Origin of the sequence: Streptomyces sp. NPDC007157, assembly GCF_040634235.1 — a bacterium.
Lineage (GTDB): Bacteria > Actinomycetota > Actinomycetes > Streptomycetales > Streptomycetaceae > Streptomyces.
The window spans coordinates 286155-343684 of the sequence record NZ_JBEYFE010000008.1 but is presented as its reverse complement, the minus strand read 5'-3'; the positions used below and the strand labels follow the sequence as shown (position 1 = coordinate 343684).

47 protein-coding genes (2 of these 47 cut by a window edge) are annotated in these 57530 nt (G+C 71.7%); 22 read left to right on the top strand and 25 right to left on the bottom strand.

The window, feature by feature from the left end:
* The 3 genes from ABZ642_RS17975 to nirD form a co-directional block, all read left to right on the top strand.
* On the top strand, positions 1-281 hold the 3' portion of the coding sequence (locus tag ABZ642_RS17975) for a class F sortase (RefSeq protein WP_360484270.1). It extends 343 nt beyond the left edge of the window; only the last 281 of its 624 coding nucleotides appear in the window; the start codon falls outside the window, past its left edge; the stop codon is at positions 279-281.
* Between the two features lie 382 nt (positions 282-663).
* Positions 664-3273, top strand: coding sequence for a nitrite reductase large subunit NirB (nirB, locus tag ABZ642_RS17970; RefSeq protein ID WP_360484267.1), 2610 nt, complete (start codon positions 664-666; stop codon positions 3271-3273).
* On the top strand, positions 3270-3638 hold the full coding sequence (nirD, locus tag ABZ642_RS17965; protein WP_360484264.1) for a nitrite reductase small subunit NirD: 369 nt from the start codon (positions 3270-3272) through the stop codon (positions 3636-3638). The genes nirB and nirD overlap by 4 nt, the downstream gene beginning before the upstream one ends.
* Positions 3639-3756: 118 nt before the next feature.
* On the opposite strand, the gene ABZ642_RS17960 is transcribed toward nirD, so the two are convergent.
* Positions 3757-4695, bottom strand: a complete 939-nt coding sequence (locus ABZ642_RS17960; protein WP_360484261.1) for an oxidoreductase — start codon at positions 4693-4695, stop codon at positions 3757-3759.
* Positions 4696-4929: 234 nt separating this feature from the next.
* Between ABZ642_RS17960 and ABZ642_RS17955 the strand changes: the two genes are divergently transcribed.
* A complete protein-coding gene (locus ABZ642_RS17955) occupies positions 4930-5862 on the top strand; it encodes an aminoglycoside phosphotransferase family protein (RefSeq protein WP_360484258.1) in 933 nt (310 codons plus the stop codon).
* Positions 5863-5878: 16 nt separating this feature from the next.
* Here the strand turns inward: ABZ642_RS17955 and ABZ642_RS17950 are convergent, their stop codons facing one another.
* Positions 5879-6466: a YciI family protein gene (locus tag ABZ642_RS17950; protein WP_360484255.1), complete on the bottom strand. Its 588-nt coding sequence runs from the start codon at positions 6464-6466 to the stop codon at positions 5879-5881.
* 148 nt (positions 6467-6614) lie between these two features.
* Positions 6615-7214 carry a TetR/AcrR family transcriptional regulator gene (locus ABZ642_RS17945; protein WP_360484252.1) on the bottom strand — a complete coding sequence of 200 codons (600 nt, stop codon included), beginning with the start codon at positions 7212-7214 and terminating at the stop codon, positions 6615-6617.
* Between the two features lie 219 nt (positions 7215-7433).
* Between ABZ642_RS17945 and ABZ642_RS17940 the strand changes: the two genes are divergently transcribed.
* Positions 7434-8402 (top strand): SDR family NAD(P)-dependent oxidoreductase, encoded by a 969-nt coding sequence (locus tag ABZ642_RS17940; protein ID WP_360484249.1) that lies wholly within the window; start codon positions 7434-7436, stop codon positions 8400-8402.
* Positions 8403-8517: 115 nt separating this feature from the next.
* On the opposite strand, the gene ABZ642_RS17935 is transcribed toward ABZ642_RS17940, so the two are convergent.
* The gene (locus ABZ642_RS17935) at positions 8518-9081 is read right to left on the bottom strand and encodes a TetR/AcrR family transcriptional regulator (RefSeq protein ID WP_360484246.1); all 564 of its coding nucleotides are present in this window, start codon (positions 9079-9081) and stop codon (positions 8518-8520) included.
* A gap of 113 nt (positions 9082-9194) precedes the next feature.
* Here ABZ642_RS17935 and ABZ642_RS17930 point away from each other — a divergent pair, with 113 nt between their 5' ends.
* Positions 9195-10004, top strand: coding sequence for an SDR family NAD(P)-dependent oxidoreductase (locus ABZ642_RS17930; protein ID WP_360484243.1), 810 nt, complete (start codon positions 9195-9197; stop codon positions 10002-10004).
* A 109-nt stretch (positions 10005-10113) separates the two neighbouring features.
* Here the strand turns inward: ABZ642_RS17930 and ABZ642_RS17925 are convergent, their stop codons facing one another.
* The gene (locus tag ABZ642_RS17925; RefSeq protein WP_360484240.1) at positions 10114-11277 is read right to left on the bottom strand and encodes an alpha-hydroxy-acid oxidizing protein; all 1164 of its coding nucleotides are present in this window, start codon (positions 11275-11277) and stop codon (positions 10114-10116) included.
* Positions 11278-11387: 110 nt separating this feature from the next.
* On the opposite strand from ABZ642_RS17925, the gene ABZ642_RS17920 reads away from it, so the two are divergent.
* Positions 11388-12428 (top strand): Lrp/AsnC family transcriptional regulator, encoded by a 1041-nt coding sequence (locus tag ABZ642_RS17920; protein ID WP_360484237.1) that lies wholly within the window; start codon positions 11388-11390, stop codon positions 12426-12428.
* A 16-nt stretch (positions 12429-12444) separates the two neighbouring features.
* Here the strand turns inward: ABZ642_RS17920 and ABZ642_RS17915 are convergent, their stop codons facing one another.
* On the bottom strand, positions 12445-12903 hold the full coding sequence (locus ABZ642_RS17915; RefSeq protein ID WP_360484235.1) for a hypothetical protein: 459 nt from the start codon (positions 12901-12903) through the stop codon (positions 12445-12447).
* 303 nt (positions 12904-13206) lie between these two features.
* On the opposite strand from ABZ642_RS17915, the gene ABZ642_RS17910 reads away from it, so the two are divergent.
* The gene (locus ABZ642_RS17910; protein ID WP_360484232.1) at positions 13207-13917 is read left to right on the top strand and encodes a rhomboid family intramembrane serine protease; all 711 of its coding nucleotides are present in this window, start codon (positions 13207-13209) and stop codon (positions 13915-13917) included.
* 143 nt (positions 13918-14060) lie between these two features.
* On the opposite strand, the gene ABZ642_RS17905 is transcribed toward ABZ642_RS17910, so the two are convergent.
* A complete protein-coding gene (locus ABZ642_RS17905; RefSeq protein WP_360484229.1) occupies positions 14061-18299 on the bottom strand; it encodes a hypothetical protein in 4239 nt (1412 codons plus the stop codon).
* 203 nt (positions 18300-18502) lie between these two features.
* Here ABZ642_RS17905 and ABZ642_RS17900 point away from each other — a divergent pair, with 203 nt between their 5' ends.
* Positions 18503-19489 (top strand): helix-turn-helix domain-containing protein, encoded by a 987-nt coding sequence (locus ABZ642_RS17900; protein WP_360484226.1) that lies wholly within the window; start codon positions 18503-18505, stop codon positions 19487-19489.
* Between the two features lie 392 nt (positions 19490-19881).
* Here the strand turns inward: ABZ642_RS17900 and ABZ642_RS17895 are convergent, their stop codons facing one another.
* The 3 genes from ABZ642_RS17895 to ABZ642_RS17885 all read right to left on the bottom strand — a co-directional run bounded on the left by ABZ642_RS17895 (position 19882) and on the right by ABZ642_RS17885 (position 25298).
* Entirely contained in the window at positions 19882-20352 is a 471-nt protein-coding gene (locus tag ABZ642_RS17895; RefSeq protein WP_360484223.1) for a lamin tail domain-containing protein, read from the bottom strand.
* Between the two features lie 467 nt (positions 20353-20819).
* Positions 20820-23540 carry a pyruvate, phosphate dikinase gene (gene ppdK, locus ABZ642_RS17890; RefSeq protein WP_360484220.1) on the bottom strand — a complete coding sequence of 907 codons (2721 nt, stop codon included), beginning with the start codon at positions 23538-23540 and terminating at the stop codon, positions 20820-20822.
* Positions 23541-24074: 534 nt separating this feature from the next.
* Positions 24075-25298, bottom strand: a complete 1224-nt coding sequence (locus tag ABZ642_RS17885; RefSeq protein ID WP_360484217.1) for an ROK family protein — start codon at positions 25296-25298, stop codon at positions 24075-24077.
* 120 nt (positions 25299-25418) lie between these two features.
* Between ABZ642_RS17885 and ABZ642_RS17880 the strand changes: the two genes are divergently transcribed.
* From ABZ642_RS17880 to ABZ642_RS17870, 3 genes are all read left to right on the top strand, one after another.
* Entirely contained in the window at positions 25419-26840 is a 1422-nt protein-coding gene (locus ABZ642_RS17880) for a hypothetical protein (RefSeq protein ID WP_360484214.1), read from the top strand.
* 64 nt (positions 26841-26904) lie between these two features.
* On the top strand, positions 26905-28842 hold the full coding sequence (locus tag ABZ642_RS17875) for a glycogen debranching N-terminal domain-containing protein (protein WP_360484212.1): 1938 nt from the start codon (positions 26905-26907) through the stop codon (positions 28840-28842).
* 1015 nt (positions 28843-29857) lie between these two features.
* Positions 29858-31429: a sulfatase-like hydrolase/transferase gene (locus ABZ642_RS17870; protein ID WP_360484385.1), complete on the top strand. Its 1572-nt coding sequence runs from the start codon at positions 29858-29860 to the stop codon at positions 31427-31429.
* A 202-nt stretch (positions 31430-31631) separates the two neighbouring features.
* On the opposite strand, the gene dusB is transcribed toward ABZ642_RS17870, so the two are convergent.
* Complete coding sequence (dusB, locus tag ABZ642_RS17865) at positions 31632-32774, bottom strand: tRNA dihydrouridine synthase DusB (RefSeq protein ID WP_360484209.1); 1143 nt, start codon at positions 32772-32774, stop codon at positions 31632-31634.
* Positions 32775-32905: 131 nt separating this feature from the next.
* On the opposite strand from dusB, the gene ABZ642_RS17860 reads away from it, so the two are divergent.
* Positions 32906-34357 carry an MFS transporter gene (locus tag ABZ642_RS17860; RefSeq protein ID WP_360484206.1) on the top strand — a complete coding sequence of 484 codons (1452 nt, stop codon included), beginning with the start codon at positions 32906-32908 and terminating at the stop codon, positions 34355-34357.
* A 44-nt stretch (positions 34358-34401) separates the two neighbouring features.
* Here the strand turns inward: ABZ642_RS17860 and ABZ642_RS17855 are convergent, their stop codons facing one another.
* A complete protein-coding gene (locus ABZ642_RS17855; RefSeq protein WP_360484203.1) occupies positions 34402-34749 on the bottom strand; it encodes a hypothetical protein in 348 nt (115 codons plus the stop codon).
* Positions 34750-34835: 86 nt separating this feature from the next.
* A complete protein-coding gene (locus ABZ642_RS17850) occupies positions 34836-35786 on the bottom strand; it encodes a helix-turn-helix transcriptional regulator (RefSeq protein WP_360484200.1) in 951 nt (316 codons plus the stop codon).
* A 101-nt stretch (positions 35787-35887) separates the two neighbouring features.
* Here ABZ642_RS17850 and ABZ642_RS17845 point away from each other — a divergent pair, with 101 nt between their 5' ends.
* Entirely contained in the window at positions 35888-37315 is a 1428-nt protein-coding gene (locus ABZ642_RS17845; protein WP_360484197.1) for an MFS transporter, read from the top strand.
* Between the two features lie 316 nt (positions 37316-37631).
* Here ABZ642_RS17845 and ABZ642_RS17840 read toward each other — a convergent pair whose 3' ends face one another.
* Positions 37632-39890 (bottom strand): SpoIIE family protein phosphatase, encoded by a 2259-nt coding sequence (locus ABZ642_RS17840; protein WP_360484194.1) that lies wholly within the window; start codon positions 39888-39890, stop codon positions 37632-37634.
* 290 nt (positions 39891-40180) lie between these two features.
* Between ABZ642_RS17840 and ABZ642_RS17835 the strand changes: the two genes are divergently transcribed.
* The 3 genes from ABZ642_RS17835 to ABZ642_RS17825 all read left to right on the top strand — a co-directional run bounded on the left by ABZ642_RS17835 (position 40181) and on the right by ABZ642_RS17825 (position 42223).
* Positions 40181-40399, top strand: a complete 219-nt coding sequence (locus ABZ642_RS17835) for a hypothetical protein (protein WP_360484191.1) — start codon at positions 40181-40183, stop codon at positions 40397-40399.
* Between the two features lie 61 nt (positions 40400-40460).
* Positions 40461-41603, top strand: a complete 1143-nt coding sequence (locus tag ABZ642_RS17830) for a serine hydrolase domain-containing protein (protein WP_360484382.1) — start codon at positions 40461-40463, stop codon at positions 41601-41603.
* A 188-nt stretch (positions 41604-41791) separates the two neighbouring features.
* A complete protein-coding gene (locus tag ABZ642_RS17825) occupies positions 41792-42223 on the top strand; it encodes a hypothetical protein (protein WP_360484188.1) in 432 nt (143 codons plus the stop codon).
* Here ABZ642_RS17825 and ABZ642_RS17820 read toward each other — a convergent pair.
* Complete coding sequence (locus ABZ642_RS17820) at positions 42210-42812, bottom strand: TetR family transcriptional regulator (protein WP_360484185.1); 603 nt, start codon at positions 42810-42812, stop codon at positions 42210-42212. The two genes, ABZ642_RS17825 and ABZ642_RS17820, sit on opposite strands and share 14 nt — an antisense overlap.
* A gap of 26 nt (positions 42813-42838) precedes the next feature.
* Positions 42839-43849: an aldo/keto reductase gene (locus tag ABZ642_RS17815; protein WP_360484182.1), complete on the bottom strand. Its 1011-nt coding sequence runs from the start codon at positions 43847-43849 to the stop codon at positions 42839-42841.
* A gap of 170 nt (positions 43850-44019) precedes the next feature.
* Between ABZ642_RS17815 and ABZ642_RS17810 the strand changes: the two genes are divergently transcribed.
* Positions 44020-45066, top strand: coding sequence for a chitinase (locus tag ABZ642_RS17810; RefSeq protein ID WP_360484379.1), 1047 nt, complete (start codon positions 44020-44022; stop codon positions 45064-45066).
* A 97-nt stretch (positions 45067-45163) separates the two neighbouring features.
* Here the strand turns inward: ABZ642_RS17810 and ABZ642_RS17805 are convergent, their stop codons facing one another.
* Complete coding sequence (locus ABZ642_RS17805) at positions 45164-46546, bottom strand: glycine--tRNA ligase (protein WP_360484179.1); 1383 nt, start codon at positions 46544-46546, stop codon at positions 45164-45166.
* A gap of 185 nt (positions 46547-46731) precedes the next feature.
* Here ABZ642_RS17805 and ABZ642_RS17800 point away from each other — a divergent pair, with 185 nt between their 5' ends.
* From ABZ642_RS17800 to ABZ642_RS17785, 4 genes are all read left to right on the top strand, one after another.
* On the top strand, positions 46732-47688 hold the full coding sequence (locus ABZ642_RS17800) for a metal ABC transporter substrate-binding protein (RefSeq protein ID WP_360484176.1): 957 nt from the start codon (positions 46732-46734) through the stop codon (positions 47686-47688).
* Between the two features lie 11 nt (positions 47689-47699).
* Positions 47700-48461 carry a metal ABC transporter ATP-binding protein gene (locus ABZ642_RS17795; RefSeq protein ID WP_360484173.1) on the top strand — a complete coding sequence of 254 codons (762 nt, stop codon included), beginning with the start codon at positions 47700-47702 and terminating at the stop codon, positions 48459-48461.
* The gene (locus tag ABZ642_RS17790; RefSeq protein WP_351691472.1) at positions 48461-49363 is read left to right on the top strand and encodes a metal ABC transporter permease; all 903 of its coding nucleotides are present in this window, start codon (positions 48461-48463) and stop codon (positions 49361-49363) included. Before ABZ642_RS17795 ends, ABZ642_RS17790 begins: the two co-directional genes overlap by 1 nt.
* 61 nt (positions 49364-49424) lie before the next feature.
* Positions 49425-49844 (top strand): transcriptional repressor, encoded by a 420-nt coding sequence (locus ABZ642_RS17785; protein WP_360484170.1) that lies wholly within the window; start codon positions 49425-49427, stop codon positions 49842-49844.
* Between the two features lie 162 nt (positions 49845-50006).
* Here the strand turns inward: ABZ642_RS17785 and ABZ642_RS17780 are convergent, their stop codons facing one another.
* From ABZ642_RS17780 to ABZ642_RS17745, 8 genes are all read right to left on the bottom strand, one after another.
* Complete coding sequence (locus ABZ642_RS17780; protein WP_360484167.1) at positions 50007-51359, bottom strand: histidine-type phosphatase; 1353 nt, start codon at positions 51357-51359, stop codon at positions 50007-50009.
* An 86-nt stretch (positions 51360-51445) separates the two neighbouring features.
* A complete protein-coding gene (locus tag ABZ642_RS17775; RefSeq protein WP_360484164.1) occupies positions 51446-52285 on the bottom strand; it encodes an isoprenyl transferase in 840 nt (279 codons plus the stop codon).
* A gap of 17 nt (positions 52286-52302) precedes the next feature.
* Positions 52303-53052 carry a DNA repair protein RecO gene (recO, locus tag ABZ642_RS17770; RefSeq protein ID WP_360484161.1) on the bottom strand — a complete coding sequence of 250 codons (750 nt, stop codon included), beginning with the start codon at positions 53050-53052 and terminating at the stop codon, positions 52303-52305.
* A 49-nt stretch (positions 53053-53101) separates the two neighbouring features.
* Positions 53102-53326, bottom strand: coding sequence for a hypothetical protein (locus ABZ642_RS17765; protein WP_360484394.1), 225 nt, complete (start codon positions 53324-53326; stop codon positions 53102-53104).
* 172 nt (positions 53327-53498) lie between these two features.
* Positions 53499-54425, bottom strand: coding sequence for a dihydrodipicolinate synthase family protein (locus ABZ642_RS17760; RefSeq protein WP_360484158.1), 927 nt, complete (start codon positions 54423-54425; stop codon positions 53499-53501).
* On the bottom strand, positions 54425-55423 hold the full coding sequence (locus tag ABZ642_RS17755; RefSeq protein ID WP_360484155.1) for an ABC transporter ATP-binding protein: 999 nt from the start codon (positions 55421-55423) through the stop codon (positions 54425-54427). The genes ABZ642_RS17760 and ABZ642_RS17755 overlap by 1 nt, the downstream gene beginning before the upstream one ends.
* Complete coding sequence (locus ABZ642_RS17750; RefSeq protein WP_360484153.1) at positions 55420-57444, bottom strand: dipeptide/oligopeptide/nickel ABC transporter permease/ATP-binding protein; 2025 nt, start codon at positions 57442-57444, stop codon at positions 55420-55422. Before ABZ642_RS17750 ends, ABZ642_RS17755 begins: the two co-directional genes overlap by 4 nt.
* Positions 57441-57530 carry the 3' end of an ABC transporter permease gene (locus ABZ642_RS17745; RefSeq protein ID WP_360484150.1) on the bottom strand. The gene runs 870 nt beyond the window's last position, so the window shows 90 of its 960 coding nt (coding positions 871-960); its start codon lies off the right edge, out of view; the stop codon is at positions 57441-57443. Before ABZ642_RS17745 ends, ABZ642_RS17750 begins: the two co-directional genes overlap by 4 nt.

The following is a 57530-nucleotide window of genomic DNA, read 5'->3' as shown; positions in this document are numbered from 1 at the left end:
CCGGCCACGTGGACAACACCGAGGGCCCCGCCGTCTTCTACGACCTCGGCGCCCTCAAACGCGGCGCGACCATCGAGGTGGACCGGCAGGACAAGACCGTCGCCGTCTTCTCGGTCGACGCGGTGGAGGTGTACCAGGCCCGGAACTTCCCCGACGAGAAGGTCTACGGAGCCGCGCGACGCCCCGAGCTCAGGGTCATCACCTGCGGCGGCGGCTACTCCCGGGCCACCGGCTACCAGGGGAACGTCGTCGTCTTCGCCCACCTGACGGCAAGCCACTGACCGAACCCGACCCGCGGCCTCGCGCCGGCCCGAGCATCCACGGGGCCCGCCGCGCCCGTGGCCGGCCTTCCGGCCCACGTGCCGGCCCTCCGGTCCATGGCCGACCTACCCGTCCACCCGCGTTGCGTTTCCCCACCTCACAGCCCCCGCCGTCTCGCCTCCAGACCCCTCACACCCCACGCCCGCCCCCGAAGAGCGCAGCGTTCCGCGCGGGAAACAGGGGGGATGCGGCCGGGTAACGTCGGCGCCGCACGCTCCAGGGCATGACCTTGAACACGCCTGTGGTGGTGATCGGCGCCGACGCCGAGGCACGTACCGGCCGCGACGCCGTGCCGCTCGCCGTCTCCGCCCCGGGCACGTGCACCCACGTTGGAGGCTCCTGATGACCGCCGCCCCGGAGTCCGCCCCCACGATCGTGCTCGTCGGTCACGGCATGGTCGGCCAGCGCTTCCTCGAAGCGCTGGCCGAGCGCGGCCTGACCACCACGCACCGCGTGGTCGTGCTGTGCGAGGAGCCGCGTCCCGCCTACGACCGGGTCGCCCTCACCTCGTACTTCACGGGCCGGACCCCCGACGAACTCTCCGTGACCGACATGGAGTTCATCAAAGCCCACGCGATAGAGCTGCACGTCGGCGACCCGGCGGAGACGGTCGACCGCGCGGCGCGGACGGTGACGGCCAGTTCCGGCAGGGTCTTCGGCTACGACACGCTCGTGCTGGCCACCGGCTCGTACCCGTTCGTGCCGCCGGTGCCCAACAAGGACGCCACCGGCTGTTTCGTCTACCGCACGATCGAGGACCTCCTGGCGATCGAGGCCTACGCGCGGTCGAGGGCGACCGTGGGTGCCGTGGTCGGCGGCGGCCTGCTCGGACTGGAGGCGGCGGGCGCGCTGAAGGGGCTCGGACTCACCGCGCACATCGTGGAGTTCGCGCCCCGGCTGATGCCGGCGCAGGTGGACGCGGGCGGTGGCGCGGCCCTGCTGCGCACCATCGAGGAGATGGGTCTGAGCGTGCACACGGGCGTGGGCACCCAGGAGATCGTGACGGACGACGCGGGCGCCGTCGTCGGCATGAAGCTGTCCGACGGATCCGAACTCGCCACCGACATGGTGGTGTTCAGCGCGGGCGTCCGGCCGCGGGACCGGCTCGCCCGGGACTGCGGTCTCTCCGTCGGCGCGCGCGGTGGCATCGCCGTCGACGAGCAGTGCCGTACGGTGGACGACCCCCGTGTCTTCGCGATCGGCGAGTGCGCGCTGGCGGCGGACGGCCGGGTGTACGGCCTGGTGGCACCGGGGTACGAGCAGGCGGCGACGGCCGCGGCCGCGATCGCGCGGGACGAATCCGCCTTCACCGGCGCCGACCTGTCCACCAAGCTCAAACTGCTCGGCGTCGACGTGGCCTCCTTCGGCGACGCGCACGGGACGACCGAGGGCTGCCTGGACGTCGTCTACTCCGACGCCCGCTCGGGCCTTTACAAGAAGCTGGTCGTCGGCCGGGACGGCACGCTGCTCGGCGGCATCCTGGTCGGCGACGCGGACGCGTACGGCACGCTGAAGGCCTTCACCGGTTCGGTGCCGCCGGTCTCACCCGAGTCGCTGGTCCTGCCGGCCGGCGCGAGCGGCGGCGCCCGGCTCGGCCCGTCCGCGCTCCCCGACGACGCGGTCGTCTGCTCCTGCCACAACGTCACCAAGGGCACGATCCGCGACGCGGTGAGCGAGCACTCCTGCACCACCGTGCCGGAGGTGAAGAAGTGCACCAAGGCCGGTACCGGCTGCGGCAGTTGCGTCAAGGTCCTCGGTCAGCTGGTCACGGCCGAGCTGACGGCGTCCGGCGTGGAGGTCGACAAGGGGCTGTGCGGCTGCTTCGCGCAGACCCGCGAGGAGCTCTACGAGATCGTCCTCGCGCTGCGCGTCACCACCTACCGGGAGCTGCTCGACCGTTACGGCCGAAAGGGCGCCCGGGGCGGCGACGGCTGCGAGGTCTGCAAGCCGGCGGTGGCGTCGGTCATCGCCTCCCTCGCCCCGACGATCGGCGCGAGCGGCTATGTCCTGGACGGTGAACAGGCGGCGCTCCAGGACAGCAACGACCACTTCCTCGCCAACCTCCAGAAGAACGGCTCGTATTCGGTCGTCCCGCGTATCCCGGGCGGTGAGATCACCCCCGAGGGCCTGATCGTGATCGGCGAGATCGCCCGGGACTTCGGCCTCTACACGAAGATCACCGGCGGCCAGCGGATCGACATGTTCGGCGCGCGGGTGGAGCAACTCCCACTGATCTGGACGCGGTTGGTGGACGCCGGTTTCGAGTCCGGCCATGCGTACGGCAAGGCGCTGCGCACGGTGAAGTCGTGCGTCGGACAGACCTGGTGCCGTTACGGCGTCCAGGACTCGGTCCGGATGGCGATCGAGCTGGAGCTGCGCTACCGGGGCCTGCGGTCTCCGCACAAGCTCAAGTCGGCGGTCTCGGGGTGCGCCCGCGAGTGCGCCGAGGCCCGGTCGAAGGACTTCGGTGTCATCGCCACGGCGGGCGGCTGGAACCTGTACGTCGGCGGCAACGGCGGAGCCACTCCGCGCCACGCGGATCTGCTCGCCCAGGACCTGACCGACACCGGACTGGTCCGGCTGATCGACCGCTTCCTGATGTTCTACATCCGTACGGCGGACCGCCTGGAGCGCACGTCGACCTGGCTGGAGCGCATCCCGGGCGGCCTGGACCACGTGCGTGACGTGGTGGTCGAGGACTCCCTCGGCATCTGCGAGGAGCTGGAGTCCCTGATGGCGGCGCACGTCGCCCACTACGCCGACGAGTGGGCGTCGACCGTCGCCGACCCCGACAAGCTCGCCCGGTTCGTGTCCTTCGTCAACGCCCCCGACACCCCCGACCCGGTCGTCGGCTTCGTGCCCGAGCGCGACCAGATGAAGCCCGACCTGCCCCTGCTGTCGATCGGCCCGCGCCCCGCCGAGGATGTTCTGGAAGGAAGCGCCCAGCGATGACCCTGGCACCCGAGACCACCGAGCCGATGATCCAACTCCGGCTGGACGACGGCTGGTTCACGGTCTGCGACCTGAGCCGGCTGACCCCGGGGCGGGGGGTGGCCGCGCTGTTGCCGGACGGCCGCCAGGTCGCCGTCTTCCGGGACCGCGCGGACCGTCTGTACGCGATCGACAACCGCGATCCCTTCGGCGGCGCGGCGGTTCTCTCCCGCGGCCTGACCGGCACCCACGGGGACCGCCCGTTCGTCGCCTCCCCCCTGCTGAAGCAGCGCTTCGACCTGGCGACCGGCCAGTGCCTGGACGACGAGACGGTGCGGGTGGCCGCCTACGCGGTACGGGCCGTGGACAGCGGCGGCTCGCTGTAGCGCCCAGGGCTCCTCCAAGCCCTACAGGCTCCCACGGACTCCACAGACCCCTCCGGACCCCTCCGGACTCCACAGACCCCTCCGGACCCCTCCGGACCCCTCCGGGTTCGTCGGCTCCTCAGATCTCCTTCAGGACCGCCGCGCAGGAGACCCCGGTGAGCCGCTCCGACGCGTCCCAGAGGCGTTGCGCCATGGTGTCGTCGCGGGTCCAGGGGGCGCGCCGGGAGGGGGCCGGGGCGCCGCGCCACATCGCGATCGCGGGCCCGGTGAAGGAGTCGGGCCGTACGCCGGGGGCGGTGGCCGCGTACAGCGTGGGCAGCGCGCCGGCCTCGGCGGACTGGGCGAAGACGACGTTCGCGGCCGCCATCACCCGCTCGGCCCCGCGCCGCCCTTCGGCACGGGGCCCGGCGGTCTGCAGGTTGGTGGCCGCGTACCCGGGGTGGGCGGCGGCCGCGACGAGGTCGCCGCCATGGGCGTCGACGCGCCGGGCCAGCTCGTGGACGAAGAGCAGGTTGGCGGTCTTGGACCGGCCGTAGGCGACCCAACGACGGTATCGCCGGGCGCTGTTGAGGTCGTTCAGGTCGATGTTGGCGATGACGTGCATCATGCTGGAGACGGTGACGACCCGGGCGGCGGGGGTGCCCAGCAGCACCGGCATGAGCAGCCCGGTGAGGGCGAAGTGCCCGAGGTGGTTGACCCCGAACTGCGTCTCGAACCCGTCCGCGGTGGTGCCGTACGGCGGTGCCATCACCCCGGCGTTGTTGACGAGGAGATCGAGCCGGCCGTACGGGAACGAGTCGGCGAAGTCCCGTACCGAGGCCAGGTCTCCGAGGTCGAGCCGCCCGAACTCGATGTGCGCCTCGGGTACTTCGGCCGCCATCCGGTCCCCGGCCTCGTGTCCCCGCGCCTCGCTCCGGCAGGCGAGCACGACCCTGGCACCCTTGCGGGCCAGCTCGCGCGCGGTGACGTACCCGAGCCCGCTGTTGGCCCCGGTGACGACGGCGACACGGCCGGTGAGGTCCGGGATGTCGCCGCTGCTCCAGCCGCTGCTGCGCATGAGGGCGCCCTCCACAGGTAGGGGTTGTGAACAGCTGGCGATCGGCGTCGGCTGAACGCGTTCTGGCGCCCCACACCGTCCGGGGCGCCCGGCTGAGCACGGGTTCTGGCGACAGGACTCACTCCCACTCAGTCTCCAGGAACGGTCTGTGTCGCGGTCAGCCTACGAGGAGGGGGCGCGACGGGACACCGGACGCGGCCGTACGCGCCTCTCATAGGGGCGTAGGGTGCCGGGATGATCGGCATTCCGGAGGCGCTGGCGCGCGGCACGGTCGACCGCGAGGGTAAACGTGGGGCGGCCTGGATCGCCGGGCTCCCGGCGATCGTCGAGGACCTGCTGGAGCGGTGGGAGTGCGTACCCGACGGCGAGGTGACCCACGGCGGCGTGGGAGTGATCGTTCCGGTACGACAGCGGTCCACCGGCGGCCGGTTCGTCCTGAAGGTGTCCTTCCCGCACCCGGGCAACGTCCACGAGCCGGACGCGTTCGAGGCGTGGGAGGGACGGGGAGCGGTCCTGCTGCACCGGCGGGACGACGCCCGTTTCGCCCTCCTGCTGGAACGGGCCCGCATGTCGACGCTGGCGGCCCTCCGGTCCGACGACGAGACGGTGGTGACCGTAGCGGGCCGCCTGAACCACCGCCTGGCCGTCCCGGCGCCGGCAGGGCTGCCCCGGCTGAGGGATCGCGCCGGCGCCTGGGAGACGGAGCTGCACAGGGACGCGACGGAACTGACGCACGCGCTGCCGCCCCGCGTGGTGGACGCGGCCGTCGCCACCACGCGTGAACTGGGCCACGACCAGCCGGACACCCTCGTCCACGGCGACCTGCACGCGAGGAACATCCTGCGGGCGGACCGGGAACCGTGGCTGGCCGTCGACCCCAAGGGCTACGCGGGAGACCCGGCGTACGACGGCGGCACGCTGCTCAAGTCCCGCGCCCTGTCCCTCATGCGGGCCGACGACCTGGCCAAGACGGTCCACCGCCTCCTCGACGTCTTCGCCGAGGCGGCGGAACTCGACCGCGAACGCGTCGGACGCTGGGCGCAGTTGCACGCCGTACAGGCGTCGTTCTGGGGCCGCCGGCACGGATTCCGTATCGCACGCGGCGGCCCCCAACTGGATCGCATCACACAATTCGCCGATGTGTTGGCGGAGTTGCTGGCCGCCTAGGGGGCGCCGCGGCTCGTCACCGTCGGCCGCCGAACTCCCACTCGTACACCTCTGTCTCCGCGTACCGGTGCGGAGCCAGGACGGCCCGTGCCCGCTCCGGGTCCGGCGCCCGGAGCAGTGCCACCGTACCCAGCCAGGTGGTCGCGTCGTCGGACAGCAACGGCCCGAAGGCGATCAACTCGTCGCGATCGACGCCGGGCGGCAGGCCGGGGGCGGTGCCGGCGTCGGCGTCGGCGTCGCTATCTGCGTCGGCCCGCTGCGGGCCCAGGCCGAGCACCAGGTACCGGTTGCCGCCGGTCCGGCCACCGGGGAACTGCCACATGGTGCGGCCCAGCAGGTTGCGCCACCGGCGCAGCAGCACGTCCCGGTAGACGCCGGCCTGGTGGTTGGGCTCGTCGAAGGCGAACGCGCGGGCGGCGGCCGGATCCGGCAGATCGACGATGTGCACACTGCCGGCGAGCGTCTCGCCGTCGACACCGAAGGCCGGCCCGCGGGCGATCAGCTCCGCCTCGTACCGGTCCATGTAGGACCAGTGCTCCTCCACCAGCTCCCGGCGCAACGCCAGGGAGCCGGCCCGGTCACGGTGGTAACAGAAGAACTCCATGGCCGAGGACCCTCCCGCACCTCGGCACGGCGTCTCAACAGGATTCCCCGGGTGCCCGCACACCCCATGACAGGACGGCGGCCGAAACGCGTCGAAGCGGCGCGTGCGGGTCGGTCGGAGAAGGTCTCCGCCGGGTCGCGCGGTGCCGTCAACCCGTGCCGTCAGCCCCGACGACCCCGCACAGCAGCAAGTCGATGAGCCGGCTCGCCAGTTCGCGCTGTTCCTCGCTCGCCGCCATCAGGCTGATCCCCCCGAGCGCCATCAGCACATCGCGCGCGTCGACCCCTGGCCGCGCCACCGGCGACGTCCCCTCCCCGGCGTCCAGCAGCCAGGCGATGGCGTCGACCAGCAGGGTCCGGGTGTGCAGCTTCTCGCTGTCGTCCGTCAGGATCACCCGCAGCGCGTCGGCCATCCCCTGCTTCGCCGCCATGAAGTCGACGAACCGCTCCATCCACGTCCGCAGCGCCTCCACCGCCGGCAGCGTCGCCGCCAGCTCCTCCGCCGCCTCGCACAGACGCTGCACCTCGTGCCGGTACACCGCCTCGATCAGCAGTTCCTTGGAGGGAAACCGGCGATAGAGCGTACCGACGCCGACGCCCGCCTGCCGGGCGATGTCCTTGACCGAGGCCCCCGACCCCTCGCGGGTGAACGCCTCGGCCGCCGCCTCCAGCAGCCGGTCCTCATTGCGCTGCGCGTCCGCACGCAACGGCTTGCGGGACATCGCCCCGCCTCCGTCGATTCCGGTCACCCTCGGCTCCCCTTCACCCACGCCACTTGCAAGCGGAACCAGTTCCGCTTACCTTCGAGGGGCGAACCGGAACCAGTTCCGGATAAGAGCGTACGACGTCCCCTGCCGACACGCCATGCCACGCCATGCCCTTCATGCCGTGCCGTGCCGTGCCGTGCCGTCGGGCCTTCCCGTACCGGTCCGGCCGATTCCACCCTCCCTCATCCTTTGGAGAGCGCCATGTCCCACAACCTCGTCACCACCCCCTTCGGAGCGCAGACCACCGCCGCCGAGGTGCTCGTCGGTCTCGACCTCGGCGGCAGGCGTGCCGTCGTCACCGGCGGAGCCTCCGGTATCGGGCGGGAGACCGCCCGTGCCCTCGCCGCCGCCGGCGCCGAGGTCGTCATCGGCGTCCGCGACCTGGCGGCAGGCGCGCAGGTCGCCGAGGAGATCACCCCGGCCGACGGTCCCGGCACGGTCCGCGCCGCCCTGCTCGACCTCGCCGACCAGCCCTCCGTACACGCCTTCGTGAACGCCTGGCGCGGCCCCCTGCACACCCTCGTCCTCAACGCGGGCGTCATGGCCACCCCGCTCCAGCGGACGAAGGAGGGCTGGGAGATGCAGTTCGCCACCAACCATCTCGGCCACTTCGCCCTCGCGACCGGCCTGCACGGCGCCCTCACGGCGGCCCGGGGTGCACGCGTGGTCGCGGTGAGCTCGGTCGGACATGTCAACGGGGACGTCCTCTTCGACGACCCCAACTTCGAGCGGCACCCCTACGACCCGTGGGCGGCCTACAGCCAGTCCAAGACGGCCAACATCCTGTTCGCCGTCGAAGCCGCCCGCCGCTGGGCCGCCGACCTGATCGCCGTGAACGCCCTCAACCCCGGCCGTATCACCAGCACCCGGCTCGGCCGTCACATCGGCGACATCTCCAACAGCCCGTCCACCTTCGACCCCACCAGCACCGACGTGTCCTGGAAGAACATCGAGCAGGGCGCCGCGACCTCGGTCCTGCTCGCCGCCTCCCCGCTGGTCGAGGGCGTGACCGGACGCTACTTCGAGGACGTCAACGAGGCCGGCCCGCACCGGCCCGGCATCCGCCGCGGAGTCGCCGCCCACGCCCTGGACCCCGAGCGCGCGACCCGCCTCTGGCAGCTCTCCACCGACCTGCTCACGACCACGCCGACGGCCCGGACCTCGCTCTGACCGCGGCGACAGCCATCCGACAGCCACACCACAACACCCGCGCCGCCCCACCCCGGCCCCCGGCCGGGGTGGGGCGGCCGCGGCCGCCTCAGCCGCGGCTCCGCCACCCGAGCCGCTACGGCCGCGACACCACGGCCACCGCCACCCGGAGTTTCTCCGCGAACTCCCCCCGGTCCGCGACCCGGTGCTTCCACCCCTCGCCGGCCGCCTGCAGGACCTCCGCGATCTGCCGGGGCGTGACGCCCCCGGTCTCCCGGCCGGAGTCGGCGATCGCCCCGGCGAGCGTGTCGAGGAAGGCGTCCCGGTAGTCGTCGTACATGCCGTGCAGCTGGGCGGTCCCGTGCTCCAGCAGTTCGTCGACACCCTCGTTGAGGTGCGTGCCGACGTACCGGCCGAGGTTCGCGTCGAGCGCGGCCACGAGACGCGCGTCGAGATCCGCGCCGGGCGCGGCCAGCGCCGTACGGACGTCGCCCAGCGCCCGGTCCAGCTCCTGCCGCATGGTCTCGCGGAACAGCTCCTCCTTGCCGGAGAAGAGGAAGTACAGGCCGGGGCGGGAGATGTCCGCGGCCCGGGCCACCGCGTCCATCGACGTCTTGCGGAAGCCGAACGTGGCGAAGACGCTCAGCGCCGCCGCGAGCACCTGCTCGCGGCGCTGGATGTCCCCTCGGGTCGCGGTCATATGCACACCATACCGACTGGGCGTGCTATACATGTTTTGTAGATTCTGTTTAGTAGCGTGGCAGTGCAAGCGGGGGGACCGCGGTACACGAGAGAGCATCGAGAGAGAGCACCATGAGCAAGACCGTTCTGATCACCGGCGCCTCGACCGGCATGGGCGAGGCCCTCACCTTCGAGTACGTGGCACGCGGCTGGAACGTCGCCGCCACCATGCGCGACCCCGCCAGGGCCAACCCGGCCTTCACCGGCCTCGACACCGTCCTGGTCACGCGCCTCGACGTCACCGACGCCGCGAGCATCGAGCAGGCCGTGCGGGAGACCGTCGAGCGCTTCGGCGCCGTCGACGCGGTCGTCAACGCCGCCGGTTACGGACAGGTCGGCGCAATCGAGGAGGTCAGCCCCGCCCAGGTGCGGGACCAGTTCGAGACCAACGTGGTGGGCATCGTCCAGGTGGTCCAGGCCGTCCTCCCGCACATGCGGGAACGCGGATCCGGCCACATCCTCAACATCGGCTCCATGGGCGGCCACGTCAGCCTGCCCACCATGGCCGTGTACTGCGCCTCCAAGAGCGCCGTGCAGAACCTGACCGAGGGACTGGCCAAGGAGCTCGACCCACTGGGCATCCGCGTCACGCTGGTCGAGCCGGCCGGCTTCGACACCAACTTCGGGACCAGCTCCAGGCTCCCGGCCGGGTCCGTCCCGGACTACGCGGGCTCCTACGCCACCATGGCCGAGTTCGACAAGCAGGCGGTACGGGGCGACCTCACCAAGTCCATGGCGGCCGTGGCCGACATCACCGGCGCCGAGGAGCCCCCGGTGCACCTGGCGGTGGCCACGGCCGGCCTGGAGATGGTGCGCGGCCACTTCGCCGAGCTGCTGGACGAGTACGCCCGCTGGGAGTCGGTCACGGCCACCACCGGCTGACGACCGTCCCCGGGGCCGGGGCCGAGGTCGCGCCACCGGCCGACCGCGGCCCCCGGGCCACGGCCGAGGTCGTGCCGCCGGCCGACGACCGCTCCCCGGGCCGGGCGGGTCAGGCGACGCGCCGCAGCGCCTCCGGCGTGAGATCGGCGAGCGTCGGATACCCGTCGACGGCCATGATCAGGTCGGTCTCGGCCAGCAGGGCCCGCAGCACATGGACGAGGCCGGCTTCACCGCCGTAGGCGAGACCGTAGGCGTAAGGACGGCCGACACCCACGGCGGTCGCGCCGAGAGCCACGGCCTTGACGATGTCGGCGCCCGTGCGCACCCCGGAGTCGAACAGGACGGGCAGGCCGTCGGCGGCCTCGACCACGCCGGGCAGCGCGTCGAGGGCCGGCAGGCCGCCGTTGGCCTGCCGGCCGCCGTGGTTGGAGCAGTAGATGCCGTCCACGCCGGCGTCCTTGGCCCGGCGGACGTCCTCGGGGTGGCAGAGGCCCTTGAGGATCAACGGCAGATCGGTGATCGACCGCAGCCAGGGCAGGTCGTCCCAGGTGAGCGGGTTGCCGAAGATGCCCGCCCACAGGGCGACCGCGCCCTGCGGATCGTCCTCGGGACTCCGGCCGCCGAGCAGGGAGCGGAAGACGGGGTCGCTGGTGTAGTTGGCCAGGCAGTTCCCGCGCAGTTGGGGGAAGTTGCTGGTGCTCAGGTCCCGGGGCCGCCAGCCGGTGATCCAGGTGTCCAGGGTGACCACGATCCCCTTGAAACCGGCCCGCTCGGCCCGGTGCACCAGGCTCTCGGCCAGCCCCCGGTCGGTGGGGGTGTAGAGCTGGAAGAAGCCCGGGGTGTCGCCGAACTCGGCGGCGACCTGCTCCAGCGGATCGACGGTCAGCGTGGAGGCGACCATCGGTACGCCGGTACGGGCGGCGGCGCGCGCGACGGCGAGATCACCGTGACCGTCCTGCGCGCACAGCCCGATCACCCCGACCGGCGCCATGAACAGCGGCGAGGGCAGCCGCATCCCGAACAGGTCGACGGACAGGTCCCGCTCACTGGCCCCCACCAGCATGCGCGGCACCAGCCCCCAGCCCTCGAACGCGCTGACGTTGGCCCGCTGGGTCCGCTCGTCGCCCGCGCCGCCCGCGACGTACGACCGCACCGAGGTGGGCAGCGCGGCCTGGGCCAACGGCTCCAGATCGTCGTACGTCATCGGGAACCGCGGCACCACCCCCCTCAGCCCGTCGAGGTAGATCTCGTTCTGGTAGTCAGCGAAAGCCATGGTCCAGACCTCCTTCACGCCCCCGCCCGCCGGTTGCGGGCCCTCGGGTCCACAATGAGAGAGTGACGCGGGAAAGCGCTGAAACGCAGGATTCTGGCTCCACGAACGCCGTGCCGCAGGATGCTGTCCCCGCGCTGCTGAGCGAGGACGAGCTGGCGCTGATCAACGCCCTGCAGCTGCGCCCGCGCGCGTCCTGGACCGAACTCGGACGCGTCCTGGACGTCGACCCGGTCACCGTCGCCCGCCGCTACCACCGCCTCTGCGAGCAGGGCACCGCCTGGGTCGGCTTCTCCCCCGGCCCGCGCCTCCTCGAGCAGATCTGCGTGGCGTACGTCGTGATCGACTGCGCCCCGGGAGCGACCGCCCGGGTCGCCGAGGCCCTCAGCGCCCACCCCCACATGGTCACCATCGAACGCACGGCCACCGGCCACGACCTCCTCACCACGGTCGCCACCCGCGACCTGCCGGCCCTGTCCCGCTACACCCTCGACCGGCTCCCCCACCTGCCCGGCATCACAGCCGTACGATCCCGGATCGTCACCCACATGTTCACCGAGGGCGGCCGCTGGCGCATCGCGGCCCTCGCCCCCGCCCAACGCGCCCAGTTGACGCCCCCGCCGCCACCCCCCACCACCGCCACCCTCGCCGCCGAGGCCACTCCCGTCGACCGCGCCCTGGTCACCCACCTCGCCCACGACGGCCGTATCTCCTACCAGACCCTGGCCCGGCATCTGGGCGTCAGCCTCTCCACCGCCAAACGCCGTATCGAAGACCTCACCCGCCGCGGTCTGCTCCGCTTCCGCTGCGACTTCGCCCGCCCCCTGGGCGGCTGGCCGGTCGCGGTGACCTTCTGGGCCAAGGTCCCGCCCGCCGATCTCCCGCACATCGGCCAGTCCCTCATCCGGCTCCCCGAGACCCGCAACTGCGCGGCGATCAGCGGCCCCCAGAACCTCGTCCTCCAGGCCACGCTCCACTCACTGGCCGACATCCTCCGCCTGGAGACCCAACTGGCCACGGCCCACCCGACCCTGGACATCGCCGACCGGGTCGTCACCCTCCGCCAGGACAAACTCCTCGGCCGCCTCCTGGACCCCCACGGCCGCTCCATCGGCGTCGTACCGGCGGACCTGTGGGCGGAACCGACGCTGTGAACGCAGACGACCGGTGTCAGGCGGGAGGGTTGACGACCTTGGTCCATCCCACCGACAGGCCCCAGGATCCAGCCGTCCGGGAAGTGACCGATACGACAACGTTCCTGTAGTCATGATCGAGAGCGACTTCGTCGTACTGCCCGGGGTCGCCGTCGGCGCACCCGGTGGTGAAGTCCGCGACGGAGCCGACTTTGAAGTCGACGGTCCCGGTACCCGAGCAGATCACCGCGACCTCCAGGGTTCCCTTCCGAATCTCAGCGATGACCGGAAAGGAGCGGGACCCGGTATTTCCGCCTGACTTGACGAACTTCTTCTGCGCATCGACGAGCTGGGGCGGAATACGAGGGTCCCCGGTGGCCGAAGCGGTGGCGGAGGGCTCACTGGACGAAGCCGTCCCGGCCGGCGTCTCACTCGCGGTCGCCCGCTCGCCGGTCGACGTCGTAGTGGTGCAGCCGGCCAACGCAAGCAGTACCACCGGAACGACTATCCCTGCTCGCCTCATGCGTACCGTCCGACGTCCATGGGCCCACGGCCCGTCACCTTGTCGCGCGTAAGTTAGCAGGGGGGGTGCCGGAAGCAGGCAGCGCCCGGCGAACTCGCGGCGCCGTACACCTGTTGTTCGCCGGGAGATCTCCCGCGCGCCGCGCCGGGCGTTCCGCGGCCGATCGGCGGCAGGCCGGCGGCCTTTCCCGGCGCCCCGTGTCGCGGCGGCCGTGGGGTGGGCTGTCGTAGAGTGCGGCGTGGTGGGGACGCTGAGTCGTTGGAGGGGGAGCCTGCCATGGGTGCGGCGAACAGAAACCGGGCCGACCTGGCACCGATGAGCCCCGAGGAGATGATCACGGAGGCGCGGAAGGCGTTCTTCGTGATGTTCGCGCTGCTCGCCGTCGTCTGGCTGGTGCAGCTCGCCAACTTCGCCGACCACTACGCGCTCTCCCGGGACTACGCCGTGGTCTCCGGCGACGTCGGCACGCTGCCCGACATCCTGGTCGCGCCGCTGCTGCACTGGAGTTGGGCGCACATCGAGAGCAACTCCGGCCCGCTGTTCGTGTTCGGCTTCCTCGCCGCCTACCGCGGAGTGCTGCGGTTCCTCGCGCTGACCCTGCTGATCGCGGTGAGCAGCGGTGTCGTGGTCTGGTTCTTCGAGAAGGGCGACGTGGCGACGGTCGGCGCCAGCGGCCTGATCTTCGGGTACTTCGGTTACGTCGTCGTACGCGGACTCTTCGACCGGCACCTGGTCGACACGCTGATCGGGATCGTCATGGGCGCCTCCTTCGCGTACCTCCTCACCGTGGCCGTGCCCGGCACGCCGGGGGTGAGCTGGCTCGGACACCTCGGCGGGCTGCTCGGGGGCCTGCTGGGCGCCTGGCTCTTCCGGGACCGGCACCCGCGGGCCGGCACCGGCGAGAAAACCCCCCGGGCGGTGACCGGCGACGCCGCGCAGCCGCGCTCCGACCTGTACAAGGAACTCGGCGACCTCGGCCTGCTCTGACGACACGTCATCCCGTACGGCGGCCCGGGCCGGGTGGGCCGGGGCGGGTGGGCCGGGGCGGGCGCCGCCGGTCCCGCGAGAACACCGCGGGTCCGCGGACGCCGTGGCGCCCGCGGACCCGGGTGGTCGAGCAGCGGATCGGGTCAGTAGGAGAACTGCTGGATCTGGCTGCCGTCGCCCGCGTACGTCCAGCCGGTCCGGGTCGCCGGGTCGAGCTGCATGACGCGCTCGCGATGGGTTTCGAGCCGGCCGTTGTAGGACCCGAACAGCGGGTACTCGACGCCGGTCACGGTGCGCACCGTCTGGCCCGTCCTCAGGTCGACGACGGCGATGCGGCCGGTGGCGTTGTTGTCGTCGAAGCCGTACTGCTGGAAGCCGCCCGTCGGCTTCAGGTCCGGGACCCGGAAGGCGAACAGTGCCAGCTGGTGCTCGCCGTCGACGGCGAGCGCGAGGGGCGCTTGCGCCATTCCGAGATTCACCTGGTCCCCGGCGGGCAACTGCGCGAAGTACCCGGTGCCGGCGAAGTTGACGCTGAAGGAGTGGTACCAGGTTTCGTAGAGGTTGCCCTTCTGGTCGGAGGCGAGGTCCGTGGCGCAAGGGGATCCCCCCTGGCTGTTGGTGACCGTCGCGTTGTCCAGGTCGATCGAGGCCATGGTGCCGGCCCCGACCGAGGCCAGGCAGTTGATGGCGGACCCGGACTTCTGCGCGGAGAAGACGCCGGTCGACTCGTCCACGTCCAGCAGGCCGTACGAGGTTCTCCCGTCCGAGGCGGGCTCGAGCTGGAGCGGCGTCCCCTGAGTGCCGGTCGCCGTGTCCACGGGCAGGACGAAGCCCGCGCGGTCGCTCGAACGGTAGGCGAGCACCGCCGCACGGTGGCGCTTCGCGTCCACCCGCCCGCCCGTCACGACGTACTGGTCGTCGACGCGGACGGGGCTGCCGACCGTGTCGCCGGTGCTCGTGTCGTAGGTCTCGAGCCACTGCTCACCGGTTGTGGTCTGCTTGTGCAGGACCAGCGTGTGGTGGGCGGAGTCGACGCCGAACACCTCGTAGATGGAGCCGTAAGCGGGGTCGCTCGTCAACTCGCGCCCATAGGTTCCGGTGGCGGCGTCGTAGTCGTACACCGAGCCTTCACCGGTGGGGCTTTCGACCGCCGCGACGGACGTGCCGCCCGGGACGATCGCGAAGTCGGTCAGGTTGGTGCCCGCGGGTGTGGTTCCGTCGTCGTATGCCAGCAGCGACGTCGGCGAAGCCTGCCCGACCGTCCGGCCGTGCCGGTCGACGGCGAACACCCGCAGGTCGTAGGCGATCGACGAGGGCAGCTTGAGCGCGAGGGCGTCGAGTGCCGCCGTGCCTCGCGTGCCCCTCAGTGAGCGGTCCAGGGTGGCCGGGCTGTCCACCCCGTTGTGGTCGCGGATGGTGCCGTTCTGGTTGCTGACCAGGTTGTACGAGTTGTACATGTTCGGTCCGGGCGCGGAGAACTCCAGGAGGGTGCCGGCGGCGCCCTTGATGCCCGATACGTCGTAGTGCACCGAGAACCGCGGTGCGGCCCGGTTGATCTCCAGCAGGTGACCGAACTCTCCGGACGCCTTCGTGGCCAGGGTCGGCGCCGCCGGGCGTTGCGAGGGGTCACCGCCGTCGACCCGGATCGAGGCGAACTCGCCGTAGAGCGGGCCGGACTTGGAGTTGCCCGTGGGGTTCTCGAGGACACCGATCCCGTAGATGCCGCCGCCGGCGGAGAAGGCGCGCGCCGGGACGGTGACCGTGCCGCGAAGTGCCGTCAGCGGGGCGGTGTAGGAGGCGGAGAAGATGGGCGCCGCCGCGGGGCTCCAGTGGCCGACTCCCGACACGACCAACTCCGGCGAGCTGACCTTCCGCACTCCGGTGAGGTCGTAGCTCACCTGCACGGAGTGTCCCGCGCCGACGACGGGCCGGACCACCGGGGCGAGCGACTCGGCGTAGCTGCCGTCGGTGGGGCCGAAGGTCAGCTCGTGGGTGGCCGAGACCAGCACGTGGTGGCCGTGGCGCACCTCGAAGGTGAGCGAGACGTGACGGTCGGTCGTGGAGACGACCGGCAGTCCGGCCGCGGTCAGCATCTGCGTGGGGGTCAGCCGGATCGCCGGCACATCGGAGGTGAACTCGTGCTTCCCGATGCGCAGCGCGTAGCCGACGCCGTCCTGGTCGGGCAGGCCGGTCACGTCGGCGCCGATGGTCACCGGTCCCACCAGGCCCTCCCCGGTGGCGCCGGCGCCCGTGCCCGGTCCTGCCAGGTCGATGTAGCCGGGGTCGGTGCCTTCGGTGTACGCGCCGCCGAGTCCGCCCGTGGTCTGGCGGTGCGCCACGGAGAGCCGGACGATGCGGGGCGTGCCGGTGTGGGCACGGCTGCCGTGCGCCTTGGCCAGGACCGCTTGCAGCGCGGCGGTGACGTCGAGTTGCGGGCCCACGTGCAGCGGCCGGTCGATCTGCGGCGGCGTGGGCACGGCCCGGCCGGTGTGCTCCAGCAGCGAACGGACGTCATCGGGCGACGGGTGCTGTCCGGTCAGCCGGGACGCCTGCAGGACGACTGCGGCGGCGGCCGCGATCTCGGGCGCGGACGCCGAAGTGCCTCCGTTGAGGACCTCGGTCACCGACTGCGCGGTCTGGCCCTGGTGTTCGAAGGCGGGGATGCCGTCGCTGGGTGCCGAGACGTTCACGCGCGTGCCGAATCCCGAGGAGAAGACCTCGGAACCGTTGAGCCTGGTGGTCGCCCAGGTGCCGTTGGCCGACCCGGCGCCGCCGTTCTGCGGCGGAACGGACAGCGTGTCGTCGGTCGTGGTGCCGCCCGCGGCGATCGCGCCGGAGTCCAGCACCTTGCTCGGCGTGGACGACAGCTGGTCGTCGTCGATCCCGGTGGTTCCGGAGGCCTTGCGCGTGACGTCGGTCGCGGTGCTGCCGCCGTCGGGCCCGACGGCCGCGTTGGTGAACAGCCTGGTCCCGTCGTTCGACGAGACCACCACGGTGATGCCGTACTGCTGCACGATCGACGCGATCACGGCCTGCTGGACCGGGTCGTCCTCCAGGTAGCGGCCGGGGAGCCCCTGGGCGTCGGTGCCGTAGCCGAGGCTGGCGGTGATCACGTCGGGTCGCGGCTGCTGCCGGGCCGCGGCCAGCAGCGCCACCGCGATCTGGCTGAACGTCGGCTGCTGCGGGACGACGAGCCGGTAGTGCGCGCCCGGGGCGATGCCCAGCAGGTCGGAGGACCCGCTGCCCTGCATGCCCGGACGCTGCAGCTCGTGCGGAAGCGGCGCCATCACGGAGAAGTCCAGCAGCACCTCACCCAGCTCGGGGTCCTGCCCCTGGGTCGACCCGGTCGGGTCGAGTGCGCCGGTCGCGTCCGCGGTGTAGGTGGGGATCAAGGGCATCGTGGGGATGTCCAGGTACCGCCGGCCGTCCTGGACGACGGTCGTCGGCCCGCTCGGGCCGAGGTCGGGCGTCTGCGCGTCGGTGAGGTCGCCGATCGAGACGTTGGTGATGGTCTCACCGGTGCCCGGCAGCTGGCCGAACTTCTGCTTCAACACACTGAAGGCGCCGGTCGCGTCGACGCCGCCGGCGTTGAGGAAGCTCTGCGCCGAGGTGCCGAGAGCCGCGTTGCCGGGCACCCCGTCGGCGCCGGTCGCACCGCCGTCCTGCCCCTTCCGCGACGAGCCGGCCTTCCCCGCCGCGGCGCTCGCCGAGGAGGGCAGCGGCACGGAACCGGTGTTCATGGGGGAGACGGTCTGGTCGGGCTCGGCGTAGACGACACCGGGTGTGGCGGCCAGCGCCCGGGCGGCCGCCGAGGCGTCGCCACCGGCGAGCTGGACGACCTGGACCTTGGACAGGTCGATCGCGCCGGAACCCAGTTTCGCCCGGGCGGCGGAGCGCAACTGCTTCGCCTGGGCGGCCGACAGTTCCGGCACCAGGGGCCGCATGGAGACCGCGTGGGCCTTCCGGAGCGCGGTGTTGACCGCGGTGTCCGAGGTCAACGGGGTACGGGCCTGCAGATTGCGCTGCTTGCCCAACGACGTGCCCGTCACCTGGGTGGCCGAGCCGAGTACCACAAGGACCCGGTGAGGGCTGTCCTTCGCCGACTGCGCGGGCGTGGGCTTCAGGAACGAGCGCCACGGACCGAGCGCCGAGGATCCGGGGGTGGAGGGCGGCGCGGCCCCCGCACCGGGCTGTGCCGCTGATGAGCTGCTGCCGAGCGGGGTCTGGACGGCCGGCGACCGGCCGGAATCGGTGGCCGAGGAGCCGGACCCGGGGGAGCTCGAGGGAAGCGCGGCCGCGGGTATCGTTACGGCCGCGGTGATGGCCACGAGCGCGACACCGACGGCACCAAGCCGTCTGCCGCGCGTGTGGGCATACGTCATGGGACACCTTTCTCGGGGAGCGAATCCGCGAGCACGGATCCGCACCGGAAGGCTCTGCCCGCTCGAACATGCACAGGACAGCGCCGACTTCAGCGTGAAAGATGTCAACCGCGACCGACGAAACACAAGATTACGAGGCTGGCGGATCCCTGCCAGGTGGCGGAAGCCGCCACGGAAATGGGCGGACGGCAATGGAATTTGACGTGCTCGGGCTTGCGGAAGAAACAGAACACGTCTACGTGGCACTGGTCCGGCAGCCTCGCTGCACCTCTTCGGAGTTGGCCGACGTCTGCGGCATGCCCGCGACCACCGTGGGAAGGCTGCTGTCCAAACTCGTCAAGGGCGGGCTCGCGGTGCAGGACGCCGGGCGCCCGCCACGCTTCACCGCCGCTCCCCCGGATGTCGCCGTCACCGCGCTGATCGACCAGCGCGAGCACCAGCTCAAGGAAGCACGAGCCCTGGTACAGCGGTTGACCGAGACGCACCGGGAGGCGGCCCGGATCAGCCAACGCGACATGGCCGTCGAACTGCTCACCAGCCGTGAGCACATCAACGCCACCGTTCTCCGACTGACTGTCGACGCCCGCCAAGAGGTGCGTGTGTGCGACCGGCCGCCCTACTTCGACGGCCCCGGCAGCAGCCTCGAGAGCCAGCTCCAGCAGCAGCGGCGCGGCGTGATCTACCGGGTGATCTACGACCGCGAAGCGGTGGCCTGGCCCGGCAGGCTGAACAACGACATCGTGCCCAGCATGAAGGCAGGCGAGCAGGCACGGGTACACCCCGAGCTGCCCCTCAAGCTCGTCATCAGCGACGACCGGGCGGCCATACTCCCCTTCAGCCTCGGACCTGGGGGCCAGTCGGTCGCCTACCTGGTCCACCGCTCCCCCGTGCTCGTAGCCCTGGAATCGCTCTTCGAGGCGCAATGGGAGCGCGCGGTGCCGCTGTCGGACGCCCCCATGCCACCCGGCGACGCCACCACCGCGGCCGAATCCGAGGACGCAGAGCCCGATGAGGAGACTCGGTCCCTGCTCGCCCTGCTCGCCTCCGGCCTCACCGACACGGCGATCGCGCGCGCCCAAGGCTGGAGCGAGCGCACCACGCAGCGTCGCGTCCACCAACTCATGTGCCAACTCGGCGCCTCCACCCGCTTCCAGGCGGGGCTCGCCGCCACCCGACGCGGCTGGCTGTGAAACGAGCACCGGCGAGCCCGACCCCGGCACTACGACCTGATGACCCACGAAGGGGCGGCACCCCCCGCGCAGGGCGTGCCGCCATTGCCCTGAACTGGCAACTTGGCTTTTCCTGGGCCCCGAAGGGCACTCCCAGGGCACATCGTTCAGCTCGGCCGACACCTGGTTGACACCAGCGTCGACGGCCTGGCGGCGACCGCGCCCACCGACGACGTGAAGCCCGTCGTCAGGGCCCGCGCACAGCCCCCGAGGCCCGCCACCGGCCACCGGATCGCGTTGCGCACCGACGGTGCCGTCACCGACACGGCCACCTGATTGGCCACGTCACTGTCCGCGAGATGGGATGACGGCCGGCGGGCCCCCGCCGGAGCCGGGGCCCGTCACGGCGGCGGTCAGCTCTCGTTGTGGCAGTTGTACGGGTTGGGGTCACCGAAGTCGTGGCCGGCGAAGCAGGTCCGGAAGTGGTAGCCGTCGGGCTTGAACAGGAACGCCATGTCGTTGGTGTTGTTCCATATGTAGTTCCCGCTGCCCCAGTACAGGTGGCCGGCGGTGTTGGTGCCCCGCCCGGTGTGCAGCTTGACCGTCTTTCCCGCGCCGAGCTTGTACGACGGCAGGGTCTTGTGGTGCCCCGCCGCGTCCTCCACGGACCAGCCCTTGAGCTGCACCGCGGCGGAGGTGCCGTTGTGGATGGTGATCCACTCGTTGTTCAGGCTCGTGTTGGAGCGGGTGTCGCTGCCGGGGCTGTCGTACTGCCAGGAGCCGAAGTGAACGGTTTTCGGATCGGTCGCGGCGGAGGCCGGGGTGGTGGCGAGCGTGCCGGCGGCCATGGCGGCAGCGGCGATCAGCACGGCGTGCTTCTTCAAAGTGGTCCCTCCCTGTGCATGGAAACGCCCCGGCCTCGCGCTGTGGCGCTGGGAAGCCGGGGCGGCCGTCATGTTGGCACATCTCACAGGTACTTCACATCAGTGGGGAAAGTGAGAAAAAATCTTCACGAGCCGTACAACCCTGGGGCTTCAGCCAGTGCGCCAGGGGGTCAGCGCCACACGGCGACAGGCCGCCTGGCCCCGTAGCCTCAGTTTCCGTCTCATTCAGTGCCGTTCATGACCGTTCAGACGGGACCGAAGCCAGTGGCCGCTCTACCGCCGGCCGTCCATGAACGCAGGTGCCTGGTCAGCGGCGTAGCTTGGCAGGCCCCGCAGTTGACGCACGAAGGGGCGGCACCCCCGCACAGGGTGCCGCCCCTCTCTTGCGTGCCGGGGCCGCCGTCCATCGGTCTTGAGGGTCGGGGACGGACGGCGGACCCGGGGTTCACGGGAGGCCGGTGACGGCCTCAGCGGTGGTCGCTGCCCGCCGACTGCGTCGCCGCCCGGCCTGCCTCCAGGCGGGCCACCGGGATGCGGAACGGGGAGCAGGAGACGTAGTCCAGGCCCACCTCGTGGAAGAAGTGGACGGACTCCGGGTCACCGCCGTGCTCGCCGCACACGCCCAGCTTCAGGTCCGGGCGGGTGGCGCGGCCGGCCTTCGCCGCCGCCGCCACCAGGGAGCCGACGCCGTCCCGGTCGATCGTCTCGAAGGGGGAGACGCCGAAGATGCCCTTCTCCAGGTACGCGGTGAAGAAGCTCGCCTCCACGTCGTCCCGGCTGAAGCCCCAGACCGTCTGCGTCAGGTCGTTGGTGCCGAAGGAGAAGAACTCCGCGGCCTCCGCGATCTGGCCCGCCGTCAGGGCGGCCCGCGGGAGCTCGATCATCGTGCCGATCGAGAGCTTGAGGCTGGTGCCCGTCGCCGCTTCCACCTCCGCGATGACCTGGTCGGCCTCCTCGCGGACGATCTCCAGCTCCTGGACCGTGCCCACCAGCGGGATCATGATCTCGGCGCGCGGGTCGCCCTTGGCGTTCTTGCGTTCCGCGGCGGCCTCGGCGATCGCGCGGACCTGCATCGTGAACAGGCCGGGGATCACCAGGCCCAGGCGCACGCCGCGCAGACCCAGCATCGGGTTCTGCTCGTGCAGGCGGTGGACCGCCTGGAGGAGCCGGAGTTCGTTCTCGTGCGGCTCCTGGCGGGACTCGGCGAGTGCCACCCGGACCGAGAGTTCCGTGATGTCCGGGAGGAACTCGTGCAGCGGCGGGTCGAGGAGGCGGACCGTCACCGGGAGGCCGTCCATGGCCGAGAGGAGTTCGACGAAGTCCTTCTTCTGGAGCGGGAGCAGGGCCCCGAGGGCCTCCTCGCGCTCGTCCTCGGTGTCCGCCAGGATCAGGCGTTCCACCAGCTCACGGCGGTCGCCGAGGAACATGTGCTCGGTGCGGCACAGGCCGATGCCCTGGGCGCCGAAGCGGCGGGCCCGCAGCGCGTCCTCGGCGTTGTCGGCGTTGGCGCGCACCCGCAGCCGGCGCTTGCGGTCCGCGAACGCCATGATCCGGTGCACCGCCTCGACGAGTTCGCCGGCGTCCTGGGCGCCCGCGTGCATCCGGCCCTCGAAGTACTCGACGACCGGGGAGGGCACGACCGGGACCTCGCCCAGGTAGACCTTGCCGGAGGAGCCGTCGATGGAGATGACGTCGCCCTCCTCGACCACGTGGCCACCGGGGACCGTCATCCGCCGGCGCTTGGTGTCGACCTCCAGCTCCTCCGCGCCGCACACACACGTCTTGCCCATGCCCCGGGCCACCACGGCCGCGTGGGAGGTCTTGCCGCCCCGGGAGGTCAGGATGCCCTCCGCCGCGATCATGCCGTCGAGGTCGTCGGGGTTGGTCTCGCGGCGGACCAGGATGACCTTCTCACCGGAGCGGGACCACTTGACCGCCGTGTACGAGTCGAAGACCGCCTTGCCGACCGCCGCGCCCGGCGACGCCGCGATGCCCCGGCCGACCGACTGCGCCTTGGCCTGCTCGTCGAAGCGGGGGAACATCAGCTGCGCGAGCTGGGCTCCGTTGACGCGCTGCAGGGCCTCCGTCTCGTCGATCAGGCCCTGGTCGACGAGCTGGGTCGCGATCCGGAAGGCGGCGCCCGCGGTGCGCTTGCCGACGCGCGTCTGGAGCATCCACAGCTGACCGCGCTCGATGGTGAACTCGATGTCGCAGAGGTCCTTGTAGTGGTTCTCCAGCGTCTCCATGATCTGCATCAGCTGGTCGTAGGACTTCTTGTCGATGCTCTCCAGCTCGGCCAGGGGGACCGTGTTGCGGATGCCCGCGACCACGTCCTCGCCCTGGGCGTTCTGGAGGTAGTCGCCGTAGACGCCCTGGTGGCCCGAGGCGGGGTCGCGGGTGAAGGCGACGCCGGTGCCCGAGTCCGGGCCGAGGTTGCCGAAGACCATCGAACAGACGTTGACCGCGGTGCCGAGGTCGCCGGGGATGCGCTCCTGACGGCGGTAGAGCTTGGCACGGTCGGTGTTCCAGGAGTCGAAGACCGCGCGGATCGCGAGGTCCATCTGCTCGCGCGGGTCCTGCGGGAAGTCCCGGCCGGCCTCCGCCTTGACGATCTTCTTGAACTTGGTGACGAGCTTCTTGAGGTCGGCCGCCTCCAGCTCCGTGTCGACGGTGACCTTCTTGGCGTCCTTCGCCGCGTCGAGGGCCTCCTCGAAGAGGTCGCCGTCGACGCCGAGGACCGTCTTGCCGAACATCTGGATGAGGCGGCGGTAGGAGTCCCACGCGAAGCGGTCGTCGCCGGCCTGCTTGGCCAGGCCCTGGACGGACTTGTCGGAGAGGCCGATGTTCAGGACCGTGTCCATCATGCCGGGCATGGAGAACTTCGCGCCGGAACGGACCGAGACCAGGAGCGGGTTGTCGGCCTGGCCGAGCTTCTTGCCCATCCGCTGCTCCAGCGCGTCGAGGTGCGCACTCACCTCGTCACGCAGTGCCACCGGTTCCTCGCCGCTGTCGAGGTAGACCTTGCAGGCTTCCGTCGTGATCGTGAAGCCCGGGGGAACGGGGAGCCCGAGGTTGGTCATCTCGGCGAGGTTCGCGCCCTTGCCACCCAGGAGGTCCTTGAGGTCCTTGTTTCCCTCGGTGAAGTCGTAAACGAACTTCGCTACGTGGGGTTCTTTGTTTTCCGACACGGGTCTCGACTCCCTGAAGGACGCGGTGGCTGCCCTGACGGCGAGGAACATACCCAGATCGAAGGCGCCTGGGTACGTCTACTCGCGTGTCATGCGCCCGTAACCGATCGTCCGCCACCGGATCGAAAGTCAAAGCTTGGCAAGCGAAGACGGTCGTATGTTTTCACTTCTTGAACGCAAGACCACTCAGGGACGCACTATTTCGCTCAGATGAGCGGAGTGACTGCACGTCTGATTTCGATCGATGAACGATCAAGGGGTGGCACCCAGTGCCACCCCTTGGAGAAGTGCAGTCGCTCATGATCCGCTCATCTGAGCGCAACCCTTATCAAGGGTGGCGAGAATCACGCTGCCACAGACGTCGGGATTTCACCATGCGGACACGGAATGGACGCGGAAAGCGGACGGAAACAACCGCGTCACCCGGCCGACGGCAGCCGCGTCATCACCCCGACGCCAGCCGTGCCGCCCTACCGGCGGCAGCCGTGCCGTCCTGCCACCGGCAGCCGAGCCGTCCCACTGGCGGCAGCCGCCTCACATCCCGAGCGCCAGCAACCGTTCCTCGACCCGCTCCGGCGCGTACAGGTGCTCCACGACCAGCGCCCCGGCGCCGATCACCCCGGCCCGGTCCCCCAGCCGTGACATGACGACGTCCAGGTGCGCGGTGGAGCGGGGCAGCGCCCGCTGGTACAGCAGCTCCCGCACGCCGGTGAGGAACGAGGTGCCCGCCAGGTCCCCCGCGATCATCAGCACGCCCGGGTTCAGCAGGGTCACGACCGTCGCCAGCACGTCCCCGACCTGGCGGCCGGCCTCCCTGGCCAGTGCCGCCGCCTGCGGATGACCCGAGGCGAGCAGATCGCGCACATCTGAGCCGGAGGCCGCCGGAACCCCGGCCTCCGCCAGCCGCCGGGCCACCGCGCCGCCGCTCGCGACGGCGGCGAGGCAGCCGTACGAACCGCAGCGGCACTGCACCTCGGCGCCCACCCGGATATGGCCGATGTCCCCGGCACCGCCGTCGACGCCCCGGTAGATCGAGCCGTCGACCACCACCCCGGCGCCGATACCCGTGGAGACCTTCACCAGCACGAACGCCGAGCAGTCCGGGTGTGTGGTGCGCTGTTCGCCGTACGCCATCAGGTTCGCGTCGTTGTCCACCAGGACCGGGACCCCCGGCGGCGCGCCCGTGTGCTCGGTGAACGCCCTGGCCATGCGGCCGCGTATGTCGTAGCCGTCCCAGCCGGGCATGATCGGCGGCTGCACGACCCGGCCGGTCTCGGTGTCGACGGGGCCCGGTACCGCGAGGCCGATCCCGCACACCTCCGTCGCCAGGTGGCCGGCCTTCTCCAGCAACTCGGCGAACCAGCGGCCGAGTTCGGTGAGCACGGCGTCCGGTCCGTCCTGGATGACCAGGGTGCCGGAGTGTTCGGCCAGGATCTCGCCGGTCAGGGAGAGCACGGCGGCCCGGGCATGGCGGGTCTCCAGGTCGGCGGCGAGGACCACGGCGTGCGAGTCGTCGAACTCGAGGGTTATGGAGGGGCGGCCGCCGAGCGGGGAGTCGACCGGGCCGCCGGCGCCCTCGCGCAGCCAGCCGGCGCGGAACAGCCGGTCCAGGCGCAGGCCGACGGTCGCGCGGGAGAGTCCGGTGGCCTGCTGGAGGGCGCCACGCGTCACGGCCCGCCCGCTGCGCACCAGCTCCAGCAGTTCGCCCGAGCTCGCCTGTCCGCCGCCCTTGCCGGTCCTGCCGGGACGTCCGGTCATGCGCACCCCCTTGTGTTTCTCAAGCTTGCATTACATATTGAGTTTTGCGTGTTAAATAGACGTAACCCTACGGTAGCCACTGCCAAACCCGGTCGGCCGGATGTCTTCGGGGAGCCCCGAGTGGATCGCACTGCCCAGCTCACAGCCCATGCGCTCGCTTCCGAGATCGCATACGATCCAGGGTCCACGCGCGCCCCCGGCACCACCGGCCCGGCGTCCCTGCACGTCAGGGCCGCCCGGGTGCTCACCGACAACTGGACCGGCAGTTCGACCGTGCCGTCCCGGAGCCTGTACCCGCACCAGTGGTCCTGGGACTCGGCGTTCGTCGCGATCGGCCTCAGGCACCTGTCGCCGCTGCGCGCGCAGACCGAGCTGGAGACGCTGCTGGCCGCCCAGTGGGCCGACGGGCGTATCCCGCACATCGTGTTCAACCCCTCCGTGCCCCTCGACGCGTACTTCCCGAGCCCCGACTTCTGGCGTTCCTCGACCGCGGGGCGCGCCGCGGGCGCCCCGCGCACCGTACAGACCTCCGGAATCGTGCAGCCACCGGTGCACGCGCTGGCGACCTGGCTGGTGCACCTCGCCGATCCCGGCCTGTCGCGGGCGCGCGGCTTCCTGGCGACCGCCTATCCCCGGCTCGCCGCCTGGCACCGCTATCTGCTGCACCGGCGGGACCTCGGCGGCGGCGGTCTCGCGTCCGTCGTGCACCCCTGGGAACAGGGTATGGACAACAGCCCCTGCTGGGACGCCCCGCTGGCCCGTGTCGCGCCCGCTCCGGCGCGCTCCTTCCACCGCGCCGACCTGGACCACGGCGCCGCCGAGGACCGGCCGACGGATCTGGACTACGGGCGGTACGTGCGGCTGGCGACGGACTACCGGGACGCCGAATACACCGACCGGCAGCGCGAGTTCGCCGTCGAGGACCCGGCGTTCAACGCGCTGCTCATCGCCTCCGAGCACGCCCTCGCGCGGATCGCGCAGGAGTTGGGGGCCACCGGGACGGCACGGCACGCGCGCGCGGAGCGGCTGACGGCGGCGCTGGTGGACCGGCTGTGGGACCCGGAGCGGGAGATCTTCCTCTGCCGGGACCTGCGAGGCGGGCTGATCCCCGAGCGCGGGGTCTCGGGTCTGATCCCGCTGATCCTCCCGGAGTTGCCGCGCGAGATCGCCGCCGCGCTCGTCCGGACGCTGAGCGGCCCGCACTTCGGCACCGGCAGCCATCTGGTCCCCAGCTACGACCTGCTCGGCGCGGCCTTCGACCCGCACCGGTACTGGCGCGGCCCGGCCTGGGCCAACACCGGCTGGCTGCTGGAGCGGGGGCTGCGCGAACACGGCGAGCGGGAGCGGGCGGACGCGCTCGGCGCGGCGGTCGTACGGACGGCCGGCGCGACCGGGTTCGCCGAGTACGTCGACCCGTACACGGGCGAGGCGTGCGGGGCGACCGGGTTCAGCTGGACGGCGGCGCTCGCGCTCGATCTGCACCACCGGCGGCACGCGCCGCACCACGGGCTCCGGAAACGTCAAGATGCGGACAAGAGCTGACAAAACGAGGTGTCTTCCACGGACACCGCACGTTCGACCTGGGGAACAAAGGAGGGGACCGGGGATGACGGACCGGCATCATCTGCTCGTGCACGGCGCGACGTTCGCCGCCGTGGACGACCGCGGAGACATCAGCGGCGTCCGGGGCGGCGGCTCCCCGGACGGGTTATTCGTACGGGACGCCCGGCACCTCAGCCGCTGGCAGCTGACGGTCGACGGGGCACTGCCCGAGGTGCTCACCCCGGTCTCCGGCGGGGACGGCACCCGGTGTGTGCTGGTCCCGCGCGGTGGCCGCCAGGAACCGCCCGCGCACACCCTCTTCCGTGAACAGGCCGTCGGCGACGGCTCGTTCGCCGAGTCCCTGCGGGTCACCAGCAACCGCGCGGTGCCGACCACGATCCGGCTCGCGATCACCGCCGACGCCGACTTCACCGACCAGTTCGAGCTCCGCGCCGACCACCGCACCTACACCAAGTCCGGCGCCGTACGCTCCCGCCAGGTCCTCGACGACGGCGTGGAGTTCGGCTACCGCCGGGGCGAGTGGCGGTCCTGTACGACGATCACCGCCGAACCGGCGCCGGACGGCATCGAGGAGACCGGGACCGGCGCCCGGCGGATGGTGTGGACGCTGGACCTCGCCCCGCACGGCACGACTGAGCTGGTCGTACGGGTCATCGGGCGCCCGCACGGCGACAAGCGGGCCCTGCGCGTGCCCCGCGACCCGGCCGCACTGAACGAACAACTCCTGGCGCTGGAGGGGGAGTTCGCCGAGGGCGTGGCCTTCCCGACCGGCTGGCCCGAGCTGGCGGCGGCCTGCGCCCGCGGCCTCTCCGACCTCGCCGCGCTCCAGGTGCCGGCCACCGGCCCGGACGGCGAGGAACTCAAGGTCCCCGCCGCGGGCGCCCCCTGGTTCCTCACCCTGCTCGGCCGCGACGCCCTGATCACCTCCCTCTTCGCCCTCCCCTACCGACCCCGGCTGGCCGCCGCCACCCTCCCGGCCCTCGCCGCCACCCAGGCCACCGAGGCCGGCGCGCACTCCGTGGCCCAGCCCGGGAAGATCGTCCACGAGGTACGGCACGGGGAGCTGGCGCACTTCGGGCAGGTGCCGTACGGCCGTTACTACGGCTCCGTCGACGCCACCCCGCTCTTCCTGATCCTGCTCGGCGCGTACGTGGAGCGGACCGGGGACACCGGCATGGCCCGGCGCCTGGAACGCAACGCCCGCGCGGCCATCGGCTGGATGCTCGACCACGGCGGACTGACCTCACGCGGCTATCTCGTCTACCGCGCGGACAAGGGCGGGCTCGCCAACCAGAACTGGAAGGACTCCCCCGGCGCGATCTGTTCCGCCGACGGCAGCCGGCCGGTGGGGACCGTGATGGCGGCGGGGGCCCAGGGATACGCGTACGACGCGCTGCGCCGGACGGCGTGGGTGGCGCGGACGGTGTGGGCCGACGAGACCTACGCGGCGCTCCTCGAACAGGCCGCCGCCGATCTGCGGGACCGGTTCCAGCGGGACTTCTGGATGCACAGGGCCGCGTTCCCCGCGCTGGCCCTGGACGGGGAGGGCCGGCAGGTCGACGCGCTCGCCTCGGACGCCGGGCATCTGCTGTGGTCCGGGCTGCTCGACAAGGAGTACGGGGAGGAGGTCGGGCGGCGGTTGCTGGAGCCGGACTTCTTCTCGGGGTGGGGGGTACGGACGCTGGCCGCGGGGCAGGCGGCGTACCACCCGTTGTCGTACCACCGGGGGTCGGTGTGGCCGCACGACAACGCGCTGATCGCGTTGGGACTGGCGCGGTACGGGCTGCACGACGAGGCCCGGGCCGTGGCGCACGGGCTGGTGGACGCGGCGACGGCGGGCGGGCACCGGCTGCCGGAGGTGCTGGCCGGGTACGGGAGGGACACGCATCCGGAGCCGGTGCCGTATCCGCACGCGTGTGTACGGGAGTCCCGGTCGGCGGCGGCGCCGCTGGCGCTGCTGACTGCCGTGGGCGGGGCGTAGGGTCGTGTGTCGGGCGCGACGGGGTGGGCCTTGTCGCGCCCACGCGGCGGAGCCGCGTGTCGGCACAGCCCCGCGCCCTTCGGGGCGTCGGCTTGGGGCAGGGGTTGAGATGCGTTTGCCCGGTGTTTGCCGTCGGCCCTGAACAGGGGGCTTGTGTGAACCGTACGGGAAGATGGCCGGCCAGGACCTCCTCGGCGCTGGCCCGCCGTTTTCCGTTTCACGGGTCTCGCACGGAAGGACCTCCGGGTTGCCTCAGCACACGAGCATTCGCCAGTCATCGGACGCGCCCTCGGGCCCGTCCGAACGCGAGGGCGCACCGGAGGAGTCCGAGGCCCTGACGTCCGAGCGGGAAACGGCTCCCGAGATATCCGAGCCCGCCGCCGAGGCGACCACGGACGCGTTGCCCGGGGAACCCGGGGAGACGGCCGCGGAGACCACCACCCCGGATGCCGAACCCCCGGCTCCCGGGCCGGAACCCGCCGCCGCGCCCGAATCGGAACCGGCGTCCGCCGTCACGGCCGAGCAGTCGGCGCCCGCCACCGAACCCACTGACTCCGAATCCGAGTCCGCCGCGTCCAAGTCCGCCGCCAAGTCCGAGTCCGCCGCGTCCGACTCCGAAGCCGCCGGGTCCAAGTCCGAATCCACCGAGCCCGAGTCCGCCGACCCCGAGCCCGCCGCCGAGTCCGAGTCCGCCGCGTCCGACTCCGAAGCCGCCGGGTCCGGGTCCGCTGCCGGCCCCGAAATCGACGCCGCGGCCGTCGGCGGCGGCGAGCGGGAGGCCGACGGTGTCCCTGTTCCGGACGGTCCGGACGGTCCGGACGGTCCGGGTGCCCCGGACGTCAGCGATACCCCCGTGCCCACCCCCGTCGGCCCCCGCCGTCGCGGCTGGGCCTCCTGGAGTGGGCGGGTCCGGGCGCGGCGGGAGGCCTGGCGGGAGGCTCATCCCGGCGCCGCCTCCGCACTGTCCATCGGCGTCAGCGTGCTGTGCGCCGCGCTGGTGATCGCCGCGCTGGTGATGCCGAACACCGTCGTCGGGATCGGGCCGGCGAAGTTCCTGCGGATACCGTCCGAGGGGATCATCGCGGCCGCCGTCGCGCTGGCGCTGCCCCGGCGGCCCCGTACCGTACTGGCCGCGGTGTTCGGCGTCGTGCTCGGTGCGCTGACCCTGATCAACTTCCTCGACATGGGGTTCAACGAATACCTCGGCCGGAGCTTCAACACCATCCTGGACTGGAGCCTGCTCGGCGACGCGGAGTCGTACCTGGAGGACACCCTGGGCAGGACGGCCACCGTCGCCGTCAGCGTCGGTGCCGTCGTCCTCGTGCTGCTGCTGTTCGTGCTGCTCGCCCTGGCGACGGTACGGCTGAGCAATCTGCTGGCCCGGCATCCGGGGCGGGCCACCCGCGGCACACTGATCGCGGGCGTCGTCTGGATCACCTGCTCCTCCTTCGGCCTCCAGATCACCGGCGGTGTACCGCTGGCCTCCGACCGCACCGCAGGCGCGCTGGAGGTCAAGGCCCGCCAGGTGCGGGACACCCTGCACGACGAGGCGGAGTTCCGGAAGGTCGCCAAGGTGGACGCCTTCGGGAACACCCCGGCCAACCAGCTGGTGCCGGACCTGCGCGGCAAGGACATGATCTTCACGTTCATCGAGAGCTACGGCCGCAGCGCCATCGAGGACCCGATCATGGCGCCCGATGTCGACAAGACGCTCGACGCCCAGACCAAGGCACTCGCCAAGGCCGGTTACGCCGCGAAGAGCGGGTGGCTGACGTCGGCGACCTACGGCGGCAGCAGCTGGCTCGGGCACTCCACGACCATGTCGGGGCTGTGGGTGAGCAACCAGCAGCGCTACCGGACCGTCATGGCCAGCGACCACCTCAGCATCACCAAGGCCTTCCAGAAGACCGGTGACTTCGACACGGTCGGCGTGATGCCGGGCATCCAGAAGGGCTGGCCGGAGCAGAGCTACTACGGTCTGGACAAGGTCTACAACGCCTTCCAGCTCGGGTACAAGGGGCCCAAGTTCAGCTGGTCGACGATGCCCGACCAGTACGCGCTCCAGCAGTTCCAGGACCGGGTGCACAGCAAGCAGCCGGCCGACGGCAAGTCACGGATGTCGCTCCTGATCCTGACCTCCAGCCACCAGCCGTGGGCGCCGATCCCGAAGATGGTGCCGTGGGACCAGCTGGGCGACGGTTCGGTCTTCGACGCCATCCAGAAGGCCGGCAACAAGGCGTCGGACGTCATCGCCGACACCACCAAGTCCCGCCAGGAGTACGGCAAGTCGATCCAGTACTCGGTGACCGCGCTCACCCAGTGGCTGGAGCGCTACGGCAACGACGACACGGTGCTCGTCTTCCTCGGCGACCACCAGCCGATCGCCCGGGTCAGCGGCAACCACGCCAGTCGTGACGTGCCGATCTCGATAGTCGCCAAGGACCCGAAGGTGCTGGACGCGATCAACTCCTGGAACTGGACCGACGGTCTGCGCCCGGCGCACAACGCCCCGGTGTGGAAGATGAGCTCCTTCCGCGACAGGTTCCTGACGGCCTACGGCTCCACGCCGCACCCGAAGACGAACTGACGCCCGGCTCCTCCATCGCCGCGTCGAGGACCGCCTGGGCGGCCTCCGCGGCGGTGGCGGGACCTTCGCCCCGTACCGCACCGTCCCCATGGCGGGGTGTCGAAGAACCCCGGGCCCCTGTCGAGGCCGCCTCCCGCCGAGGCCGCCTCCCGCCGAAGCCGCCTCCCGCCGAAGCCGCCTCCCGCCGAGGCCGCCCTCGGTCTCAGCCGCCGGAGGTGTCCAGCTCCGCGTCCTCGCCGATGCCCGCGCAGTCGTAGGGGTCCTTCAGCCAGCCGTCCGGCAGCACCACCCGGTTGTTGCCGGACGTGCGGCCGCGGGGGCCGTCGGCGCCCGTGGGCCAGGGCTGGTCGAGGTCCAGTTCGTCCAGGCCCGCGCGGAGTTCGGCCAGCGAGGAGGTGATGGCGAGGCGCTTGCGCATCTCGCTGCCGACCGCGAAGCCCTTGAGGTACCAGGCGACGTGCTTGCGGAAGTCGACGACTCCCTTGGACTCGTCGCCGAGCCACTCGCCGAGCAGTGTGGCGTGCCGGACCATGACGTCGGCGACCTGACGCAGGGAGGGACGCGCGATGTCGTCGTGACGGCCCTCGAACGCGGCGACCAGGTCCGCGAACAGCCACGGCCGGCCCAGGCAGCCGCGTCCGACGACCACTCCGTCGCAGCCCGTCTCCCGGACCATCCTGAGCGCGTCCTCGGCCGACCAGATGTCGCCGTTGCCGAGGACCGGGATCTCCGGGACGTGCTCCTTGAGGCGGGCGATGGCCTCCCAGTCGGCGGTGCCGCCGTAGTGCTGGGCGGCGGTGCGGCCGTGCAGCGCGATCGAGGTGACGCCCTCCTCGACCGCGATCCGGCCGGCGTCGAGGAAGGTGATGTGGTCGTCGTCGATGCCCTTGCGCATCTTCATGGTGACCGGGAGGTCGCCGGCGCCGCTGACCGCCTCGCGCAGGATCGCGCGGAGCAGGTGGCGCTTGTAGGGGAGGGCCGAGCCGCCGCCCTTGCGGGTGACCTTCGGGACCGGGCAGCCGAAGTTCAGGTCGATGTGGTCGGCCAGACCCTCCTCCGCGATCATGCGGACCGCCTTGCCGACGGTGGCCGGGTCGACGCCGTACAGCTGGATCGAGCGCGGCTTCTCGGTCGCGTCGAAGCGGATCAGCTGCATGGTCTTCTCGTTGCGCTCGACCAGCGCCCGGGTCGTGATCATCTCGCTGACGAACAGCCCCTTGCCCCCACTGAACTCTCTGCACAGGGTCCGGAAGGGCGCGTTGGTGATCCCCGCCATGGGGGCCAGGACGACCGGCGGCCGGACGGTGTGCGGGCCGATCTGGAGCGGGGTCGTGGGCTCGGGCATTCCCCCATTGTCGCGTACGACGCGCGATGCTCGGCCGGCCTGTGGACAGCCGCCGCTCCCGCACCCTCCGTCATGATCGTGTAACACTCATTAGTTAGACGCACTATCGACATGGGCGTACGATGGAACGCATGCCCGAGCTGAGCCCCCGCCGACGCATGCTCGTGCTCGCGATCTGCTGCATGAGCCTGCTGATCGTGAGCCTCGACACGACCGCCCTCAATGTCGGCCTGCCGTCCATGCAGCGTGAACTGCACGCCTCGACGGCCGGTCTGCAATGGACCATCGACGCCTACACGCTGGTCCTGGCCTCGCTGCTGATGCTCGCGGGGTCGACCGGCGACCGGGTCGGCCGCAAGAAGGTCTTCATGACGGGCCTGGTCGTCTTCTCGCTGGGCTCGCTGCTCTGCTCACTGGCGCCGAACCTCGAATCACTGATCGCGTTCCGCATGCTCCAGGCGGTGGGCGGCTCGATGCTCAACCCGGTGGCCATGTCGATCATCACCAACACCTTCACCGACCCGCGTGAGCGGGCCCGGGCGATCGGTGTGTGGGGTGCGGTGGTCGGCATATCCATGGCCGCCGGACCGCTGGTCGGCGGCCTGTTGGTGGAGTCGGTCGGCTGGCGCGCGATCTTCTGGGTCAACCTCCCGGTCGGCCTCGCCGCGCTGCTGCTGACGCTGCGTTTCGTGCCGGAGTCCCGGGCGCCGAAGGCCCGCCGGCCCGACCCGGTCGGCCAGGTGCTGGTCATCGCGCTGTTCGGCGCGCTGACATACGCGATCATCGAGGCGCCGACCGCGAGCGCGGCCACCGTGGTGCCCTTCGCGGTGGTGGCCGTCGCCGCCCTGGCCGGCCTGCTCTGGTACGAGCCGAGGCGCACCGAACCCCTCATCGACCTGCGGTTCTTCCGTTCGGCGCCGTTCAGCGGGGCCACGGTGATCGCGATCAGCGCGTTCGCGTCGCTGGGCGGCTTCCTGTTCCTGTCCACCCTGTACCTGCAGAACGTGCGCGGACTGGACGCCCTGCACGCCGGCCTGTGGATGCTGCCGATGGCCGTCCCGATGTTCCTGTGCGCCCCGCTCGCCGGCCGCCTGGTCGGCAGCCGGGGTCCACGGCTGCCGCTGGTGATCGCCGGGGTCGCGATGACCGCGAGCGCGGTGCTGTTCGCGGCCTTCGAGGCGGAGACCTCCGACACCACCCTCTTCCTCGGCTATGTCCTGTTCGGCATCGGCTTCGGCTTCGTGAACGCGCCGATCACCAACACGGCGGTCTCCGGCATGCCGAGGTCCCAGGCGGGTGTGGCCGCCGCGGTCGCCTCCACCAGCAGGCAGCTGGGCCAGACCCTGGGCGTGGCGGTCATCGGCGCGGTCCTCGCGTCGGGCATCGGCTCGTCGTCGTACCGCCAGACCTTCGTGACCGCCGCCCGCCCCGGCTGGTGGATCCTCGCCGCCTGCGGCCTCGCGGTCCTCACCATCGGCGCCCTGACGAACGGCCGCTGGGCCCGGGCGACGGCCGAGCGCGCGGCGCAGCGCCTGGAGTCGGCGGAGATACGCCAGGTCGTGGGGGCCGGCGAGCGGGTGTGACCCCCGCCCCCCGCCCCCGGCCGGTGTCGGCAGGACGGCGGCGGTCAGCAGGAGCCGAGCATCCGCTGGTGGCGGGTCCGTATCGCCTGCCCCAGGGTGCCCAGGGCCAGGGACTGCAGTAACGCCGAGATGACGAGCACGGCGGCGAAGGACCAGGGCGGCAGCTCCGCCGTACCCGATGCCGTCCGGCCCAGTGCCGCGACGAGCGGGAACGCGGGGAAGGTGACCAGCGGCGGCCAGAGCCAGGCGAAGTCCTGGGCAGGGCCGTCGGCGGCGGCGAGGGAGTCTGCCGCGGCCTTGGCGACGACGACCGCGACCACGGCGAGATAGGCCACCGAGACACGGTTGGCGAGCGTCAGTCGGACAAGGGTGCGCGCAGGGCCGGATGTCATCGGTCGTCCCCCCGGGGCCGGTTGTCGGTTCCTCTTCCTCCCTGCATGGTCTGCCGACGGCGGCGCGCTGTCCTGAGTACCCGTACTCAGCCCTGCTCCTGCCCGGCGGAGACGGCCAGCGCGTACAGCTTCTCCAGCCGCTCCCGGGACTCGTCGTCCGTCGGGGTGTAGGTCACCAGGCGGGCCCCGGTCTCGCGGGTCAGCCACAGATCCGTGTGGCACAGGGAGAGGAAACCGACGTACGGGTTGAGGAACTGCTTGGTCCGGGTGCGCAGGTCCATCACCTCGTAGCGCTCCCAGTTCGCACGGAACTCCGGGGACTCCGCGGTCAGCCGCTTGACCAGCATCTTCCAGGCGGGCTCACCGAGATGACCGGCCATCGAGGCGCGGAGTTTCGCCGCCATCAGACGGCGGGTCTCCTCCAGGTGCACGATCGAACGGCGCCACTCGGGGTTGGTGTAGACGAGGATCATGCAGTTGCGGTCCTCGGGCGGAACCGCCTCCAGGTCGCCCATCAGGCGGGCGTAGGTGCGGTTGTAGGCGAGGATGTCGTAACGGCTGTTCTGGATGCAGGCCGGGAGAGGTTCCAGGGCGCGCAGCATCTGGTCCAGCGCCGGGGTGACGCCCGTGCAGCTCGCGGCCGGGGTCGGGTCGACGGCACCGGCCAGCTGGAAGAGGTGGGCGCGCTCGCTGCCGTCGAGCAGCAGGGCGCGCGCGAGGGCGTCCAGGACCTGCACGGAGACCTGGATGTCCCGAGCCTGTTCCAACCAGGTGTACCAGGTGACGCCGACCGCGGAGAGGTGCGCGACCTCCTCGCGGCGCAGACCGGGCGTGCGGCGGCGGACGCCGTGCGGCAGGCCGACCTGCTCCGGGGTGATCCGCTCGCGTCGGCTGCGCAGGAACACGGCCAGTTCGCTGCGCCGGATACCGACGGCGCTGCGGGCCGCCGGAGCCGGCGCGGTCGCCGTCGCCGCCCTCGCCGTCGCCGTCGCCCTCGCCGTCGTCGTACGAACCGTCTCATGGGCCGAGGTCGTCATGGCTCCAGCCTGCCGCTCCGCGGATCCTGTTGCCAGGTACTTCTGCTACCAGGATGAGGAGACTCTGGTACCCGTCTGAACGCCGGAGCAGGCTCGGGACCATGACCGAAACCGTCACCACTCCGGCCGTGAGGTCCCCGTCCGCCCGGGCAGCGCTCGGCGGGCCCGGACTGTTCACCGTCCTGCTGGCCGCGGCCCTGCCCCTCGTCGACTTCTTCATCGTCAACGTCGCCCTGCCCACCATCGGAACCGACCTGCACGCGAGCGAGACGGTCCTGGAACTCGTCGTCGCCGGGTACGGCGTCGCCTACGCCGTGCTGCTGGTGCTCGGCGGCCGGCTCGGCGACCTGTTCGGGCGCCGCCGCCTCTTCCTCGCCGGCATGGCCGCCTTCGGGCTGACCTCGCTGGCCTGCGGACTGGCGCCCGGCGCCTGGTCGCTGGTGGCCGCACGGGTCGCCCAGGGCGCCGCGGCCGCCGCGATGCTCCCGCAGGTCCTCGCCACCATCCAGGCCGCCACCAGCGGCGGCCGCCGCGCCAAGGCCATGAGCCTGTACGGCGCCACCGCCGGCCTCTCCATGGTCGCCGGACAGATACTCGGCGGGGTGCTGGTCGCCGCGGACATCGCCGGCACCGGCTGGCGCTCCGTGTTCCTCGTCAACGTGCCGGTCGTGCTCGTCGGGCTGGTGCTGGGTGCGCGGTTCGTGCCGGAGACGCGGTCGCAGCGGCCCGAACCCGTCGACGGACCCGGCACCGTACTGCTCGCCCTCTCCCTGCTCACCCTGCTCGCCCCGCTCACCGAGGGCCGGGCGGCGGGCTGGCCGCTGTGGACCTGGCTGTCGCTGGCCGCGTTCCCCGGGGTGGCCGCCGCCTTCTACGCCGTGGAGCGCCGCGCCGACCGGGCCGGCCGTACCCCCCTGGTCCCGCCGAGCCTGTTCGCGCTCGCCTCGCTGCGCCGGGGGCTGGTGCTGATGGTGCCGTTCTCCATCGGCTTCAGCGGGTTCATGTTCGTGATCGCCGTGGCGCTGCAGAGCGGGGAGCGGATGGACCCGGTCCCGGCGGGGCTGGCGCTCGCGCCGATGGCCGTCGTCTTCCTGTTCGTGTCACTGGCCGGGCCGCGGCTGATCGCGCGGTACGGCAGCCGGGTGGTGACGGCCGGCTCGGTGATCCAGGGGATCGGCATCGCCCTCATCACGCTCGCCGCCTGGCGGGACTGGCCGCACCTGGACTTCACCGGGCTGCTCCCCGGGGTCGCGGTCGCCGGCGCCGGTCAGGCCCTCCAACTCCCCAACGTGCTGCGGCTGGTCATGTCGGAGGTGCCGCCCGCGCGGGCCGGCGTCGGCAGCGGGGTGATGGTCACCACCCAGCAGTCCGCCCTGGCCCTGGGCGTGGCCACACTGGGCACCCTCTTCCTCTCCCTGGTCCCGCACCAGGGCGCCCGGGACGCCCTGGTGGTCACCCTGCTGGTGCAACTGGGCCTGGTGGTGGTGACCGGCCTCCTCAGCCTGCGACTGCCCCGCACGGTGCGCTGACCGCGCCTCGGCCGTCGCCGCGCCGGACGCAGGCGCCGTGAGGCCCGCCGTTCGGCTGCGGCGCCGTCGTGGCCGGTCACGCAGTTCCCCGCGCCCCTTAGGGGCACTCAGGCCCCCCTGCCACCAGCCCGGCTACGGCGGTTCACGCGGTTCCCCGCGCCCCTCGGGGCGTTCAGCCTTCCCCGCCGCCAACCCGGCTGCGGCGCCGTCGTGGCCGGTCACGCAGTTCCCCGCGCCCCTTAGGGGCACTCAGGCCCCCCCTGCCACCAGCCCGGCTACGACGGTTCACGCGGTTCTCCGCGCCCCTCGGGGGCGCTCAGGCTCCGCTGCCGCCCAGTTCGAACCAGACGATCTTGCCGGTGCCCAGTCGGGTGGTGCCCCAGCGCCGGGCCAGCCGGTTGACCAGGAACAGGCCCCGCCCGTGCTCCTCCTCGGGTGACGCCCGGCGCAGCCTGGGCAGTTGCGGCACGTCGTCGCCGACCTCGCAGCGCACCACGTCGGTGCGCAGCAACCGCAGGCTGATCGGCCGGGAGGCGTGCCGTACGGCGTTGGTGACGATCTCGCTGACCAACAGCTCGGCGGTGTCGGTGAGTTCCTCCAGGCCCCAGCCGGCCAGGGCCTGCCGGGTGAGCCGGCGGGCCCGACCGGGGCTGCTGTCCTCCGGTTCGAGGGTCCAGTAGGCCACGTCGCTCGGCGCGATCCCGTCGAAGCGGGCGGCGAGCAGCGCGATGTCGTCGTCCCGGTCGCCGGGCCCGAGCATGTCGAGGACCTCGTCGCACAGCGCCTCCAGCGGGGGCGGCCGGTCGGGGCCGGTCAACTGGGCGGTGGCGGCGAGCCGTTCGCGCAGCTGCTCGATGCCGGTCCACACGTCGCGCAGCCGGGACTCGACCAGGCCGTCGGTGTAGAGGAGCAGGGTCGCCCCGGCGGGCGCGTCCAGCTCGACCGCCTCGAAGTCGATGCCGCCGACGCCGATCGGGGCGCCGGGCGGCACCGCGAGGACCTCCGTCTTGCCGCCGGGGTGCAGCAGGATCGGCGGCGGATGGCCGGCGTTGGCGACGGTGATGCGGTGCGAGACCGGGTCGTAGACGACGTACAGGCAGGTCGCCATGCGGTCGGTGCCCAGCCGCTGGGCCTGCTCGTCGAGGTGGTGGAGCACCTCCTGCGGCGGCAGGTCGAGGCCGGCCAGGGTCAGCGCGGTGGTACGCAGCTGGCCCATCACGGCGGCCGAGGTCATGGAGTGCCCCATGACGTCGCCGACGACGAGGGCCACCCGGCTGCCGGGCAGCGGGATCGCGTCGTACCAGTCGCCGCCGACGCGGGCGGTCTCGGCGGCGGGGAGATAGCGGACGGCCAGCCGGACGCCGGTGGGCCGGGGCAGGGAATGCGGCAGCATCGCGCGCTGCAGCCGGTCGGCGATGAAGGCCTCGCGGCTGTAGAGCACAGCTTTGTCGACGCCGAGCGCGGTGTGGGTGGCCAGCTGGGCGGCGACCAGGAGGTCGGCGGGCTCGAACGCCGGGCGCTCCGGGCGGCGCAGGAAGATCACCGCGCCGGTGACCCGGCGGCGGCCGCGCAGCGGGGCGAGGATCGCGTGCGTTCCGGCCCAGCCGTTCAACGCGCTGTCCTCGCCGACGAGTTCGCTCAGCGCGGCCCGGGTCGCCGGGTCGTCGGCGAACACCGGCCGGACCCCGCGCAGCACCTCGGCGAGCGCGCCGCCGGGCACCACCTCGCTCCAGTCGGCCGCGTCCAGGTCGTCCTGCTCGTCGTCGACGGTCTCGGCCGGCCAGACCAGGCCCTCGGCGCCGGGACCCTTGATCCGGTCGGTGCGGCGCAGCCGCAGCACGGCGGGGCCGGCCGGGCGTTCGTCGCCGACCGGCAGCGGGTCGCGCAGATAGACGAGGGCCGCGTCAGAGTACGTCGGTACGGCGGCCCGGCACAGGCCGAGCACGATCTCGTCGGTGTCGAAGCCGCGGGCGATCCGGCGGGTGGCGGCGCCGACGTAGCGCAGCCGGTCCTCGTCCGGGGCCCTGGGGGCGGCGGGCCGGACCTGCGGGGCGTCGGTGTCCTCGCTCACGCCGAGCGCGGCCTGTGCCGCCAGCGCGTCGGCCAGGGCGATGTCGTCCGCCACGAAGTCCTCCCGGTCCATGCGCCGCAGGAACACCGCGACGCCCACGACGGCGTCGGGCGCGCGCAGCGGGGCGAGCAGGACCCTGTTCCCCTGCGGGAGACGGGGAGCGCTCCCGAGCAGCTCACGCAGGGCCTCCTCGATGTCGTCCGGACCTCTGCCGCGCGCTCTGCCGCACCGCAGGAACCCGGCCAGCACTCCGTCGGAGGACACCGGGGCGACGGCCGGGGGTGCGCCGCCCATCAGGCCGCCGAGTTCGGCCGGCGGTCCGTCCAGGAGCAGGCGCAACGGGCCGTCCGGGTCCCGCCGTTGCTCGGCGAGGTAGACGAACACCCCGTCCGCCAGGTCCGGGACGGTCGACAGGCACAGTTCCCTGACGACCTGGGCCGCGCCCTCGGCGCGAGCGATCCGGCGGCCGGAGACGGCCAGGAAACGTTGAGGATCCGGCAGCATCGCCTCTCCGTGCCGGTGGCCGCTTCAGCTAAGGTCGCTCTCATCTTGAGCCTTGGTCAATGCCGTGTCCAGGGTTTCCGCCGGTACACCAAGTCCGGCTCGTGGTCGCAGGGTTGGTCCGGCAGCCCGGATCCGCACCGGGAACGGCCTGTCCAGCGGCGGAATCCCGGCCGCCCGGACACGGCTTGGCCAACTCACTGTGAAGAAATCCCCGTTGATGTTCGTCGTGCTGCACACTCCTCCCGTCGACACGTGCCGAACGGCAGATCGGGCACCGACTCGGAGGCGTCATGTCACAGATCGACTCGAGCAAGGTCAGCCGCTGGGACCAGCACGGGCGGGAACACACGGTGCGGGTGCGGCGCACCGGCATCCAGCGCACGATCAGGTGCGACACCTGCGGCTGGCGGCAGGGCGCGCAGTTCCTGCCCTGGCTGAAGGCGGAGGAGCATCTGGCCGAGGCCCACCAGGCCACCGTGGACCCCGCGGGAGCCCAGCCCTCCCGATGAGTTTCCGCCGGTGCGGGAGTCGTACACCCGACCGCACCCGACGGAAGGACGACCGATGACCGTGTCCCCGCTCCATGCCACCCTGCGCCGCCATGTCGACGGCGGAACGGTTCCCGGGGCCGTCGGGCTGGTCGCCCGGGGTGCCGACGTGGAGGTCGTGACCGTCGGGGACCTGGATGCCGAGGGGTCCGCGCCGATGACCCGGGAGTCGATCTTCCGGATCGCCTCGATCACCAAGCCGGTCACCGCGGCGGCGGTGCTGACGCTGGTCGACGAGGGGCGGATCGGGCTCGGCGACCCGGTGGCCGAGTGGCTCCCCGAGCTGGCCAAGCCGGTGGTGGTCCGGACGCCCGCGAGTCCCGTCGACGACGTCGTGCCGGCCGACCGCCCGGTCACCGTGGAGGACCTGCTCAGTTTCCGCGCCGGCTGGGGCCTTCCCGACGACTTCGCGCTGCCCGCCGCGCGGGCCCTGTTCGCGGTGCAGGATCACAGCCGCCCCTTCCAGGACTGGCCGGACCCGGACACCTGGCTGGGGCTGCTCGCCCAGGTGCCGATGCTGCACCAGCCGGGCGAGGCCTGGCTGTACGGCACCTCGTCCGCCCTGCAGGGCATCCTGGTCGCCCGGGTGTCGGGCCGTCCCCTCCCCGACTTCCTGGCGGAGCGGATCTTCGAACCGCTGGGCATGCGGGACACGGCGTTCGAGGTGCCGGCGTCGAAGCGGGACCGCTTCACCTCGTCCTACGCAACCGCCGAGGACGGCACCCTGCGCCTGACGGACACCCCGGACGGCGACTACAACCGCCTGCCGCGTTTCCCCTCGGGCGGCGGGGGCCTGGTCTCCACGGCCGACGACTGGCTGGCGTTCGCCCGGCTGCTGCTGAACGCGGGCGTCGCCCCCGACGGCCGCCGGCTCCTGTCCGCCACCTCGGTCAGCCGGATGACCACCAACCATCTGACGGCGGCCCAGCGCGAGCGCGCCACCCTCTTCCTGGAGGGTCAGGGCTGGGGCTACGGCGGCCAGGTCGACGTCACCCCGGCCGACCCCTGGAACGTCCCCGGCCGCTACGGCTGGGTGGGCGGCACCGGCACCACCGCGCACCTGGTCCCCGCCACTGGCGCGGTCACGGTCCTGCTGACCCAGGTGGCCATGACGGGCCCGACCCCGAACCCGCTGATGCGGGACTTCTGGCGGGTCACCGCCTAGCCCTTCGATTACTGCATTCGGGTGATAGTGCGAGTAAGAATCGCGAGGTCAGCGCACATGTCGCCACCTGCGGACTTTACCGGAGCAAGGGGCGGCCCTCACCGCTTGCGAACCCTCCCGGGTCGCCGTCCGGTACGGCCCGGCCAAGCCTGGAGGAGTCCCCCGTCCTCGTCGACAGGAGCTCTGCCATGCACCGCATCCACCGCCCGGTGTCCCGGGCCCTCGCCGCCGGCGCCCTCTCGCTGGCGCTGCTGTCGGCCGGTACCGCCGGCGCCTTCGCCGCGGAGGCCAAGCCGACCCCCGCGCCCAGCAGCCCCATGCCGAAGCCGAGCCCGTCCATGTCCACCATGGGCTCGATCACGGTCAAGGCGAGCAAGACCTCGGCCAAGGCCGGTGACACGGTGACCTTCACCGGTCGCACCCAGGGTCTGAAGATCGGCACGCCGCTGGTGCTCCAGCACCAGCACAACGGCAAGTGGGTCCCGCTCAGGGCGAGCGTCAAGATCAAGAACGGCAGCGCCTACGCACTGACCTCGAAGATCAACACCAAGGGCACCGAGCATCTGCGGATCGCGGCCGGCAAGACCCACTCCCCCACGGTCACCGTCAAGGTGAGCTGAGGCCGCGCAGCAGTAGATCCACCAACGAGGCGAAGTCCGCCTCGGCCTCCGGCCGCACCCATTCACGCGCGTACCCCGGGTCGTGGAAGCGGCCGGTGGCCTGGAAGACGACCCGGGCCGCCGCGGCGGGGTCGGACACGGTGAAGGCTCCCGTGCCGGCCCCGTCCCGGAGGATCTCGGTGAGCTGCCCGGTCAGGTCGTCGATGTGCTCGGTGACCGCCGGGCCGTTCTCGTCGACCAGCACCATGTAGGTGGCGAACAGTTCCGGATCGTCGCCCGCCTTGCGGCGCTTCGCGTCGAAGAGCGCCCACAGCCAGTCGCGCAGCCGCACGTCCGGAGCGCGGTCCTCGGCCACGATGACGGACAGCACCCGCGAGGTGCGGTCCAGCCACCGCTTGGTCACCGCCTCCCGCAGCGCCGCCTTGGTCCGGAAGTGCCGGTACACACTGCCGTGGCTGACGCCGAGCGCACGGGCCACGTCCACTACGGTGGCCTTGGCCGGGCCGTGCCGGCGCAGCACCTCCTCGGTGGCCTCCAGGATGCGCTCGGCGGTCAGGGCCGGGGTCGGGGTCGGGGACGTCGCTGCCATGGCCTAGACGGTACCCGGCGCCGCGGTCAGTGCTCGGTGCCGAGATGGCTCATCTGCGCGGCCGGGTAGCGGGTGCCCGCCGCCGCGTCCGCCGGTACCGCCTCCTCGATCGCCGCCAGGTCGGCCGCGTCCAGCGTGACGTCCAGCGCGCCCAGCGACTCGGCGAGCCGCTCGCGGGTGCGGGCGCCGACGAGCGGCACGATGTCGTCGCCGCGGGAGAGCACCCAGGCGATGGCGATCTGCGCGACGGTCACGCCCTTCTCGTCGGCGATCTTGCGCAGGGCCTCGACGAGGTCGAGGTTGTGCTGGAGGTTGTCGCCCTGGAAGCGGGGCGAGAAGGCCCGGAAGTCGCCCGCGCCGAGCTGCCGGTCGCGGGTGAAGTGGCCGGAGATCAGACCCCGGGACAGCACGCCGTACGCGGTGATGCCGATGCCCAGCTCACGGGTGGTGGGCAGGATCTCCCGCTCGATGTCGCGGGTGATGATCGCGTACTCGATCTGGAGGTCGGAGATGGGTGCGGTGGCGGCGGCCCGGCGGATGTTGTCCACGGAGGCCTCGCTGAGGCCGATGTGCCGGACGTATCCCTGCTCGACCAGTTCGGCGATCGCGCCGACCGTCTCCTCGATCGGCACGTCCGGGTCGACGCGGGCGATCCGGTAGACGTCGATGTGGTCGACGCCGAGGCGCTGGAGGGAGTAGGCGGCGAAGTTCTTCACGGCCTGCGGGCGGCCGTCGTAGGCGTTCCAGCCGCCGGCCGGGTCGCGCAGGGCGCCGAACTTGACGCTGGTCAGGGCCTTTTCACGGAGGGTGGCGGGGGCGGTGCGCAGGGCCTCGCCGACCAGCATCTCGTTGTGGCCCATGGCGTAGAAGTCGCCGGTGTCGAGGAGTGTCACGCCCGCGTCGAGGGCGGCGTGGACGGTGGCGATCGACTCGGCGCGGTCGGCCTCTCCGTAGAGGGCGGACATACCCATGCAGCCGAGGCCGAGGGCGGAGACGCGGGGGCCGGTGGTTCCGAGGGTGCGGGTGTGCATCGTCATGGCTCCACCTTGGCATGACAGCTGACAGATTTCAATATCTGTCATTCCATACCCGTCGCGAGCCGTCCGGGGCGCACCCGTTTCTGGTCCAGACCTATTGACGAGAGGTCTGGACCACGAGCACTGTCATGGCTACGACACCTCGCCGCACCCCCACCGGGAGGATCCGTATGTTCCGCCGCGCCCTCAGCCTGCTCGCCGCCGCGCTGGCGACCGCCGCGCTCACCCAGCTCCCCGCCGCCGCGCCCGCCTCCGCCGCCGACACCTGCGCGGTGAAGTCACGGCCCGCCGGAAAGGTCCTGCAGGGCTACTGGGAGAATTGGGACGGCTCCGCCAACGGTGTCCACCCGCCCTTCGGCTGGACCCCGATCACCGACTCCCGGATCGCCGCGCACGGCTACAACGTGATCAACGCGGCCTTCCCGGTGATCCGTTCCGACGGGACGGCCCTGTGGGAGGACGGCATGGACGCCGGCGTGAAGGTGGCGACGCCTGCGGAGATGTGCGCGGCGAAGGCGGCCGGCCAGACCATCCTGCTGTCGATCGGCGGCGCCGCGGCCGGCATCGACCTGAGCTCGTCCGCCGTGGCCGACCGGTTCGTCGCGACGATCGTCCCGATCCTGAAGAAGTACAACTTCGACGGTATCGACATCGACATCGAGACCGGCCTGGTGGGCAGCGGGTCCATCACCCAGCTCTCCACCTCGCAGGCCAACCTGGTCCGCATCATCGACGGTGTCCTCGCCCAGATGCCGGCGGGCTTCGGCCTGACGATGGCCCCGGAGACGGCGTACGTCACCGGCGGCAGCATCACCTACGGCTCGATCTGGGGCGCCTACCTGCCGATCGTCAAGAAGTACGCCGACAACGGCCGGCTGTGGTGGCTCAACATGCAGTACTACAACGGGAGCATGTACGGCTGCTCCGGCGACTCCTACTCGGCGGGCACGGTGGCCGGCTTCACCGCCCAGACCGACTGCCTCAACAAGGGCCTGGTCGTGCAGGGTACGACGATCAAGGTGCCGTACGACAAGCAGGTCCCGGGGCTGCCCGCGCAGTCGGGAGCGGGCGGCGGCTACATGTCACCGAGCCTGGTCGCCCAGGCCTGGAACCACTACGGCACGTCCCTCAAGGGTCTGATGACCTGGTCGCTCAACTGGGACGGCTCGAAGAACTGGACGTTCGGCGACAACGTGAAGGCACTGCAGCACCGCTGACCCCACCGAACCGGCCGAGTCCCCCAACCCGAAACGCCCACCCGCCAGCCGACCGAGTCGGGTGGCGGGTGGGCGCAAAGGCGTGCGGACCCCGGACCTAGCAGCCCAGCAGGCGCCCGGCGAGGTAGCCCTCGATCTGGTCCAGCGAGATGCGCTCCTGCTTCATCGAGTCACGCTCCCGGACCGTCACCGCGTTGTCCTCGAGCGTGTCGAAGTCGACGGTCACGCAGTACGGCGTACCGATCTCGTCCTGACGGCGGTAGCGGCGGCCGATGGCACCGGCGTCGTCGAACTCGATGTTCCAGTTCTGCCGCAGGGCGGTGGCCAGCCCCTTGGCCTTCGGGGACAGCTCGGGGTTGCGGGACAGTGGCAGGACCGCGACCTTCACCGGCGCCAGACGGTGGTCCAGGCGCAGCACCGTGCGCTTCTCCAGCTTGCCCTTGGCGTTCGGCGCCTCGTCCTCGACGTAGGCGTCCAGGAGGAACGCGAGCATCGCACGGCCGACACCGGCCGCCGGCTCGATGACGTACGGCGTCCAGCGCTCCCCGGCCTCCTGGTCGAAGTAGGAGAGGTCCTGGCCGGAGGCCTTGGAGTGGGCGTTCAGGTCGTAGTCGGTGCGGTTGGCGACGCCCTCCAGCTCACCCCACTCGTTGCCGCCGAACTGGAAGCGGTACTCGATGTCGGCGGTGCGCTTGGAGTAGTGGGAGAGCTTCTCCTTCGGGTGCTCGTACCACCGCATGTTCTCCTCGCGCATGCCCAGCCCGGTGTACCAGTTCCAGCGCTGCTCCATCCAGTACTCCTGCCACGTCTCGTCCTCGCCCGGCTTGACGAAGAACTCCATCTCCATCTGCTCGAACTCGCGGGTGCGGAAGATGAAGTTGCCGGGCGTGATCTCGTTGCGGAAGGACTTGCCCATCTGCGCGATGCCGAACGGCGGCTTGCGGCGCGAGGTGGTCTGCACCTGGGCGAAGTTGGTGAAGATGCCCTGCGCGGTCTCGGGACGCAGGTAGGCGACCGAGCCGCTGTCCTGGGTCGGGCCGAGGTGCGTCGACAGCAGACCCGAGAACTGCTTGGGCTCGGTGAACTGGCCCTTGTTGCCGCAGTTCGGGCAGTTCACGTCCGCCAGGCCGTTCTCCGGGAGGCGGTTGTGCTTGGCCTCGTAGGCCTCCTCCAGGTGGTCGGCGCGGAACCGCTTGTGGCAGGCGGTGCACTCGGTCAGCGGGTCCGTGAAGGTGGCGACGTGACCGGAGGCCACCCAGACCTCCGGGGCCAGGATGACGGACGAGTCGAGACCGACCACGTCCTCGCGCGACGTCACCATGTAGCGCCACCACTGGCGCTTCAGGTTCTCCTTGAGCTCGACACCGAGCGGCCCGTAGTCCCAGGCGGCCTTCTGGCCGCCGTAGATCTCACTGCAGGGGAATACGAAGCCACGGCGCTTGCTCAGGCTGACGATGGTGTCGATCTTGTCGGCGGCCACGGTGCTCTCTTCATTACGACGACGGGCGACGAAGCGAGATGCTTCAGAGCGAATGCTTCAGGTTACCGGCGGGGGCTCCCCCTCAACCAAATCGGTCCCCCATCACGGACAGACCGCCCAGGGCTTACCGAGGTCTTACCGGTGGTTGTTGACAACGGTTTCCATGTTTGTTGAAAATGACTCTCATGAACGTACGACGCCGCCTCATACCCGCGGCCGCCGCGGCCACCGTCACCGCACTCGGCATAGCGACCCTCACCGCCTGCGGAGGTGACGCCACGGCGGCCCAGACCGGCAAGTTCGACGTCGTCGCGTCGTTCTACCCGATGGCCTTCCTCGCCGACCGGATCGGCGGGAACCACGTCCACGTCACCAGTCTCACATCGCCCGGCCAGGAGCCGCACGACCTGGAGATCAGCCCCAAGCAGATCATCGGGATCGAGAAGTCCGACGCGGTCCTCTACCTGAAGAACCTCCAGCCCTCCGTCGACGACGCCGTCGCCCAGTCCTCGGTGGGGACGAAGATCGACGCGGCCGCCCTGACCACGCTGGAGCAGCACGGCAACGAGGTCGGCGGCCACGCGGCCTCGCACGACACCTCCAGGAACGAGGAACTGTCCGGCCTCGACCCCCACATCTGGCTGGACCCGGTGCGCTACGCCCAGGTCGCCGAGGGGGTCGGCAAGGCCTTCGAGAAGGCCGACCCGGACCACGCGGCCGACTACAAGAAGAACACCGCCGCCCTGGTCAAGAAGCTGGACGCGCTCAACACCCAGTTCAAGGACGGCCTGGCGAACACGAGGACCAAGGTCTTCATCACCACCCACGCGGCCTTCGGCTACCTCGCCGAGCGCTACGGCCTGACCGAGGAGGCCATCAACGGCCTCGACCCGGAGTCCGAGCCGAGCGCGGCCCGTGTGAAGGACCTGGAGACCATGGCCAAGGCCGACGGCGTCAGCACCGTGTTCTACGAGACGCTCGTCAGCGACAAGACCGCCAAGACCATCGCCGCCGACGCCGGACTGAAGACGGACGTCCTCGACCCGATCGAGGGGATCACCGGCAAGTCCCGCGGCAAGGACTACTTCGCGGTCCAGGAAGCCAACCTCAAGGCCCTGCGCACAGCCCTGGGCGCCCAGTGAGTGGAGAGAAGATGACCGGCGAGCCCGTCATAACCCTGCGCGGGGTCACCGCCGAGCTGGGCTCGCGCCCGGTGCTGCGCGGCATCGACCTCACCGTGCACCGCGGCGAGGTCGTCGCGCTGCTCGGCGCGAACGGCTCCGGCAAGTCGACCGCGATCCGCACGATCATCGGCCAGGTACCGGCCGGCGGCGGCGAGATCACGCTGTTCGGCACCCCACGCGGCACCTTCCGCGACTGGTCCCGGGTCGGCTACGTCCCGCAGCGCACCACCGCCGCGGGCGGTGTCCCCGCCACCGTCACCGAGGTCGTCTCCGCCGGCCTCCTCTCCCGCACCCGCTTCGGCCTCTTCCGCAAGGCCCACCACCAGGCCGTACGGGACGCGCTCGGCCTGGTCGGGATGGCGGACCGGGCCAAGGACAACGTCGAGGCGCTCTCCGGCGGCCAGCACCAGCGGGTGCTGATCGCCCGCGCCCTGGTCGCCCGCCCCGAACTGCTGATCATGGACGAGCCGATGGCGGGCGTCGACCTGGCCAGCCAGGAGATCCTCGCGCGGACCCTGCGCGAGCAGGTCGAGCAGGGCACCACGGTCCTGCTGGTCCTGCACGAACTGGGCCCGCTGGAGCCGCTGATAGACCGCGCGGTCGTGCTGCGCGACGGCTGCGTCCTGCACGACGGACCGCCCCCGCGGGCCGTGGGCCAGCACGCCCTTCCCGGCCACGACCACGTCCACCCCCACGAACACGCGCCGATCCGCACGGGACTGCTGAGCTGATGGACTTCCTGAACTACGCCTTCATGCAGCGGGCCCTGCTCGCCGCCGTCCTGGTCGGCCTCACCGCCCCCGCCATCGGTATCTACCTGGTCCAGCGTCGCCAGGCCCTGATGGGCGACGGCATCGGCCATGTCGCGATGACGGGTGTCGGTCTCGGCTTCCTGCTCTCCACCTCCCCGGTGTGGATGGCCACCGCCGTCTCCGTGCTCGGCGCGATCCTGATGGAGCTGATCCGCTGGTACGGCAGGACCCGCGGCGACATCGCCCTCGCGATGCTCTTCTACGGCGGGATGGCCGGCGGGGTGATGCTGATCAACCTCGCGCCGGGCGGCTCCAACGCCAACCTGATGTCGTACCTCTTCGGCTCGCTGTCGACGGTGTCGGAGTCGGACGTGACCGCGATCTGCGTGCTCGCCGCCTTCGTCCTCCTGGTCACCCTCGGTCTGCGCCGGCAGCTGTTCGCGGTGAGCCAGGACGAGGAGTTCGCGCGGGTGACGGGTCTGCCGGTGCGGGCGCTGAACCTGCTGACGGCGGTCACGGCGGCGGTCACGGTGACGGTCGCGATGCGCGTGGTGGGGCTGCTGCTGGTGTCGGCGCTGATGGTGGTCCCGGTGGCCGCCGCCCAGCAGCTGAGCCGGAGCTTCGCGGCCACGTTCGCGATCGCCGTCGCGATCGGGGTGACGGTGACGATCGGGGGCACGATCACGTCGTACTACCAGTACGTTCCGCCGGGCGCGACGATCGTGCTGCTGACGATCGCCGCGTTCATCGTGCTGAGCCTGCTGGCCGCGCCGCTGGCCCGGCGACGCGCCCGTGCGGCGGCCGCGCGGCGGCCCGCCGGGGATCCGGCGGAGTGCGCGATTCCGGCCGGTCGGCAGGCCGCCGACGAGGTCGGCGTCTGACCGGGCACACTCCGGGCTGGCACAATGGCCCGGCAGAAGCAGTGATCTGAGGAGGCAACCGGTGACGACCGCTGGACCGCCCGTGAAGGGCCGCTCGACCCGTCAGCGGGCAGCCGTGGCGGCGGCCCTGGACGAGGTCGACGAGTTCCGCAGCGCGCAGGAACTGCACGACATGCTCAAGCACAAGGGCGACTCGGTGGGCCTCACCACGGTGTACCGCACCCTCCAGAACCTCGCCGACGCCGGCGAGGTGGACGTCCTGCGCACGTCCGAGGGCGAGTCGGTGTACCGACGCTGCTCCACGGGCGAGCACCACCATCACTTGGTCTGCCGCGTGTGCGGCAAGGCGGTGGAGGTGGAGGGCCCCGCGGTGGAGAAGTGGGCGGAGGCGATCGCCGCCGAGCACGGGTACGTGAACGTGGCGCACACCGTGGAGATCTTCGGTACGTGTGCGGACTGCGCGGGGTGCGCCGCGGGGTGAGCCGGTTGTCCGGGCGCGGCCCGGTGAGGGTTGCTCGCGCCCACGCGCCGGAGCCGCAAATTGATACAGCCCCGCGCCCCTTACGGGGCGCCCCGGCGGCACGGGTGGGCGCAGCGGCACCCGGCCGGCGCCGGTGAGCGTCCCACCTGCCCCAACCCCCGGTCAGCTCCTCCCGAAGCAGCGCTCCAGTTCGTTCAGGTCGTAGAACTTGCTGTTCTTCCTGATCGGGTGGCAGCCCGCCTTGAAGGCGATCTCCTTCTCGTTGTAGAGCATCCGCACCAGGTAGTCGTCGCCCTTCCGGAAGACGTCCCACTGGATGTTGGAGGCCAGGGAGGCGACCTCGGCACCGCGCCAGGGGCTGTCGGCGTAGGTGTACGTCCGGCCCGGCGTCGCGGCCTTCTCGCTGCCCGGCAGCCGCATCAGCGCGGCCAGCGGGATGATCTCCTCGGCGTGGGTGAAGCGGAGTTCGGCGCCCAGCGTGCTGGTGCCGTCCCGCTTGGCCTCGGCCTGCTCGAAGAAGTCGTCGAGGAGGACGCCGGCCATCTTGTAGGTGATGTCGCTGTCCGAGAAGCTCGGACCCTTCTCGTAGAAGTCCTCGGCGTCGCTGAGGTAGCCGAACCAGGCCGCGTCGCGCGGGGCGATGTAGCGGTCGAGGTCCCAGCCCCTGCCGTCCGGGCTCTCCTCGCTCATCGCGGGCGCGATGGCGTAGAGGTTGTAGACGGCCTGGGCGGCGGTGATGTCGGAGGCCGTGGCGGAGAACTCGCCGTTCACGACCCGCTTGACGAACGCCGGCTCGAAGATCTTGCCGAGGACCCGGGCGGCGGCCCGGTGCGAGGCCGGCTGGTCGGTGACCGCCTCCAGGGTCGAGGCCAGCCGCTCGTCGCTCGCCAGCCACTTCTGGTAGTCGGCGCCGCCGGCGGACTTGTGGAAGTAGAGCAGGTCCTTGTCGACCCGGGCGGTGCCGAGCGAGGCCCTGAGCGCCGGGTCGGCGTCGGTGAGGGCGGTGGAGAAGACCGTACCGCTGTCGACCGCACGGCCCTGGCCCGAGCTGACGACGTCGATCTTCTCGCCGTTCCTGGCGATGGACGCGAAGAGGCCGGGCAGGCGCTTGTCCAGGCGGACGGCGGTGGCGCGGAGCTCGTCCTTGCCGCGGCCGCTGAGGTTGCCGTACCCGATGGCGCTCATGGCCGCCTCGATGGCCTGTACGTCCGGGCCGAACTCCTTGCCGAGCTCGGTGAGTTGACCATCGGCCTCGGCCTGGTTCCACAGCGCGAGAATCGTGGCGCCGTCCTCGCCGTCGGTGGCCGAGCGGGATCCGTGCCGGGAGACGTTCTCGGTGAACACGGCGGTGTACCCGGCGGGCGCGTGCTGGTAGGTGCGCGGGTTCTGGCCGGGGGTGTACACGGCCTTGGTGCCGTAACTGTCGTGGCGGGTGAGCCCGTTGTCCGTGGCGTGCGCGGGCAGCGCGGTGAGGAACAGGGCGCCCAGGGCGAGGACAGGGGTGACACGCTTCATGAGGGACCGTTCCAGAGGCGGGAGACCGGGGTGGCCTGGCATGATCTCCCGCATCCTGGACGGCTCTCGTGAACGGCGGGTGGCCGTCAGTCGCCGGGCTGGTTGCCCTCCATGGCCAGCAGCTCCTCGTTGGGGATGGCGCCGCCGAACCGGCGGTCCCGGGAGGCGAATTCGAGGCACGCGCGCCACAGGTCACGGCGGTCGAAGTCGGGCCACAGGACGTCCTGGAAGACCATCTCGGCGTAAGCGCTCTGCCAGAGCAGGAAGTTGGAGGTGCGCTGCTCGCCGCTGGGGCGCAGGAACACGTCCACGTCCGGCATGTCCCCGTAGTACATGTGCTTCTGGATGGTCTTCTCGGAGACCTTCGACGGGTCGAGGCGGCCCGCCTTGACCTCCTCGGCGATGGCCTGCACCGCGTCGGCGATCTCGGCGCGGCCGCCGTAGTTCATGCAGAAGTACAGGGTGAGCAGGTCGTTGCCCTTGGTCTGCTCCTGGGCGACCTGGAGCTCCTTGGCGACCGACTTCCACAGCCGGGGCATCCGGCCCGCCCAGCGCACCCGGATGCCGAGCTCGTCGAGCTGGTCGCGGGTCTTGCGGATGAAGTCGCGGTTGAAGTTCATCAGGAAGCGGACCTCTTCGGGCGAGCGCTTCCAGTTCTCGGTGGAGAAGGCGTAGAGGGAGATGTTCCGGACGCCGATCTCGATGGAGCCCTGGAGCACGTCCAGGACGCGCTCGGCGCCGACCTTGTGCCCCTCGGTGCGCGGCAGCCCGCGCTCCTTCGCCCAGCGGCCGTTGCCGTCCATGACGATGGCCACATGGTTCGGGACCAGCTCGCCCGGGAGCTTCGGCGGCCGGGCACCGGACGGGTGTGGCTCCGGCGTCCGGTACTCGCGGCGCCGGCTCCCCAGGATCCCGCGTACGACCATGTGCTTCTCGTCTCCCTCTAGCTCTTCTCTACGTACCTGAGCGAGCGCAGCCCCCGCTCCAGGTGCCAGTGCAGATAGGCGGACACCAGTCCGCCGCCCTCCCGGACGTGCCGTGCCTCGGCCGCGTCCGCCGTCTCCCAGTCTCCCGTAAGCAGCGCGCCGAGGAGAACCAGGGTCTGCGGGGAGGGTACGACGCTGCCGGGCACCCGGCAGTCGACGCAGACGCTGCCGCCGGAGGCGACCGAGAAGAAACGGTTCGGGCCGGGCATTCCGCACTTGGCGCAGGAGTCGAAGCTGGGCGCGTAGCCGTTGACGGCGAGGGAGCGCAGCAGGAAGGCGTCGAGGACGAGGTGGGGTGCGTGCTCGCCGCGGGCCAGGGTCCTGAGCGCCCCCACCAGCAGCAGATACTGCTGCACCGCGGGCTCGCCCTCATGATCCGTGAACCGCTCGGCGGTCTCCAGCATGGCCGTCCCCGCGGTGTACCGGGCGTAGTCGGTGACGATCCCGCCGCCGTACGGCGCGATGGTCTCGCCCTGGGTGCACAGCGGCAGCCCGCGCCCGATCAGCTCGCTCCCCCGCGCGAAGAACTGCACGTCCACATGGGAGAACGGCTCGAGCCGCGCCCCGAACTTCGACTTCGTCCGCCGCACCCCACGCGCGACGGCCCGCACCCGGCCGTGTCCGCGGGTGAGCAAGGTGATGATCCGGTCCGCCTCACCCAGCTTCTGGGTGCGCAGCACGATGCCGTCGTCGCGGAACAGGCTCATGCGCCCATTCTGCCCTGCCGTGGCGGGGGACCGGTCCGGACCGGAACCTTCAAGGCACCTCGCCGCGGCTGCGGGCGTTGGCGTGGGCGGTGGCCGCGCTGAGCCGTTCGGCCTGGGTCGCGATCCGTACGGCGTCCGGGTGGGCGTCCCACTCACGCCCTCCCCCGTACGGCCTCAGCTGCACATAGGGGCCTTCGTGCCCCATGACGATGCCCAGCCGTCCGGTACGGGTGTCGACGGCGCAGGAGCCGACGGGGAGGTTCTTCGCGTTCACCTCACCTGGCTCCCCCGCCCCCGGGAATTTCACGCTTCGCACCACTGAGGTGGCGCTGCGTGCCTAGACTCGGCCGGAGTCTGTCCCGGACGGCGGCCCGAGCCCGGGCTTCCGGGTCCGCCTGCCGTTCGCGCGGTGCCGGTCGCCGGTCCGCGGCTGCCGCGGCGCCGGCTCACATCAGCCCCGCCGCCGCGAGGTGCTTGCCCACGCACTCGATCTCCGCCTGCGACAGCGGCACCTGCGGCTCCGCGGTGACCGGGGACCCGATGACCCCGCGCAGATGCAGTGCCGCCTTGAACGCGCCCAGCGCCGCCGAGCTGCCGCCCATCCGGCGCCCGTCGCCGACCCGGACCATCGCGAACAGCCCGCACAACCGCTCCTGTTCGGCCCGCGCCCGCTCCCAGTCACCGGCCCGGCAGAGCCGGTGGAGACGGACATACCCGTCCGGGTCGACGTTGGCGAGCCCCGGTACCGCCCCGTCGGCGCCCAGTGCGAGGGCAGAGTCGACGGTCAGCTCGGAGCCGGTCAGCGCGCTGAAGCGGGGCAGGCCCCGGCTGCCGGTGACGACCTCGCGGAAGCCCGCCAGGTCGCCGCTGGAGTCCTTCAGCCCGGTCAGCACCCCGTCGGCGGCCAGTTCCAGCACCAGGTCGGCGGGGAGCTTGGCGTGGACGGCGACCGGGATGTCGTAGGCGATCACCGGGACGGGCGAGCGGTCGGCGACCAGCCGGAAGTGGCGGGCGATCTCGGCGGGGTGGGTGCGGGTGTAGAAGGGTGCGGTGACGACGATCGCGTCCGCGCCGGCGGAGGTGACGGACTCGACGTGGTCCAGGACCCGGGGCGTGGTCATGTCGATCACGCCCGCCAGCACCGGGAGCCGCCCGGCCGCGTGCGTCACCACGGTCTCCGTGACCAGCCTGCGCTGCCGGTCCGTCAGGTATGCCACCTCGGATGTCGAGCCCAGCACGAACAGGCCGTCCACTCCGGCCGCCACCAGATGGTCGACGAGCCTGCGCAGGGACGGGACGTCCACCTCGCGGTCCGGGGTCAGGGGGGTGCAGACGGGCGGTACGACACCGGTCAGCGGGGTGGGCAGGGTCATCAGGGCTCCCTGGGCAGGCGGTGGCTCGGCTGGTCCTCCTCCAGTGGATGGTGACAGCGGTAGCGGTGAGCGGTGCGTGACGCGGCCGTGAAGTCAGGCATGCGGACGGCACACTCGTCGTCCGCCTTCCAGCAGCGGGTGCGGAACGGGCACCCGGACGGCGGGCGGGTGGCCGAGGGGACCGGACCGGTGAGCGGGATGGGTTCGATCGGGCTGAGCAGGCCGGGGGCGGCCGAGAACAGGGCCCTGGTGTACGGGTGCCGGGCGTGCCCGGTGACCTCGGCGGCCGGGGTCTCCTCGACGATCCGGCCCAGGTACATGGTGATCACCCGGTCGCTCATCCGCCGTACCGTCTGGATGTCGTGGGAGACGAAGACCATGGCGAGGCCGAGCCGCTCGCGCAGGTCGAGGAGGAGGTTGAGGATCTGGGCGCGGACCGAGACGTCCAGTGCGCTGGTCGGTTCGTCCGCCACCACCAGGTCGGGATCCAGTGCCAGCGCCCGGGCGATCGCCACCCGTTGGCGCTGTCCGCCGGAGAGCTGGCCGGGCAGGGCCTCGGCGAGGGCCCGGGGCAGACCGACCAGGCCCATCAACTCCCGTACCCGGTCCTCCCGTTCGGCCCGGGTGCCGCGCTCGTGGACGTCCAGCGGGTCGCGGAGGATACGACGTACCGGCAGCCGGCGGTTGAGGGCCGTCGACGGGTCCTGGAAGATCATGCCGGTGCCGGCGCCGACGGTCGACCGGCGTTCGCCCCCCGGCATCGCCCACAGGTCGCGGCCGTGGAAGGCGACGGTGCCGGCGGTCGGCCGCTGGATGCCGACCAGCACCTTCGCCAGCGTCGACTTCCCGCACCCCGACTCGCCGACCACGCCGACCGTCTCGCCGGGCGCCACGGTGAGATCGGCGCCGGTCAGCGCGTACACCCGGTCCCGGCCGAAGACGCCTCCACCGCGGGCCCGGTGGACCACGTGGACGCCGGCCAGCTCCACCGCGCTCATGTCACCGCCTCCGTGCTCGCCAGGTCGACGGCGGGGTGGTGGCAGGCCGCGGTGTGGACGCGGGAGCCGACGAGGTCCGGTGCCGTCGTACGGCAGATCTCGCCCGCCGCCGGGCAGCGGTCCGCGAACCGGCAGCCCGCCGGGAAGTCGGCCGGGGACGGCACCACACCCCTGATCTGGGTCAGCCGCTCGGCCCCGGACTCCAGCGACAGCACGCTGCCGAGCAGACCGCGCGTGTAGTGGTGGGCCGGGGCGGCGACCAGTTCCGCGGTGACGCCGGTCTCGACGATCTGTCCGCCGTACATCACCACCACCCGGTCGGTGACGTCCGCGACCAGGGCCAGGTCGTGCGAGACGAGGATCAGCGCGAAGCCGAGTTCCTCGCGCAGGCGCAGGAGGAGTTCCATCACCTGGGCCTGGACGGTGACGTCGAGGGCGGTGGTCGGTTCGTCGGCGATGATCAGGCGGGGGTCGCGGGAGAGGGCCATGGCGATCAGCACGCGCTGGCGTTGGCCGCCGGAGAGTTCGTGGGGGTAGCTGCGGAGGGTCCGGGTGGGATCGAGGCCGACGAGGGTGAGGAGTTCGGCGGGGGTGCGGTGGCCGCCGCGCGATGTGAGCTGCTTGAGCTGGGCGTTGACGGTCATGGAGGGGTTGAGGGAGGACAGGGCGTCCTGGTAGACCATCGCGATCTCGTGGCCGAGGAGGCGGCGGTGGGGGGCGGTCAGGTCCACGGGCGGCTGCGGGTGGGTGGGGGCCGGTCGCGCCCGCGCGGCGGCAGCCGCATGTTCCCCACGGCCCCGCGCCCCTTTCGGGGCGAACCAGATCTGCCCGCTCACCCGTGCCGTCTTCGGCTGCAAGCCCATGATGGTCAGTGCGGTCAGGGACTTGCCGCAGCCCGATTCCCCCACCAGGCCCAGCACCTCACCGGGATGTACCTCGAAGCTGATGCCGTCGACGATGTTCACGCCCCGGTGGCGGTCGGGGAAGCCGATGGCCAGCCGCTCCACGGCCAGTACCGGTTGCCCGTCCGGAACGGGGGGCCGGGCCCTGGCGCGGAGTCGTTCGCCCGCCTCCGTCAGGCCGGGGAGTTCCAGGATCTCGCCGCGCTCGACGGCCTCCACAGGATCGGCCCCCGCCGGCTCCGTCTCCCTCCCCGCCGGTGACGCCCACGCGTCCGAGACGCCCTCGGAGAGGATGTTCAGGGAGAGGACCGTGAGCAGGATCAGCAGGCCGGGGAAGAGGGTCGCCCACCAGCCGCCCGTCAGCACCATGTTCCTGCCGTCCGCGATGACGCTGCCCCAGGACGGGTCCGGGGGCCGCACGCCCGCGCCGATGAAGGACAGGGACGCCTCGAAGACGATGGCCTCGGCGACCTGGACCGTGCAGAAGACCAGGACGGGGGCGGCGCAGTTGACGGCCACGTGGCGGAGCACGATGTGGGGGGTGCGGGCGCCGATCACGCGTTCCGCGGTGACGTAGTCCTCGCCGTACTGGTCGAGGACGTTCGCCCGGACCACGCGGGCCACGGGCGGGGTGAAGAGGAAGGCGATCGCGCAGATCAGGACCGTGATGCCGCCGCCGAAGACGGCGACCAGGACGGCCGCCAGCGCGATGCCGGGGAACGCCATCACCACGTCCAGGCAGCGCATCAGCGTCTCGTCGACGCCTTTGCGGGAGGTGGCCGCGAGGGCGCCGAGCAGCGCGCCGGCGACCAGGGCGAGTCCGGTCGCGCCGAGGCCGATGGCGAGGGACCAGCGGGCGCCGTACATCAGCCGGCTGAGGATGTCCCGGCCGAGGCTGTCCTGGCCCATCCAGTGGCCGGCGGAGGGGTGCCCGGTGCCGTCGGCGGGGGCCTGCTGGGCGAGCGGGTCGTCGGGGGCGAGCAGGGGCGCGCACACCGCCACCAGGACGACCACGGCCAGGAAGACGAGGGCCGCCCTGGACAGCGGGGACAGTCTGCGCAGTCGTACGCCGGGACGGGCCAGGGCGGTGCTGAGGGCCGCGCGGGTGAACGTCGTCATGTCGCCTCCCTCAGACGGGGGTTGACCAGCAGGTAGAGGACGTCGATGACGAGGTTGACGACGACGAAGCCGGTCGCGGTGGTGAG

Excerpts from the sequence above, each read along its gene's own strand:
- ABZ642_RS17855 (WP_360484203.1), bottom strand. The coding sequence starts at position 34,749 with ATGACATCCGGCCCTGCGCGCACCCTTGTCCGACTGACGCTCGCCAAC.
- ABZ642_RS17860 (WP_360484206.1), top strand. The coding sequence starts at position 32,906 with ATGCCCGAGCTGAGCCCCCGCCGACGCATGCTCGTGCTCGCGATCTGC.
- ABZ642_RS17955 (WP_360484258.1), top strand. The coding sequence starts at position 4,930 with ATGATCGGCATTCCGGAGGCGCTGGCGCGCGGCACGGTCGACCGCGAG.
- ABZ642_RS17910 (WP_360484232.1), top strand. The coding sequence starts at position 13,207 with ATGGGTGCGGCGAACAGAAACCGGGCCGACCTGGCACCGATGAGCCCC.
- ABZ642_RS17930 (WP_360484243.1), top strand. The coding sequence starts at position 9,195 with ATGAGCAAGACCGTTCTGATCACCGGCGCCTCGACCGGCATGGGCGAG.
- ABZ642_RS17750 (WP_360484153.1), bottom strand. The coding sequence starts at position 57,444 with ATGACGACGTTCACCCGCGCGGCCCTCAGCACCGCCCTGGCCCGTCCC.
- ABZ642_RS17810 (WP_360484379.1), top strand. The coding sequence starts at position 44,020 with ATGTTCCGCCGCGCCCTCAGCCTGCTCGCCGCCGCGCTGGCGACCGCC.
- ABZ642_RS17935 (WP_360484246.1), bottom strand. The coding sequence starts at position 9,081 with ATGACCGCGACCCGAGGGGACATCCAGCGCCGCGAGCAGGTGCTCGCG.
- ABZ642_RS17790 (WP_351691472.1), top strand. The coding sequence starts at position 48,461 with ATGGACTTCCTGAACTACGCCTTCATGCAGCGGGCCCTGCTCGCCGCC.
- ABZ642_RS17760 (WP_360484158.1), bottom strand. The coding sequence starts at position 54,425 with ATGACCCTGCCCACCCCGCTGACCGGTGTCGTACCGCCCGTCTGCACC.
- ABZ642_RS17780 (WP_360484167.1), bottom strand. The coding sequence starts at position 51,359 with ATGAAGCGTGTCACCCCTGTCCTCGCCCTGGGCGCCCTGTTCCTCACC.
- ABZ642_RS17835 (WP_360484191.1), top strand. The coding sequence starts at position 40,181 with ATGTCACAGATCGACTCGAGCAAGGTCAGCCGCTGGGACCAGCACGGG.
- ABZ642_RS17960 (WP_360484261.1), bottom strand. The coding sequence starts at position 4,695 with ATGCGCAGCAGCGGCTGGAGCAGCGGCGACATCCCGGACCTCACCGGC.
- ABZ642_RS17815 (WP_360484182.1), bottom strand. The coding sequence starts at position 43,849 with ATGACGATGCACACCCGCACCCTCGGAACCACCGGCCCCCGCGTCTCC.
- nirB (WP_360484267.1), top strand. The coding sequence starts at position 664 with ATGACCGCCGCCCCGGAGTCCGCCCCCACGATCGTGCTCGTCGGTCAC.
- ABZ642_RS17795 (WP_360484173.1), top strand. The coding sequence starts at position 47,700 with ATGACCGGCGAGCCCGTCATAACCCTGCGCGGGGTCACCGCCGAGCTG.
- ABZ642_RS17825 (WP_360484188.1), top strand. The coding sequence starts at position 41,792 with ATGCACCGCATCCACCGCCCGGTGTCCCGGGCCCTCGCCGCCGGCGCC.
- recO (WP_360484161.1), bottom strand. The coding sequence starts at position 53,052 with ATGAGCCTGTTCCGCGACGACGGCATCGTGCTGCGCACCCAGAAGCTG.
- ABZ642_RS17905 (WP_360484229.1), bottom strand. The coding sequence starts at position 18,299 with ATGACGTATGCCCACACGCGCGGCAGACGGCTTGGTGCCGTCGGTGTC.
- ABZ642_RS17875 (WP_360484212.1), top strand. The coding sequence starts at position 26,905 with ATGACGGACCGGCATCATCTGCTCGTGCACGGCGCGACGTTCGCCGCC.
- ABZ642_RS17800 (WP_360484176.1), top strand. The coding sequence starts at position 46,732 with ATGAACGTACGACGCCGCCTCATACCCGCGGCCGCCGCGGCCACCGTC.
- ABZ642_RS17850 (WP_360484200.1), bottom strand. The coding sequence starts at position 35,786 with ATGACGACCTCGGCCCATGAGACGGTTCGTACGACGACGGCGAGGGCG.
- ABZ642_RS17940 (WP_360484249.1), top strand. The coding sequence starts at position 7,434 with ATGTCCCACAACCTCGTCACCACCCCCTTCGGAGCGCAGACCACCGCC.
- ABZ642_RS17885 (WP_360484217.1), bottom strand. The coding sequence starts at position 25,298 with ATGACCGGACGTCCCGGCAGGACCGGCAAGGGCGGCGGACAGGCGAGC.
- ABZ642_RS17950 (WP_360484255.1), bottom strand. The coding sequence starts at position 6,466 with ATGGAGTTCTTCTGTTACCACCGTGACCGGGCCGGCTCCCTGGCGTTG.
- ABZ642_RS17840 (WP_360484194.1), bottom strand. The coding sequence starts at position 39,890 with ATGCTGCCGGATCCTCAACGTTTCCTGGCCGTCTCCGGCCGCCGGATC.
- ABZ642_RS17845 (WP_360484197.1), top strand. The coding sequence starts at position 35,888 with ATGACCGAAACCGTCACCACTCCGGCCGTGAGGTCCCCGTCCGCCCGG.
- ABZ642_RS17925 (WP_360484240.1), bottom strand. The coding sequence starts at position 11,277 with ATGGCTTTCGCTGACTACCAGAACGAGATCTACCTCGACGGGCTGAGG.
- nirD (WP_360484264.1), top strand. The coding sequence starts at position 3,270 with ATGACCCTGGCACCCGAGACCACCGAGCCGATGATCCAACTCCGGCTG.
- ABZ642_RS17870 (WP_360484385.1), top strand. The coding sequence starts at position 29,858 with ATGCCGAACACCGTCGTCGGGATCGGGCCGGCGAAGTTCCTGCGGATA.
- ABZ642_RS17755 (WP_360484155.1), bottom strand. The coding sequence starts at position 55,423 with ATGAGCGCGGTGGAGCTGGCCGGCGTCCACGTGGTCCACCGGGCCCGC.
- ABZ642_RS17775 (WP_360484164.1), bottom strand. The coding sequence starts at position 52,285 with ATGGTCGTACGCGGGATCCTGGGGAGCCGGCGCCGCGAGTACCGGACG.
- dusB (WP_360484209.1), bottom strand. The coding sequence starts at position 32,774 with ATGCCCGAGCCCACGACCCCGCTCCAGATCGGCCCGCACACCGTCCGG.
- ABZ642_RS17820 (WP_360484185.1), bottom strand. The coding sequence starts at position 42,812 with ATGGCAGCGACGTCCCCGACCCCGACCCCGGCCCTGACCGCCGAGCGC.